This window comes from Limosilactobacillus pontis (assembly GCF_002940945.1).
Lineage (GTDB): Bacteria > Bacillota > Bacilli > Lactobacillales > Lactobacillaceae > Limosilactobacillus > Limosilactobacillus pontis_A.
This window is the reverse complement of sequence record NZ_PNFV01000001.1, coordinates 286,968-343,243: the sequence shown is the minus strand read 5'-3', so window position 1 is coordinate 343,243 and position 56,276 is coordinate 286,968. Positions and strand designations below refer to the sequence as shown.

Below are 56,276 nucleotides of genomic sequence, written 5' to 3'. Positions count from 1 at the left end.
GACGTCAGACCCGATGGACAGCTAAAGTGGCGTTACGGGTTCCCGCAGGTGCGCATCAAGAGTGTCGGCCGATTCTCGACGGTTACGGGGTAGAAACCGTGGGCCGACTTCAGGTATGGGGACAGGCCGATACACCGGCTGATCTTCAGCTAGCCCATCTGACAACCGGATCCGGAGAACCGTTAAATATTGCTCAACATCAGGAGCGGCTGACCCTGAATGAGGACCTCAGCACCCGCCTGCCTGCTGGCAGTTGGCTAAAAAATAAGTTTACTGATGCCTAAAACGTGTTACGGCCTTGTTACAAAGACCGGCAATAATACGTCAAAAGTCACTGATTTACCTCTAAAAAAGGTAAATCAGTGACTTTTTTTAATTGCTATATTACAATTATCCGTAAAATAATAGAGATGAGCGAAAGCCCGTCATGACGGTAATAAAACGCTAATTAAGTTGGTTAGAAACGGTTGATTATTACAAATTGTTACGTAAATGCGGGAATTTGATAATCCAGGGTAACTCGCCTGTAATTTTGGGCGTGTATAGTATAAACCGTTGATTGATATCAGCGATCAACATTACCAAAATTAAATAATTAAATTTGAAACTATTAGAATTAAAAAGGATGGGATTGAATCTTTATGAAGTTATCTAAACACATCGCTAAAATTACTGCCGCTGTTGCTGGTGCCGTTGCCCTGGGAACTATCGCAACTGCAACCACGGCTAACGCTGACTCAATTTACACGGTGCAAAGTGGTGATACTTTATCAGGAATCTCATGCAAGCTGGGTCATGATCTGAGCTTTGTTGATACCCTGGCTGCTAATAACCAGATTGCCAACAAGAACTTGATCTATGTTGGTCAGAAGCTGGTTATCAAGGACGACGGTGAAGTTGCTCCAGCGACCCAACAACAAGTTGCTACTCTGCCAAGCGCAACGCCGGCATCTGCTTCAACTGCTAACCAAAGTGCTGCTAGCCAGGCAACTAGTGCTGCCAGTCAATCAGCTACTCCTGCTAGCCAAGCAACGACTGCAAGTCAGGCTCCAGCTTCAGCAGCTCAACAACAAGTTGCTCAACCTCAACAGTCACAGGCACAACCACAGGTAACGGCTCCTACCCAATCAAAGGTTGCTGCTGCTACGCCTACTCAAGGTTACACTTCTAATGTTGGTGGTAATGATGCTGCTGCCAAGGCATGGATTGCTGCTCGTGAATCTGGTGGTAACTACGGTGCCCGGAACGGTCAATATGTTGGTAAGTACCAACTCTCCGCTTCCTACCTGAACGGTGACTACTCCGCTGCTAACCAAGAACGTGTTGCTGACCAATACGTTGCCAGCCGTTACGGTTCATGGTCTGGTGCTCAGGCCTTCTGGCAATCACATGGTTGGTACTAAAATTAACTTTAATAATTAACTTTCCTGATCCACGGTGGATGCCGTGGATCTTTTTATTTTAAAAATACGAAAGCAAGCCAGCTATGTTTAATCGAAATAGGTGCAGCCAGCGGTTAGTTTGCACGACCAGTTATTACCTGAATTGAAGGTGTTCAGTCATCCTACATCACTAATCTTTCTGACAGAAAAAATCCCTGGATCATTTTTATGTGATGATCCAGGGATTTAGTGTTTTAAATGTTTAGTTGTTCATCAGAACATCCAGCAGTTCCTGTGCAGATTCCTTCAAGGCATCCTTGGACTTGTCGTTGCCTAGGTGGGTGAAGATTTCGCCGACGTAGACGTTATGCTGGAAGAGGTTGTTGAAGACCTTGTCGATGATCGGCTTGGTCTTTTCCGGCTCTTGAACCGGGCCAAATGGGTTAGCAAAGAAAGTAGTACTCATGCCAACTTCATCGGTTGTCCCGAGGGCCTTCCGCTTACCGGCAACGAAGACCTTTTTAGCTTCTTCCTCGGTAGCAAAACGGTGAATACCAACCTCGTCGCTGTAGTTGTTGGCGTAGAGCCACATATCAACGGGGTGGTGTTCGATGACGTGTTCGTAGGTATCAGCTGGGATGATAACCCGGGCATTCTTTCGTTCAGGATTGAGGTAGACACCACGGTCCATGTTATTGAAGGCTACGGCACTGGACAGGTCGTCAAGACGAACAAAGGCCCCAGTTTCAGTTCCCTGGGCGTAGAGCTTGCCGTCATCACCGATGGTAAAGCTACCCATGTCGTCGAAGATGGTCTCCATGTCAACGATCTTGTCGTCAGCAATTTCCTGAAGTGCCTCGATAGACTCGGACTTCCCGGCACCGGAGTCACCGAAGAAGACCACGTTCTTTTCCTTTCCGTTGGTAAAGCGGATCCGCAGCATGGATCCATGGATTGGCAGGCGGCCGTTGTTGATTTGGTGCAGGTTGTGCAGGGTCAGGCACATTTTCTTCATGTAGCCAAAGTAAGTGGTCTTGTCCGTGTATGGTACCTCGCCGACCCAGATTTGGTTCTTCTTGTCGAGGTAGTAATGTGAAACCATGCCTTCCGTCTTTTCCAAACCGAAGAGGAGGATCATATCCGGCTTTTGGCCCTCAATATCTGCTGGGGATGCCAGTTCAAACAGGTTGGAGAGGGCGATCCCGTTGACCAGGTAGTCAACATTGAAGTAAATGTAGGCGAGACTCTCACCAATCTTGGCTGGGTAGCAGTACCACTGACCACGTTGACCGTGGAAGCGCTTGATTGGGTTTTCTTCTACTGCGGAGAAGACCCCTTCACGCTTATTGCTCTTGGTGTGCATCAGCATTGGCGGCCGCAGCATTACCGTATTGATGAAATCGATGTCACGGAGCTCTTCATAGCCTTCAGGAATTGGCCAGTCATGTGGCTGAACCAGCATGGAGGCATTTGTAGCCGCGTTAACCTGCCGGTAGGTCTGGTTGGTGAAGCCCTGCAGCTTCTCCTCGATTACCCGGTAGAGCTTACGAACAAGCTCGTTTAAGTGAGTGTCGATCATCTTAAATTCATTACCGGCAATCTTACTGTTATTATAATTAATAATGGAGACTCGTAGCAGGGAACGGTAGAATGAGTATAGGTCTTCGATACTGTTTAGAATTTCTTCTGGGTCGTAGTTATCGTAGGCACTACCGTCGTTGATCAAGATCTTCTTAAGCACCTCAACGTATTCTTCTGGCGTGGCGTTATCAAATGCGTCGTCGTCAAAGTCTGGATTACGTGAACCCAGGTAAAGCTTAACGATATCGAGCAGCTCATCACTATTGATCAGGGAGTAGATATCGTTATAGTAGGCTTCACTGAGGTTAATTGTCGCAACGCCCCGGTCGAGGTTGACATAGAGGGCTCTGCTTTGAATCTTTTGACTGTTTTCCGTCATCTGTACCATCAATCCTTTCATCTATACCTTGTCACCTATTATAGTTTATTTTTAGAGTAAAATGAAAATAAAATTAAGAATTATTAGAATTATTTGTCGCCCTAGGCCGATAATTCTTTATTAAAGTTATGCTAGAATATTAATATTATTAGAATGCGAGGGGTACATTATGGATATTAAGTGTAACGATACCTTGGCAGTTTCACTCCACCGAGTTTTTAATGCGGACTTGAACGAACACGGGACGGTCTTCGGTGGTCAGATCTTGAAGCTGGTTGATGGTGAAGCTTCGGTAGCCGCCATGCGGGTAACCCGATCGGTTGTGGTTACCGCTGCAATGGATCACGTCCAGTTCCTCCGGCCGTTTAAACTCCAGGATTCGATGTGCATGGAGGCTTATGTCACCGGGGTCGGGCGTCGGTCCCTGGAGGTATTTGTTAAGGTGATCGGGGAACACCTGATGACAGGTGAACGCTTCCTTGGTTTCACCTGCTTCATGACCTATGTGATTGAAGACCCCAACAAGCGGATTGAATACGATCAAGTCCTGCCCCAGACACCGGAGCAAGAGGCAATGGTCGCTGGGTATCCGGGTCGCCGCCTGCACCGGAAGGAAAATCGGCAGCGGCAGAAGATTATTCTAAATTCGATCAACATTAATAAGCCATGGTAAAACGTTATATTACAGGTGGTTTACAGATATGACGGAAAATGATAACTCTTGGTAACCCGGTCGTAACGCCAATCGTGTATAGTATTAACCATCAACATGATCAGCACTGCTGGTTAGTTAATACTAAAGCATAAAGGATGGATTGATTTTTAATGAAGTTATCTAAGAAAGCCGCCAAGATTACAGCAGCTATTACCGGTGCCGTTGCACTGGGGACCGTTGCTACTGCAACCTCTGCCAATGCCGACTCAATTTACACGGTACAGGCAGGTGACACCCTTTCTGGAATTTCTTACAAATTAGGCCATGACTTAACGTTCGTTGATACGCTGGCTAATAACAACCAAATTGCTGACAAGAATGTCATCTACGTTGGTCAAAAGTTAGTGATCAAAGACGATGGTGAGGTTGCCCCAGCAACTGACCACCAGGTGGCAACCCTGCCGGCTGCTACCAGCCAAAACACGACGAGCCAAACTGCTGCTAGCCAGGCTCCTGCACAACAACAGACGAACACGTCTACTGCTAGTGCCAGTTACAACTCCGGGGTCTCCGGCAATGATGCAGCTGCTAAGGCCTGGATCGCTGGTCGGGAATCCGGTGGTAACTACGGTGCCCGCAACGGTCAATACGTCGGTAAGTACCAATTATCCGCTTCTTATCTGAATGGGGACTACTCCGCGGCTAATCAAGAGCGGGTTGCTGACCAATACGTAGCTAACCGTTACGGCTCATGGTCTGCTGCTCAGTCCTTCTGGCAGTCACATGGTTGGTACTAAAAATAGATTAGTTAAGAGTATATGCGCCGTCCCAGATTATGGGGCGGCTTTTTTGTATCATCATATGATTGAAATTTCATATGAATAGAAAAAGTTAAAATTTCTTACCAAGAAATGAATAAAGTATTCCAGCGATAACCCCTTGCCAGAGTAGTGTTGACAAGCTTGGTCAATATTAGTCAAATGAAAATTAGCACTTAATACTGCTGAGTGCTAATTTGCTATTGTATTTCTGCTTAGCAGAATTAGAATAGTAAGTGTAATCAAGATCAAGGTAATTAAGAAAGGAAGAATCAATTATGGCTAATGAAATTCAACGTCGTGGTAACTTGTTCGACAACTTGATGAACATGCGTGATTGGATGGATGATAATTTCTTCCCTGACTTGACGCCAGCCGCTGACCACATGAAGACTGATGTCGCCGAGACTGACCAGGCTTATCAGGTAAAGATTGACATGCCGGGTTTTGATAAGAAGGATATTCACATCAACTACGCTAACAATATTCTGTCTGTTACTGGCCATCGGGACACCTTCGCTGACGAGAGCGACAAGAAGGGGAATATTCTGCATAGTGAACGGCGGTATGGTCAGATGAGCCGGCAATATCGGCTGCCGGATGTTGACCGTGCCAAGGTTGCAGCTCACTATGAAAACGGGGTATTGACTCTTGACTTGCCAAAGATTCAGGCTAGTGAGGACAATGACAGTCGGATCGACATTGACTAATTTCTAAGTACCAAGTCCATCAATAAACAAACGGGCTGACCAGTGAATGGTCAACCCGTTTTTAGGTAAAAATCGGCATCACCCAGCTTAGGGCGGTGTCGATTTACTATATTAAAATGCTTGAACGACGTGCATGATCCCGAAGACCATCAACATGACTGATATCAACCAGACAATCGTCATGGCTGAAAGTAGCGGACTGAAGAGGAGGACAACTCCCATGATGGTACTGATTACACCCAGGACAACTAACCAAGTGGCGTAACCACGGTGGAACTGCTTGAAAAGTTTGGCTGCCTTGATTTCTATAATGGAGTCAACGATGAACCAGATAGCGAACAGGATGGCAATATAGAGGATTCCCCATATTGGAGAAACCAGGACGATGATTCCCAAGATAATATCTAAAATTGCTGCGAAAATGATCCAGCCTGAGCGTTGATTAAGGGACCGGTTGATAAACTGCCGGAACCATATCTCGTAGATTCCCCGAAGAATAAAGGAAATTCCCACTAAAATGGTCAAAAAATGTAGTGTTGTGTCTGGGTGCATGAATGATGCCAGCCCGGCCAGGATAAATAGGATTCCGACGATCAGGCTGAACCAGTCAAAGCCCCGCTTTTGTTCAGTAAACATCTAAAACACCTCCTTATAAAAACTATGCTCTCTATCATAGTGCAATTAATTGTTCGAAACAATAAGTCCCTTAATAAAAAGCCCAGCAACGGCAAATTGTCTCGTTACTGGACCTATGTCTAGGGATTCTCCTTGATACCATGGGGAAAGTCTTTGTTGATCTCCCGTAGGATCGGCAGAAGGTAGTTGACGTATTGATGATAGGCGTCGATCGGCTTCAGGTTGCTGCCGTTGGCCTTCATCAGGGCGATCGCAATGTCGTGGGCCCGTTGCTCATTTGAAATCATTTTTCTCACCTCAAGTACCTAGTTTAACAAATCTAAGGATGGGTGAGCATAAATCGTTGCAAAAATTTTTTCCAACCGTTCTGGTAGAGGATGATCATCAGGGAGAAACCGATCACTGCACCAAGGGTGTTGGTGATCAAGTCGTCGATGTCGGCTAGGCGCTGCAGGTCGAGGAAGTAGTCCCATACGAATTGGTTGATCTCGATGAAAAGGCTGAAGGAGAGCCCGTATAGGATGGCCCGTTCAAAGGGAGTTCGATAGTTGAAGAGAAAAATGTAAACACCCAACGGAAAGGTCATGACGATATTAAGAAAAAATTCGGGACTGAATCCCTGAAAGGGGATGGCGTTGAAGGGCACACCACGAAAGTAAAAGAGGGCCTTGGGAGCTGAGAGAAAGCTGAAGTGCGCCGGAGTCAGACACAACCACATCACTGTTGTGACATAGACGAGTGCGGAAACGGTAGTGATTCGTTCACCCCAGCTGGGATGATGCTGCCAGCAGCTACTCTTAAAGAAGATTAATAATTCAAGAATACAGTAGACGATAAAGGGAAACCAAGCAAGCAAAAGAAAATTACTCCTAACTAAAAAAGTGTTATACAATGTAGTTTCAATAGTTCGTTATTATATATCAAGGCGGGCCAAATTGATAGCCGTCGGCCTACCCTTGTGTTCGAGGAGTGGATAAAAATATGGAAAAGCAACAGCAGATGAATCGGCGCCTTAAAAGCCGGCACATCGAGCTAATGGCCCTCGGGGGAACGATCGGCACCGGGCTATTTCTGGGATCTGGTAAGGCTATTCGTGAGGCTGGTCCAGCGATCCTGCTGGCCTACCTGATCACCGGAATCATCTGTTTCGGGATCATGCGGGCCCTCGGTGAGCTTTTATTGTCGAACTTGCACTACCGATCATTCATGGAAGCCATCAGGGACTACCTTGGTCCCCGGGTGAGTTTTGTTGCCGGCTGGGCCTACTGGGCATGTTGGCTGGCCCTGGCGATGGCCGAGATTACGGCGATCGGATTGTACATTCAGATCTGGTTGCCCAACGTTCCCCAATGGATTCCCGGGGTGATCACCCTAATCATCTTTTTATGTTTGAACCTGATCACCGTGAATGTTTTTGGGGAGATCGAGTTCTGGTTTGCCCTAATCAAAATCCTAGCGATTATCGTTCTGGTGGCAGTCGGTATATTGATGATGGTCTTGCAGTTCAAGACCGGTAACGGTTACGTAGCCTCACCACAGAACCTGGTTCGCTACCACGGCTTTTTTGCGACCGGGTTGGGCGGTTTTGCCCGGTCCTTTCAAATGGTAGTCTTTGCCTTCGTTGGGCTTGAGATGGTCGGGGTTACTGCGGCGGAGGCCGAGAATCCGCGCAAAGTGATCCCCAAGGCAATCAATGGCATCCCTGTTCGGATCCTGCTCTTCTACATTGGCGCCCTGGCGGTAATTATGTGCATTTATCCCTGGAATCAATTATCACCGAGCAACAGTCCCTTTGTCCTGGTCTTCAAGGACGTCGGCCTACGAGGAGCAGCCAGCATTGTTAACTTTGTGGTCATCACTGCAGCAGCCTCGGCCTGCAACAGTTCGATCTACACGACCGGGCGGATGCTGGCGGAGCTAACCGCTGACGCCCACCGACCGGCTATTCGGCGGATCAGCTACCTGTCTAAGCGGGCGGTGCCGGCCCGGGCAGTCGTGATTTCGTCACTAGTAATCGGTCTGGCCGCAATCCTAAACCTGGTGATGCCTGGAGAGGTCTTCACCTTTATCTCCAGCATTGCCACAACCAGTTTTCTTTTCATCTGGGCTGCTATCATCCTAACCCATCTCCGCTATATTCGTATGCATCCGACTACACGAACATTTAAGATGCCAGGAGCCCCGATGACCGATTATCTGGTCTTGGCCTTTCTAGCCTTCGTCGTAGTGGTCCTGTGCATGGAAACTCAGACTTTGGAGGCATTGATTCTGACCCTGGTCTGGTTTGCTATTCTGAGCATGGCTGCACTGAGTCAGCCCAAGAATAAATGTAAATAAATTAGAATGAGGAATAGCTTTCCATGCAATAGCATAATACACAAAAGGCCTCCAGTATTCGGATTTTCCGAATACTGGAGGCCTCTTTGAAACTCCATTATTTATGATTGATTTAAGTGAAGCTTGCGCTGACAGTCGGGACAGATCCCGTGGACTTCGATATGACAGCCGGTCACTAGGTAGTTGGTTTTCTCCCGAGTCATTGCCTGCAGGTCCTTTGTAATTGCTGAAAAATGTTCATCAAAGACATCGGAAATTTTACCACAGTTATCACAGACGACGTGGTAATGGGGGTGCCCAAAGTAATCGAAATGGGTACTGCCATCGCCATTCTTTAGCTCAATGACGAGATTATAGTCGACAAACAGCTTCAGAGTGTTGTAGACGGTCGCCATACTGATATTGTCCACGTTATCCTTTAGGTCGTCGTAGATCATTTCCACGCTTGGGTGAGTATGGTGATTGATCAGGTACTCCAGGATCAGCTTGCGCTGGGGTGTGAGCCGGACCTTGTTAGAGCGCAGGATCTCGATGGCGTGGTCAAATTCAGCCTCTGCCATGAACATCTCTCCTTTCTTACAATAGTTATAAACTACTAGTATTATATCATTTACAATCTTGAAAGCAAAATATATAATATTAACCGTTTAGATAATAACAGTTCTAAAGAAGGGTGATAAGAAATGGAGAAGAGTATTGACCAGAATGGCCGTGCGTACAGCCGCTTTTGGTTTATTTTTACATTGTTAGTTGGGACCTTTACGATGTCGATCAGCCAGTCGTCACTGTCGACCGCCTACCCAACCCTGATGCGGGCGTTTGGTATTTCCGCTTCGACCGTCCAATGGTTGACGACGGGATTTATGCTTGTTATGTGTGTTAGTATGCCGATCAGCCCCTGGATGCTGAATAACCTTAACTTTAAGACAATGTTCATGGGGGCTCTGGCCCTGTTTGATGTCGGGTCGCTGATGATCATCCTAACCCCGGCCAGCTGGGGAACCGGGGGCTTTTGGTTTATGATGATTGGTCGGGCAATGGAGGCCTTTGCGGTTGGTGTCCTGTTTCCATCCTACCAATCGGTTTTGTTGGAAATTACCCCCAAGGAGAAGCGGGGGACCGTCATGGGGATTGCTGGGCTGGTCATGGGTTCAGCCCTAGCCTGTGGACCAATTGTTTCTGGAATTGTGCTGAAGTTCTTTGACTGGAAGAGCCTCTTCGTTCTCTTCATGCTGGTGATTACCGTGATCATTGTGATGGCTGGAACGGGGTTAATCCGTGACGTCATGACACGCCACACCAGCAGCTTAGACTGGCTATCGGTAGTTCTGTCGATTGGGTTGATCGGAATCATGTACGTGGTCAACCTGGCCGGCAAGAAGGACGTTAACTGGTTGGCTAATGGGATCATCCTACTGGTTAGCATCGCTGCCGTTGCAGCCTTCTGCTACCGGCAGCTGCACTTAGATTCGCCACTGTTGGAATTGCGGGTCATGAAGACGTTTAACTATGACCTAGCGATCTTGTTAACCTCAATCTCATACATTGCCCTGATTGTTACCACAATTATCTTTCCTCTGTACTATCAGGATGTTTTGCATGTCAGCCCCTTCGTTTCGGGGATGGCCTTGGTGCCTGGAGCAGCCTTCCTGAGTATCCTGAACCCGCTAACTGGTAAGCTGGCAGACAAGATTGGCTTCAAGCCGACAATGATCGTTGGGATGCTGATGATCATTGGCGGATGGTTGGCGGCCTTTTTCCTGCTCAACCGGCTCAGCCTGCTGACGATGATCTTGTGTGCAATGGTTATTGAGGGTGGCAATGCTTTCGTGATGATGCCAGCAGTCACTCTGGGAGCCAACGCCTTGCCTAACGAGCTGGTTCCACACGGGACGGCAGTAATCACTACTGTTCGGCAGGTTCTTGGTTCGGCCGGAGTGGCGGTTTCAACCATTATCCTGACGGTAGCAACGGCCAACGCCATGCACCGGGGTAGTGCTAACCTGACGGCGTCCTTGCACGGCTACCACCTTGTTTTCGCTTTGATGGTTGTCGTCGAAATCATCGGCTTGATCCTGGCACTGATGCTCAAGGACGTGAAGAAAAAAGCAGCTGCCTAGTAAATCTTTCGTATTAGTATAATAGGGGTAGGTGATTCAGCATGACCCATGAGGCCACTGGGTCACCTTTTATTACACTAAAGGAGGAATTAAGATGTGCGATGTGAGACGACCGGCCTGGGCCGAGCAGACGCCGGCGATGCGGGACTACTACGACCACTACTGGGGGTTGCCGGTGCATGATGACCGCCAGCTGTTTGAGATGCTGAGCTTGGAACTCTTTCAAGCGGGACTAACCTGGCGGACGATCTGGGACCGGCGTCAGTCTTTTGAACACGCCTTTGCTAATTTTGACGTTGACCGGGTTGCAGCCTTCACTGCAGCCGATATTGACCGCCTTTGTCAGGATAAGACAATCATCCGCAATCGGCGCAAGATCAGCGCGGTGGTGGTCAATGCCCGGGTGATCCAGGGACTACACCGGGCCGGGCAGAGTTTTGATGATTATGTCTGGCGGTTTGTTGGCTACCGTCCTCAGCGATTGATCCTGACACCCACGGAACTGCTACCGGCTCAGACAGCTCAGTCGCGGGCAATGGCAAAGCAATTCAAGGCGGATGGTTTCAAGTTTGTTGGTCCAACGATCATGTACTCGTTTATGACGGCGGTCGGCCTAGTCAACGCCCGCTGCTGAAACTTGAGCATTGATTACCGTGCGGCATTTATGCTAAGATGGGTCTCGTTATAAAGCAAATTCCCGATAGGATTCACGCTTGCCGTGAAGATGCCTTGTAACCGCAACTACCGAACTGTTGAAAAGTTTCACTAGAATATGGGGGAATTAGATTAAAATGGCAGAAAAACACTTATTTACATCAGAATCAGTCTCTGAGGGACATCCGGACAAGATCGCTGACCAGATCAGTGACGCCATCCTGGATGCCATGCTCGAACAAGACCCGGATGCCCGGGTGGCAGTTGAGACGTCCGTGACGACCGGCTTGGTGCTGGTCTTTGGTGAAGTTTCCACCACGGCCTACGTTAACATCCAGAAGATCGTTCGGGACACCATTCGCCAAATTGGCTACACCGATGGCAAGTACGGCTTTGACGCCGATAACTGTGCTGTCATCACCGCAATCGACGAACAGTCACCGGATATTGCTCAAGGGGTTGACGACTCCCTAGAGACTCGTGAAGGGGACGGCGATCCGCTCGACAAGATTGGTGCCGGTGACCAGGGACTGATGTTTGGCTATGCAACCGACGAGACACCAGAATACATGCCGCTGTCTTTGATGCTTAGCCACAAGCTGATGCAGAAGATCGCCCGTTTGCGCAAGGATGGGACGATCCCATATCTGCGGCCAGATGCCAAGGCCGAGGTCACGGTTGAATATGATGAGAACGACAAGCCAATCCGGGTTGACACCGTGGTTCTGAGTACGCAGCATGATCCTGAAGTTTCTCTGGACCAGATTAAAAAGGATGTTAAGGAACAGGTTATCAAGGCGGTTATCCCGGCTGAATACTTGGATGATAAAACCAAGTACTTTATTAACCCGACTGGTCGTTTTGTTATCGGTGGCCCTCAAGGGGATGCCGGTCTGACCGGACGGAAGATCATTGTTGATACCTATGGTGGGGCTGCTCACCATGGTGGTGGGGCCTTCTCTGGCAAGGATGCCACCAAGGTGGATCGGTCCGCCAGTTATGCTGCCCGCTACATCGCCAAGAACCTAGTGGCCGCGGGCTACGCCAAGAAGCTGGAGATCCAAGTGGCCTACGCCATTGGGGTGGCCGAACCAGTTTCCATCTCCATCAACACCTACGGTACCGGAACCAAGAGCGATGATGAATTGATTGCAGCTGTTCGGCAGGCCTTTGACTTGCGGCCGGCTGGGATCATCAAGATGCTTGATCTTAAGCGGCCAATCTACAAGCAGACGGCGGCTTACGGTCACTTTGGCCGGACCGATATTGACCTGCCATGGGAGCATCTAGACAAGGTCGACGAACTAAAGCAGATTTTGGGCTAATTGTTTACGGCGCGTCTTGCAATTGTGCGGTGAGCTTGTTAGAATGATTGGTAAATATTTTGATCGTGATAGAAGTAGTAGTCGGGACGTTGGTCTTCAGAGATCCTGCGGGGCTGTGAGCAGGAGGCCGGCACCGATGAACTCCTCTAGGTGATTACTGCTGAACACAAGTAGGCAGTGACGTTTTCCGCGTTAAGGAGCCAAGTGCTATGGCGCTGACCATAGAAAACGGGTGGTACCGCGGATTAGATTTCGTCTCGTAGAAGGAATTCTACGGGACTTTTTTATTACGACCAAGATGATATTGATGCGCGATTTTTTGACAAAGGAGCAATAAGATGGCTTACGATCATACAGCGATTGAAAATAAGTGGCAGAAGTTCTGGAAGAAGAATAAGACCTTTAAGGCTGAACTGAAGCCGGATCAAAAGAAGTACTATGCACTAGATATGTTCCCATACCCGTCTGGTCAAGGCTTGCACGTTGGGCACCCTGAGGGCTACACGGCGACCGATGTGATGTCCCGAATGAAGCGGATGCAGGGATACAATGTTTTACATCCAATGGGCTGGGACGCATTTGGCCTGCCAGCTGAACAGTACGCCTTGAAGACTGGACATAATCCAAAGAGCTTCACCAACCAGAACATTAACCACTTCCGTAACCAGATTCAGTCCCTCGGTTTCTCCTACGACTGGGATCGGGAGGTCAACACGACGGATCCCGAATATTACAAGTGGACCCAATGGATCTTCGAACAGCTCTACAAGAAGGGCCTGGCTTATGAAAGTGAGATCATGGTCAACTGGGCACCTGACTTCATGGGCGGGACCGTGGTTGCCAACGAAGAGGTAGAGGATGGTAAGACTAAGCGGGGCGGCTACCCGGTTTACCGGAAGCCGATGAAGCAGTGGGTCCTGAAGATTACTGCTTACGCTGACCGCCTGATTGATGACCTTGACCTGGTTGACTGGCCAGAGAGTGTTAAAGAGATGCAACGGAACTGGATTGGCCGTTCCGAAGGGGCTGCCGTCTTCTTCCCAGTGGCCGGTGATGAAGACACCAAGATCGAAGTCTTCACCACCCGGGCAGACACTCTCTTCGGTGCTGCCTATGTAGTTTTGGCGCCAGAAAACGACTTGGTTGACCAACTGACAACGCCGGAACATGCCGACGCGGTCAAGGCCTACAAGGAGGAAACGGCCCGGCGCTCCGACTTAGAGCGGACGGACTTGAACAAGGATAAGACCGGGGTATTCACTGGATCCTACGTCATCAACCCCGTAAATGGCGAGAAGCTGCCAATCTGGATTAGTGATTATGTCCTGGCATCTTACGGAACAGGTGCGGTGATGGCTGTGCCGGCTGGTGATCAACGTGATTACGACTTTGCCAAGAAGTTTGACCTGCCGATCAAGCCAATTATCGAGGGAGCCGACCTCTCTGAAGGAGCCTTTGAAGGTGACGGCAAGCATATCAACTCTGGCTTCTTAGACGGCCTTAACAATGCCGATGCCAAGGCCAAGATGATCAATTGGCTGGAAGAACACGATGCTGGTCATAAGAAGGTCAACTATCGGCTACGGGACTGGATCTTCAGCCGACAACGCTACTGGGGTGAGCCAATCCCGGTTATTCACTGGGATGACGGCCGGACAACCCTGGTACCAGAAGATGAGTTGCCGCTGAAACTGCCAGACACCGATAATATCGAACCATCCGGGACTGGTGAGAGCCCTCTGGCTAACGTCAAGGATTGGGTCAACGTATACGATGACCAGGGCCGACACGGTCTGCGGGAAACCAACACGATGCCACAGTGGGCCGGTTCGTCATGGTACTGGCTTCGCTACACCGACCCGCACAACAGCAAGGAGTTTGCCTCTAAGCAGGCCCTTGATTACTGGTCACCGGTCGACCTTTACGTCGGCGGGGCCGAACACGCGGTATTGCACCTGCTCTATGCCCGGTTCTGGCACAAGGTTCTTTATGACTTAGGCCTGGTTCCAACCAAGGAACCGTTCATGAAGCTGGTTAACCAGGGGATGATCCTTGGGGCTAACCACGAAAAGATGTCCAAGTCCAAAGGAAACGTGGTCAACCCAGACGACATCGTTGAGAAGTACGGTGCCGATACTCTGCGGCTCTATGAGATGTTCATGGGACCACTGACCGAATCCGTACCGTGGGATGAGGAAGGTCTCCACGGGTCCTACAAGTGGATTCAGCGGGTATGGCGCCTGCTGATGGACGACAATAACCACCTGCGGGATCGGATTTCCAACTTTAACGATGGCAAGCTGGATAAGGTCTACAACCAGACGGTCAAGAAGGTCACGGAAGACTACGAGCGGATGCACTTCAACACCGCTATTTCTCAACTGATGGTCTTCGTCAACGAGGCTTACAAGGCTGAGGACCTGCCAGTTGAATACATGGAGGGCTTTGTCAAGATGATCTCCCCAGTGATGCCGCACGTGGCCGAAGAGCTGTGGAGCCAGTTTGGCATCAGTGACACGATTGCCTATCAGCCATGGCCAAAGTATGATCCTAAGGCGCTGGTTGAAAATGAGGTTGAAATGATCGTCCAAGTCAATGGTAAGGTGCGGGCCAAGATTAAGATGGCCAAGGATACTGATCGTGAAGAAGCACAGAAGCAGGCATTAGCCAACGAACACGTTCAGAAGTTCACGGCTGGCAAGGATATCAAGAAGGTCATTGTGGTACCGAACAAGATTGTCAACATTGTTGCTAAGTAAGATTTAACTGTAAAAACCGGACCGTGGCTCAATCGCTTCGATCCGTTTTTTTGCATGATGGAGGAAAATAATGGAAATAGTAAGCTATCCGGCCTTCTTCACTCCCAAGGCGGGTGAAATTCAAGTGGACTTCCCCGACCTCCCCGAGGCCTTTACCCAGGGGAAAACGATGGCGGAAGCACTGGATTTTGCCAAGTTGGGTTTGGCAATCACAATCAACGATAAACTCGGTCACTTTGAACCGGCCCCGGCAGCTAGTGATCTGACCACGCTACAGGCTCAATACCCAGACCGGACCGTGAAGTTGGTGACGGTCGATCTGGACCAATATTAAATAAAAATTAAAAAAGCTAAAACGAATTGCACCCGTTTCAGCTTCACGATAGAATAATTAAGATTGTGTTATTTTACATATTAAAATGAAAGACAGGATGTTAATGACTTATGAATGAAGCGGAAACTAACAAGTCAAGGGGCACCACGTCCAAGACCGATTCCCAGTCAAAGATGCTAAGCGGGTCGGCCTGGATGACAGCTGGGAGTATCACCTCGCGGCTGCTGGGGGCTCTGTATGTTATTCCATGGGTTACCTGGTTTGGCTCTTACAGTAACGTAGCCAATGCCCTCTTTGCCCAGGGTTATAACATTTATAACATATTCATCATTATTTCAACCGCGGGAATTCCGTCTGCAATCTCCAAGTTGGTTGCTCACTACAACGGAATCGACCAGTACATCATCAGTCAGCGGCTATATCGGACGGGGATGTACGTCGCTGCGGTAATGGGGATCGTCGGGGCGACGGTGATGATGTTCGGGGCTGCACTGATGGATAATGGCGACCCCAATGTTATCCCGGTCATCCAGTCCTTGGCCTGGGCGATCCTGATCATCCCGGGAATTTCAATCACTCGGGGATACCTGCAGGGATATAACTGGATGGCTCCATCGGCGATGTCGCAATTTGTCGAGCAGCTCTGCCGGATCATTTATATGCTGGCGGCAACCTATCTGATTATGAAGATTGGCCATGGCAGTTGGGTCAGTGCGGTTACCCAGTCAACCTTCGCCGCTTTCATTGGGGCAGTTGGCGCGGCCGCGGTCCTAATGTTTAGTCGCTTCCGTCATGCCGGTGAGATGCGGGAGATGGCCCGGCGCAGTGTTAAAACGGCCGACGTCTCGGTCATGGATATGATTATAAAGATCATCTACCAGTCAATTCCGTTTGTGATCATCGAGTCAGGGATTGCGGTCTATCAGCTAATTGACCAGTATTCGTTCCCGCGGATGATGGCGATGGTCGGGCATTTTTCCCGCTACCAGATTCAAGTTATCTATGCTCTGTTTGCCTTTAATGCTAACAAACTCTACATGATTATCATCTCGTTGGCAGCAGCGATGGCAGTAACGGTTATTCCATTGCTGGCTACGGCCCGGGTCCAAAACGACCAGGCTGAGATGAAAAAACAGATTGAGAACGTCTTGATGTTGTTCTACTTTGTTATGATTCCGGCTGCTCTCGGGTTGTCAGCCGTTGCCCAGCAGATCTACACAGTCTTCTATCGATACGATGCGGCTGGGGTAGTTGTTCTTGAATTTGCGGCCTTCATTGCCATTCCAATGGGGCTGTATACAGTTGCTGCGGCAATGATGCAGGGAATTTCAGAAAATCGCCGGATGATGAAGTTCCTTGCCATCGGATTGATCATCAAACTACTCGTGCAATATCCATGTATCTGGTTGCTGCAGGGCCTGGGACCACTGATGGCGACGGGGATCTCAATGACAGTGGTCAACTACCTGATCCTGCACTCCTTCAACAATGAGTTTCGGTTGCGTTTCGATCAGATGGCCCGACCAACTAATCAGATTCTTTGCTTCTCCTTGATCATGTTTGTTTTGACTAAGTTGGTGATGGTTCTGATTGGTCACTTTGTCAGCCCGTACGGCCGTTACACCGCATTCTTTTCCTTAATTCCGGGAGTACTGGTTGGTTTGGCTGTATATGTCTACTTAGCCTTAAAGTTCCGGCTGGCCGACAAGGTTATTGGTGCTAAATCGGAGCTCTTGCGGCGCAAACTGCATATCCGTTAAATGAACAGGCGATCCAACATCAAATGAGATGCTGGGTCGCTTTTTGATATGGAAGAGGCTGGGAGAAAATAGGACTTTCTCCCAGCCTCCTGACTACTGTTAAATTTAATCTAGGAAACCGATGTGGTGTTCGTTATGGGCCGTTTCCATCTTTTTCATGAAGACTGGTAGGGCCCGACTGATTTGGTGGGGCAAGACGATGTATTGGTTCTTGGCAATTTGCTCGGCAATGGCACTATGGGCGTAGACAGCAGCCAGAACCGCCTTTAACGGTGTCTGGTGAAACTCGGCCACGAAACCACCGACCATCCCGGCTAGGGTATCACCCATGCCACCGACAGCCTGGGCGGGGGTACCGATGGTCAGCTGGTAAGTCTGATTGGCTGTGTAGATCTCGGTGTGGTGCTTTTTGAGGACCACTGTAGCATCGAGTTTATCACGGGCCGCGCGATTGCGTTCGGGGGTTTGGTCAGCAATCTTGATCCCAGAGAGGCGCTGCCACTCCATCTCATGTGGTGTGTAAATGATATTGCCCTGCGGGGCGGTCAGCTTCTCTCGAGCCATTAAGGTGATTGCCGAACCATCGATAACGATGTTTTGATGATCATTGGTATGAGCGAAAACATTCTTGAGAATGTGAAGTCCCTGGTCATCATCGCCAAGACCGGGACCGACCACAACTGTTGTGGCTGCTGTCACTAGGCTGGCAGTCTGGTCATCATTGGTAAAGTCGGCAAACATAGCCTCGGGGAGCTGGGAGTGCAGGGCACCAGAGTTACACTGGTCTGTGCAGACAGTTACCAGTCCAGCACCAGCGCAAACACTGGCGGTGGCGGCCATAATGATAGCACCGCCAAAGTTGCGGTTGCCACCGACCAGGGTGACCTTGCCGAAGGTACCCTTGAAACTTTGTTCGGGCCGTGGCTTGATGACATCGTGCAGGATTTGGTCAGTTAATTTTTCCATAAAAACACTTCCTAAATGATTTCAATTTAGTAATCTACACTTTAATGGTATCATTAATTTATTAAATTAAGTAATTGGAGGAACTAGAAAATGACAGACTGGTTAAAAGCGGCACAGAGTCAGGAGAAAGATTACCTGAACGATTTAACAGCTCTGATGAAGATCCCGAGTGTCCGGGATGACTCAGCGGCTACTGACGAATATCCACTCGGTCCCCGACCAGCTCAGGCCCTAGCCGCCTTTCTCGAGATGGCAGAGCAGGATGGCTTTCGGACTAAAAATATCGACAATGTGGTCGGCTATGCGGAATGGGGCGAAGGAGACGAGACCCTAGCTATTCTAGCGCACTTAGATGTCATGCCAGCTGGCAAGGGTTGGGATACGGATCCCTTCGACCCGGTAATCAAAGATGGCAATCTTTACGGCCGAGGAGCTTCCGACGATAAGGGCCCGGGGATGGCCGCCTATTACGCCCTGAAGTACCTTAAGGATCAGGGAGTCATCTTTAATAAGCGGGTTCGCTTCATTGTTGGTACCGATGAGGAGAGCAACTGGACTGGGATGCATCGTTACTTCGAGGTTGAACCAGCCCCGACCCTAGGTTTTTCACCCGATGCTGAGTTCCCGGTTATAAACGGTGAAAAAGGGCAGGTCTCATTGAAGATTGGGGCGCCAGCTACCAATGGTGACCAATTTGTTCTGGAGAGTTTCCACTCCGGCTTGCGGTTCAACATGGTGCCTCGGGAGGCTGTCGCCTTAGTCACAGTTCCCGACCGTAAGACAGTTACGGCAGCCTTTGCTCAATTTGTCGATGACAACCCGATTAAGGGGACAGCTGAGGAAACCGCCGATGGTCTGCGATTGACGGTGATTGGTAAGGCTGCCCATGGGATGGAGCCGGAACAGGGGATTAACGCCGGAACTTATCTTGCTAAGTTCCTTGACCAGTATGACTTTGCAGGTGGTGCTAAGAGCTTCATCCACTTTCTGGCCAAGTATCTCCATCTCGATACCCGAATGACAGCTTTTGATGGTGCTTTTACTGACCCGGTAATGGGTGAGCTGACCATGAACGCGGGAATTCTGAACTTTGACCAGGATAAGGGAGCAGACATTGATATGAACTTCCGTTTTCCTAAGGGAATCACTCCTGATGAGCTTGAGGCCAACGTTAAGCAGGTTACTGACCAGCTAAAAATGACGGTAAAGCAGGGCGCCTCCCAAGAACCACACTATGTTGATCCAGCGGACCCAATCGTCAAGATTTTAATGCAGGCCTATATTGACCAAACCGGCGACGAGAATGCCAAGCCTGAGGTTGTCGGCGGTGGGACTTATGGCCGCCTTATGGAGCGCGGGGTTGCTTTTGGAGCCTTGATGCCGCAGACACCAAACACAATGCACCAAGCTAATGAGTTTCAACCGGTGGCTGACTTGATTAAGTCGATGGCTATTTACATGGAAGCCATCAATAATTTGGTGACTGATTAGTGCACATTTGTGCAAGAGTGGTAAAATAAAGGTGTAGTAAAAAGGAATTTTTGGAGGTGTTTTTATGAGTTATCAAAAGATCCTAGTCGGAATTGATGGTTCGACGCAATCAGATATGGCTTTCAACAAGGCAGTTGAAGTTGCCTTGCAAAACAATGCCCAACTTAACTTGCTGAGTGTCATCAATGGCGAACGGTACCCAAGTACGGGCCCAAGTGGCTATGGATTCGTTGACCACAGCATCTATGAATCCGCGGTTGAAGAAATGAAGAAACGACTTGGCGCTTATCGGACGAAGGCGGAAAATGCTGGAGTTAAGGATGTTAACGATGATGTTGTTATTGGCAATGCCAAGCTGGAACTGGCTGAACACTATCCAAGCGAGCACAATATTGACCTGATTGTTATCGGGGCCACCGGTTTGAACGTGGTTGGCCGTCTGATCGTCGGTTCAACTGCTGCATATACGATTCGTGAAGCACCTTGTGACGTCACGGTTGTCAAGACCGATATGAATAATAAGAAGCTGGATATTAAGAAGGATAGCTATCCAGAAATTTAAGCTGAAAGTGAGTGGCTGGGGAAATGATATTTTCTTCTAGCCACTTTTTTGCGAATATTGCAATGCAGGTGCAGAGGCCAGACAAAGCGTCGCGGCTCTTTTTTCTTGGTCGTTTTGTGAGTAAAAGAATGGTAAATTAAATCAAAGCTAGTATAATCGTGAATGTTAGGTGTTGAAACACCATTACTTTGATGATAGGAGTAGTCCTTCGATGCAATTACGACTTAAATACCTAATCAGCGTGGTAGTTGCCCTGCTGATTGTGCTCTTGCTGGGTGCTGGTATCCACCAGCACATTCATTTCAACCGCAACACGACTATTAATGGGGTGCCGGTGGGCGGCTTGACCGCTAAGCAGGCATACAATAAAGTCAAGGGTAGCAAGCGCGCTAATCAGGTCTATCTAAACGGCCAGTTGATTTATCAAGGCAAGGCAACAAACTCTGGCATCGATAGTAAAGATCGGGCAAAGTTCGACCAGGCGCTTAAAAAACAGATGACCTTCTTCCCGTCCAGCAAGCGGCAAAATATCCTTATCTGGACCGACGAGCTTAAGAACGATCCTCAGTCAGCAGCCAAAAAGCAGGCAGTGATCAACCGCCTTCAGCAGCTGAATCAGGGGCGGCGGGCCCCAGTCGATGCCTATGCTGTGTTGGAACATGGTAAGGTTAAGCTGGTGGCTGCCAAGGCAGGGACCAAGTATGATCAGGCAACCCTATTGAAGCAGTTTAACCGGCGGGCAGCCAACGGGACTGTTCGGCTGACGGCCAAGCGTCAGCAGCCCTTGTCTGCGCAGAGCAAGACGGTACAAAATGAGAAAAAACAGCTTCAGAAGCTGATCGGGCGCAGCGTTACCTACAAGGTGGAGGACAAGACCTATCACTTCACGACAACGGACGTGATCACGAAGGCTACTTACCATAACGGAAGGTACCAGTTCGACACCAGCGCAATCGATGAGAAAATCAAGAAGATAAACCAGGCCCAGGCTACACTGGGGCGGGCCTTTAAGTTTAAGACCCACGATGGTAAAATGATTACTACCAATCAGAAGGGAACCTATGGCTGGAAGATCAGCGCCCAGCGTGCCGGTCAGACGCTGGCCCAGGCTCTAGCAGCTGATAAACGGGAAGTCAGTGCCGATCATGATATTTACGGAATTGGCTATACGACCCGTGGGACCGGCTACGGAGTCACTAGTAATGACGGCATCGGCGGTACCTATGCGGAGCTGTCCATTGCCGATCAGCACGCTTGGTTCTACCGGGACGGGAAGTGTGTCTTTGATGCGGACGTTGTGACGGGCGCCAACAATCCTCAAAACGAAACGCCAAAGGGAGTCTGGTATATCATGTACCAGCAGTCCCCATCCGTGTTGCGAGGAAAAAACAATAATGGTTCTAATTACACTAGCAAAGTTCAATACTGGTCGCAGTTCACCAATAGCGGTTGCGGTTTCCATGACGCCAGCTGGCGAAAGAACTGGTCAAAGACTGCCTACCTGAACGGGGACAACGTAGCTACCGGTGGTTCTCACGGTTGTGCCAACATGCACCCGAGTGACGCCGGGACGGCCTACCACGCTCTTCAGGTTGATGAACCGGTGATCGTATACTAAGATAGGAGCGGAAATGAAGCGTGACAGAAGCTTATTTCCCGTAACTTAATATTCGGAGAACTAAACGTGGCTGGTGAGAAAGCAAAATTTTCTCCCAGTCTCGTCTTCACGTTCCCCGCAAACATAAATAGGCCTCCAGTGTTCGGCTTTGCCGTGCAGTGGAGGTCATTTTGTAACTACGCTGTTTGTACTTATAACAAAGTAAAGTCCTTTGCTTAAGCAAAATAATGTCACTCCTTTGTTTTCCCGTACTTAATTAATAGGGACATGAGAACGGAGGGACATAATGAATAAGCCAATTTTAATTAGTACTGTTGCGGCTTTGATGATGACGCACTCGGGGATGGTGGTAGCTGCTAGCGCAATGACTGATCCAGCCCAGGAGGCTGCTAACGCAATTATCAACCAACAGTCGATTGACGAGCAGGATATCCGACAACGTGGGGAATCATATGCGGCGGCATTTCTGACTGCCTTTCGCCGATTGAGCATCGATTACCAACAGGCCTTTGAGCAGGGGGTTGCGGATGGCCGCTTGGGTCAACAGCGGACTGTCACTGGCGCCGTTGCCGCTGTAGCTTACCAACGTGGCTTGGCCCGTGGACAGCTGTTACAGGGGGCCGCTGATGCAACATCGGATGATACAACAAGAACGATGGAACCAACGTTACCTGACGATAATATTGGTCAGGTAACGCAAGCAACCGACGAAGACACAACTAATACTGAAACGTCAGCAACAGGAAATCCAGATCAGGAAGACTACGCGATACAGGTACCAACCAATAGCCAGCGAGCTTTCATTAACCGTCTGGCAACGGCCGCCCAGCAGGTGGGGACCGAGTATGACCTCTATCCGTCGGTGATCATTGCCCAGGCTGCCCTAGAGAGCAATTGGGGAACCAGCCGGCTTGGCCGAGCACCCTTTCATAATCTCTTCGGGGTGAAGGGCTACTTTGCTGGTCAGACGACGAACCAGCCGACCAGCGAATATCTGGGCGGCCGGCAGCTTTTGGTAGTCGATAATTTTCGTCGCTACCAGAGTGATGCCGCGGCTCTTCATGACTATGCCGAGACTCTCCAGGCACCGCTCTATCGTGGGGTTCATCGGCAATATGCCGCCACCTACCGCCAAGCTACGCACGCTCTTCAGGGACGGTACGCGACTGATCCTCAATATGAACAGAAGCTCAATCGACTGATTGATGGTTTTCAGCTGACTCGCTACGACCACCGACCACGTCATGCGGCGGCTGATCATACGGCACCAGTCAAGGTCAAAGTGGCTGACGATCGAGTATCGCAACTAGACCGATCAACTAAACCGCTCCATCGGGATCGGCAGCATCGCAACTTCTCAACTGTGGTCTCGGTGATTGGTGGCCTGGGTTCCGCTGGCCTGATTGAAATTGGAAGACGATTATTTTTAAAATAAAAAAGGACCGAGAAAGGTCTCGGCCTTGGTTTAGCGAATTGAAGCCAGCCGGTCGTCGATCATGCCCAGGACGGTTTCCACGTTCTTCGGGTTTTCTAGATCGTAGGTTTCCAGGTCGATCTTCATCTTGGGACTGGCGTCGTAGTCCTTATACCATTGCTTGTAGGCACTCCACATCTTGTAATAGTAGTCCTTAAGCTCTGGGTTGTCGTCAATTTGCTCGTAGTCCCGGCCCCGCTTCTTGATCCGGTAGAGGATCGTTTCGAAGTCGGTCTCGGAATATACCATGAGGTCCGGTGCTTTTTTCGGTAACTGCTGCAGATCTTTCATCATGTTATCGAGCAGCTTGAGGTAGACCTCGAGCTCGGTATCCGTGATGTTACCTTCAGCGTTGTTCTCACGGGTAAACAGGGCGTCCTCGTAGATTGAGCGGTCGAGGACGTTATTGTCATCGGACAGCGCCTGCTTGATCATTGAAAAACGCTTGTTTAAAAAGTAGATCTGAAGCAGGAAACCATACTGCTTTGGATCCTTATAGTACAGTGGCAAGACTGGATTGTCGCCGACTGGTTCGAAAAATGCTTTAGTGTTAAGGTGTTCGGCAATCTTTCCCGTCAGAGTGGTTTTGCCGACACCAATCATTCCTGCTGTAATTATCACCATGATGGCCCCTCTTTACTTTTAATAACACAGAAACCATCTTACTACAAAATGTTGTGGATTCCTATGGTAAATTTTGCTAGATTTAGTAGGAAGATGGTTTATTTATCGTTTAAAAACAAACCAAAAACCGACTATGGCGGCTCTGGTGCAGGCCATAAGCGGATAAATTAATTTCGAGGGGAAAATGACATGGAAAAGATGACGGAGCGCGTGGTGCGAGAACAACTGGTGCTGGCTATGCAGCAGGGGTACCTAGTTGAGGTACACAACCTACCTGGAGATGATTACTTCAATGTTGGATTCGTGGTGGGGATTGATCCGACCTTCTGCCTGTTGATCAGCATTGACTGGGATGGTAAGATTAACGGCCTGATTGTCATTCGGATTAGCAGCATTATGGCGATCATCAAGGGAAGCGACTACCTGACAACCGTGTCTGAGAAGACTAAGGTGGCCCACCGTTACCATTACTTTGATATCTGGCAGGTACAACGGTTCTTGGATGACCATCCGGAAATTACCAGTGGCAACTTGCTCGGCAATGCCCTAGCCGATGCTTACGACCATCATCTGCCAGTCGTAGTAGGAACACAAAAATATAAGGGGAACGATGACTTTATTGGTCATATTGTCCAACTTGATCGGATCCAATTAGTCCTTCACTACTTCAACGAACACGATCTTTCGTCTCTTTGGGAATATCAAGTCCTCTTGGCTCAAATCGACTACCTGCGTTTCCGGGGAACGCAGATGGCCACCGGTCAGCAGATCTTCCGGGATATTTTTCCAGAAGAATAATTGCAACGGTCCCTGAATTAATATAAAGTTAAAGTAGTAAATGAAAGTGGTGGGACCAACATGAGTAAAAAAGTAACAATTCGCGATATTGCACGGCTCGCTGGTGTTTCGGTAACGACGGTATCACAGATCTTAAATGGCAAGGGTGAGCGTTTCAGCAAGAAGACCCAGGACAAGATCTTTAAGCTGCGTGACGAGTATGGTTATGTGCCTGATTTCAACGCCCGTAGTCTGATTCTCCGCCGGTCATCGAGTATGATTGGGGTCCTGGTGCCTAACATAAGCAGCCCCTTCTTTGGTACCTTCGTCGAGGGGGTTCAGCAGGTTGCCCAGCATGAGCGGATGATCCCGCTGATTTTCAGTGCCGATCGGGATGCCGAGTTGGAACAGAGCTACCTCTCTCAGATGCTGGAACGGTCAATTGACGGCTTGATCATCGCCAGTGCTACTATGACTACCGATACGATTGATAAGATCATTGGGGCCCGCGACGTTCCATATATCCTCTTTGACCAGAACTATGCTCAGGAGGGGACCCGGGTGCTGACCGATGATTACCATGGGGGTGAATTGGCAGCTCAGCACTTGGCTGACCTCGGCCACCGCAAGATTGCAATTTTGGAGCCGCAAGAGTTGAGTGATAACTTTACCCAGCGGCTGAGTGGCTTTCAAGATTGTCTAATTAAAAATGATATCGAACTCGATGTGAATCATAATGTGATCAAGGCCCCATTGAGCCGACGGGGCGGTTATGATGCTGCCGCGGCGGTCATTCAGACCGGGGCAACTGCAGCCTTCGCTGGTAATGATGACATGGCGATCGGCCTGATGCGGGGGTTAAGAGAACGCGGCGTCGAGGTACCAGACCAGATCTCTGTGATGGGGTATGATAATATCTATCTCGATGAATATGTCTCACCACAGCTGACAACAATTAGTCAGCCGATTACCGATTTGGGGATTGGTGCGGCTAAGATGCTGCTTAACAAGATCCATTCTGACCAAGAACAGGAACAGATACAACGCTTTCCGGTGAAGCTGATTCAGCGGCAGAGCACGGCAAAGCTACAATAGTCACGATAAAAGGAGTTATTTAATCATGAGTAACAAGGTAACAGTTGTTGGAAGTTTGAATGTTGATACGACGCTTCGGATCAAGCGGATGCCGTTGCCGGGTGAGACCCTGGCGGCCGCTGACAAGACCAGTGCCGCTGGTGGGAAGGGGGCTAATCAGGCCGTCGCAGCAGCTCGGTCTGGGGCTAAGACAGCCTTTGTCGGCCAGGTCGGTACGGACAACGGCGGTGAGATGATGATCAAAGATCTTCAGGATAACGGCATCGATACGACCGGTATTCGGGAGAACGACCAGGTTGGTACCGGTTCGGCAGCCATCTTGCTTGATGAGGACGGGCAGAATAGTATCTTAGTTTACGGGGGTGCCAACCAGCAACTGAGTGTTGATGACGTGGTAGCGGCTAAGCAGCAAATTGCGGCGGCCGATTTCGTGATTGCCCAGTTTGAGACTCCTCAGTCAGCCACGCTGAAGGCATTTCAAATTGCCAAGGCAAACGGAGTCAAGACGATCCTAAATCCGGCCCCGGCTCAAAAGATTGACCCAGCCCTCCTAAAGCTAACGGACCTGATTATTCCCAATGAAACGGAGAGCGCTTCGCTGACGGGTATCATTATTACTGATGAGACCTCGATGCTAATGTCGGCGGCCAAGTATGCTCAGATGGGGGTTCGCAACCTGATCATTACGGTTGGGGCGAAGGGAGCTTTCTATTGCACACAGGACGGGTATAACTTTGTACCGGCCTTTAAGGTTAATGCCGTCGACACTACCGCGGCCGGTGATACCTTCATTGGGTCTCTGGCCTCACAGCTGAAGCCAGACATGAGCAATATTGAGAAGGCCTTGGTCTATGCACAGCGGGCTAGTTCGCTGGCGGTGCAGAAAATGGGAGCTCTGCCGTCCATTCCAACGCACGATGAGATTATCGCTGCCAGCCAAAAGTAATCAGGACAGTCGATTAATGAACCAAGGGATCGCAGCTGTTTGGGTTGTGATCCCTTTTCAAGTCTAGTAAACTAAATGAAAAAAACGAGGTAAGGCAATTGAAAGCAGAATACCTGATTAAAATTATTCTTCCGACCTTTATCATCTTCGCGGTCTTGGTTTGGCTGACGGCCGCCCATGTTATCTCCGGCTGGTTAATGTACCTCCTCTGGGTACTGGGCTTTGTTTGTGCTAACTTCTGGGTAACCAAGGTGACGGCCAAGCGGAGCTACCACCGTTTGAAAAAGCAACGGGAGGAGGAAGCCAAACGGCGTAAGTAATGAGAAAACCTGCTAATTTATCCAACCTTTTTTACCGGATCGGGATCATACTGATCCTGTTCTTATTGATTCAGATGCCGCCGGGAGCTATCATCATTGCCAATCGCCATCCAGACAACCTTGTCCTGACGATTTTTCTGATGGCGATCTTTTTAATGATCTTTGCCTTCATCATTGGTTGGGCCCGGCGCCTTTACCAGCGTTATGACCAACTGGGGCGTGGCGGGCGCCTGCGACCAGGACTGGTGGCCGGTGGTTATTTGACCCTGCTAGTGGGAATGATGTTCTTCGGTCAGCTGAATGAGCTGTTGTTTCACCAGAGCCAGACCGCTAATAACGCGGCTGTTGCTCAGATGCTCAACCATAATCAATTGGCTACTATTGTTTTTGTCATTTCGACCTGTACCCTGACGCCGATAGCTGAGGAGCTGATCTTCCGTGGTGTCCTGACCAACCTCTTCTTTCCGGCGCGTTGGTTTTGGCCTAAAGTGGTTTTGTCAGGGATTGTCTTTTCCTGTGCTCATCTCAGCACCAACATAGTGAGTTTTTGTACCTACTTTTTTATGGGGATGGTGCTGGCCTACGTTTACCGCCGGTCTCAATCTCTGAAGAACTCAATTGCCCTTCATGCCATCAATAATATAGTGGCAATGGCCATGCTCATGAAAGTTTAAAAAGACTCTTGTAATCGCTTCCAATAAATGGTATATTATAGACGTGGAAGGAAAGAAGAATAGAGGACATGATTTGTCATGACACCTCCCACTTGTTCAAAGCGCCGAAGGAAGTTATGGAGTAGGCTAGAAGCAACGTAAGTGTGACCAGAAATATCGATTTAAGTTTTGAGTTCGTTCAAGTTCTGCAATAGGGTCACCAGGGTGCACTTTGGCAGTGGTTATATAAATGCGACTTTGCGGAAGTTTAGAATCAAAGATAATGGTAATGTAATTAGTTCCAGTGCAAAGTGGCAAGATTCCTTCCGTAAGCTATTGAAGGACACAGGTATCGTGCTTGTGTCCTTTTTGTGTACTATAATATTTATGAGGTGATTAAATGTTTCTATCAACAGAAGCTTTTCCCCAGGCTCACCGGATTCTGGGTATTGTTAACGCGACGAGTCATCTGATGCTGCCGAGTGAGGATATCGATGCCTTTGAGTCAATGGACCAACTATTCAGCGATGTTGAGGCTAAGCTTAAATCCCGGGCGACAGGTAAAGGGGCTGATGGCGTGGTTAACGTTCGTTTCACCACGAATGTTGCCAACGTTCAAGTAGCCCCAAAGTTCTTGGTGGTAACTGGTTATGGAACCATGATCCAACTGGTCAATAATAAAAAGATGAAGTGATACCTTGGCGGTGGTCACTTCATCTTTTCTTTTGGCTTAGTTTTGAGTTCTCGAATTTCGGCAGCCAGCTCTTGGTTGGTCTTTTCAACCTGGTCGAGCTTGTCGAGGATCTTCTGCATCCGATCATCTGCATGATCATGAATGAAGAGGTTGGTCAGCGAACTGGTCAGCACCCCGACAATCCCAATTCCAACGATCATCAGGAAAATTGCAGCAAGTTTCCCAATGAAGGTATGTGGTGAGATGTCCCCGTAACCGATGGTGGTTGCGGTAGCAATGGCCCACCAGAGCGAGCGGCCGTAGGGAACGTGCTCACTCACTGAGTACATTGATGCAGCAATGACTAGAATACAGATGCTGGTATAGATGATATAAATTAGACCATTGGTATGGAGGAGTCGGTTTAGCTTCCCGGTCAATCCAATCAGGCGCAATAGGCGGAAGATTTGGAAAAATCGTGCCAGACGTCCCAGTCGGAAGATGTTGAAAGCTGGCGAGGCAGGAATGATTGAGAGCAGGTCAAAGATGTTGTCTTTGAAAAACTTCTTTTTGTCCTTGGCGAGCGCCAGCCGGCCGAAGTAGTCAATCGTAAAGATGATTAGAAGAATGTTGTTGAGTAGCTCTGGATAACCAGAGCTCAAACTGATGACCCCACCGAAGTTCAGGATAATCAGGAAGATTGAGACGAGGGCGAGAATGGCCATCACGATGTCGTACAGTTTGTTCTTGGTCAAATTATTCACGGTCTTTTCGTTGATTTTGTATTAATTATATCAGATCCAGGCGGGGACTTCCGGGGAAGTTAGTACGAAAGCAGGTGGTTGGGGAACAACACAGCATTTCGTATATAAAAAAGCAGGAGCATAATACTCCTGCTTACGTAAGCGGGTAACGAGAATCGAACTCGCGACGCAACCTTGGGAAGGTTGTGTTTTACCACTAAACTATACCCGCAAAACTAGCTCAATTAACTTACTAAGCTAGTATATAACCTTTCTGACTATTTGTCAGCCTTTTTTGTTGATTTTTTTCGAGTTTTTTTCTTGGTGGTCGTCTTTGACTTAGATGTTGACTTGGCTGCCGGCTTTTTCTCTTTAGCCTCATCTTCTTCATTGTCCTTTTCCTCGCGTGGAACAGCCTTAATCATCTTCGCTTCCTTCTGGCGAATCACGGCCCGTCCGTTCAGCTCATTGACACCGCTCTTGTCGGCGGGATCAAAGTCTTGGATTGAAACCATAATTGAGTTAGTGTAGACCTTTTCAACGACACCGGAGAAGTCGTGGTCCATTGGGCAAAATTTCTTGCCCTTTACAACATCACCAATTTCAAAATCAGCCACTAAATTTCACCTCATTATATGTTCGTTTACAATACATGCTACTTTACACTTTTTGACAATCTTTTTCAAGTTAAAAGTCCGCTGGTATCGTGCGAAGGGGCATGCTAGAATTAGGAGAAAGGAGGGACCATCAATGTTACAAGCAATCGCAATCTTTGCCACCGCATTCTTGATTGTCGCCAATCTCGGTGGTAATAAGGCCCAAAAGGAGAAGCATGTGACCGATTGGCTGATTTTTGCTCGGCTTTGTTTTTTCGTTTTACTGACCGTTTCTATTGTTAGGCTGATTTTGATTTTTCCAAATGAGTTGGGAAGCGGGATCGGTCTGATAATCTACTTGATTCTGGTGTATGCCTTTATGGAGACAAACTTTCGCTTGAAGCGTGAAACCTTTGGCAATCCTAACCGATCATACATCGTCATTTTTGCCCTGGTGATTGCCCTGATCGCGGTCACATTCTGGTTCTAAAAAATTTTTAAAATTAATTTTGAAAAAGGCCTTGCAATTATTCTGGATTTAGATATAATAATTTATGTTGTCTGGTTGAGATAACAAAACAACTTAACAACAGAGATGCCCCAGTGGCGGAATTGGCAGACGCGCAACGTTCAGGTCGTTGTATGGGTTTCCATGTACAGGTTCGAATCCTGTTTGGGGCATATTTGAAGAAATTCAATAAAATATAAAAGCTCGATAAACGTTATAAGGTCAACGTTTATCGAGCTTTTCCTTTATTTCAAGAAACATGAAAAAACATGGGAAATCACACACTCTGCACACAAACTGCACACATCAAATCTGCTCCATAATGATAGCAATCTGCTTATCAGTCTGATTTTTATACTCATCAATCAGGTAGGCATACACATTAGAGGTAGTAGCCACACTGTTATGGCCCAAGCGTTTACTGATAGTGTATATATCTATCCCGTGTGCCAGCAGAAGGGCCACATGAGAGTGTCTAAGGCTGTGGAAGTGGAAACCACTACGATGGAGCCATTATAAGAATGAGGGCTACTACGGATATCAGTTTAAGGCCTACGAAGACCTCGTTACCTCGATCGATCAATACATTTACTTCTACAATCATCAATGTTATCAAGAAAAATTAAACAGCTTGCCCCCGGTGGAATACCGGCATCAAGCTGCCTAAAAGTTTTGAATAATTGTTTGTCTACTTGACAGGGTGCAGTCCAGTCCACCTTGACCTTACGCTTTTTGTTTTCGTTTATCCCTTTTAATAGAACCGCCCCCTTTCCTTGAGGGCTTGTATTATTGTGTATTCATATCTTGGTAAACGAATTTAACCTGGTCACTAGGGATGAGTTAATAGGCCATCAATAATAATGCTCTATGCTGGCGAGTGTCTTACCCATTTTCCCCTGTTCCGGAATTTAAGCCAAGGAATTTTATGGTAGAAAAACATCATATTGGAACACCATAAAGTTAAAAGTAAGCCGGCCGAGCTGGTTCGCTCATTGCCGTCATTCATAATAAAATAATCTTAAAATTAGCGGCTTGACCGTGAAGTGATCCACAGCCAAGCCGCTTTGACTAGCTTATTTAAATGTTTAGAGTTGAATGCTATTGAGTACGCTCTTCATAGCATCAGCTGAGTGCGCCATTTTAACTTGTTCATCATCGGTAAGCGGGTATTCGATGACCTGACCGATTCCCTGGCTATTGATGACTGCTGGCGAACCAAGGTAGAGGCCCTCGATTCCGTACTGACCCTCCAGTGGTGCTGAGATTGGGAGGACCACATTTCGGTTCTCAATGATGGCACTGGTGATATAGGCGAGGCACTTGGCAACTCCATAGAAGGTAGCACCCTTGTTGGTGATGATCTCACCCCCAGCCCGGTGGACGTCGTCTTCTATCTGTGCCTTATCTTGGTCGCTGAGCTGGATTCGTTCGGCGAGTGGTTTGCCATTGATGGTAATCTCGTTGAAGGCAGCAAATGAGGTATCGCCGTGTTCGCCCAGAATCTGGGCATCAACGGCATTGACCGACAGGTGGAACCGATGACTAAGCAGGATTCGTAACCGCATTGAGTCTAAGGAGGTCCCGGTGCCGATGACCCGTTCTTTTGGGAAACCACTGATCCGCTGGGTGAGGGTTGTCAGGATATCAACTGGGTTACTAGAGATAACGAAGACTCCCTTGAAGCCTGCGGTTACGATCGGATCAACGATTGACTTTAAGATGGCAACATTTTTATTGACCAGATCCAGGCGTGACTCCCCGGGTTTACGGGCGACTCCGGCCGTAATCACGACCACATCTGCATTGTTAGCATCCGCATAACTGCCGGCGATTACTCGGACAGGACTGGTTAGCGGAGTGATATCGGCCAGGTCGCTGGCGTCGCCGATCGCCTTTTGCTGATCGCGGTCGACGATGACCAATTCGTCGATCTCGTGGGTCGATTGAAGCAGGGAGAAGGCAAAGGCTGAACCGACTGCCCCATCACCGACGAGAACAACTTTGTGCGTATATTCATCAAGCATTGTGATTAGCTTCCTTTCCTAATTCAACTTGAGCAGCCCAGTGGTTAATCGGACCAAACTGATGACCAATCGTCAGGGGATGAGCGATGGCGGTATAAACCGCATCCTTGGCCCGTTGGACAGCACTAGCAACATCCCGTCCCTTGGCAAGCTCGGCGGTGATGATGGCAGAAAAAGTATCCCCGGTGCCGTTGAGTCGGCTGGTTTTAATGAAAGGTTTGGACATCCAGAAGTGATCGCCGTTAGCCAAAAGGACCAGGTCGTCGACAGTATCTTGGGATGTATCACTATGGGCACCCTTGATAACAACATTTTTAGCCCCTAACTTATGGAGATGTTGGGCGGCCGTGAGCAGGTCATGGCGGTTACTAATAGTCATTTCAGTCAGCTTCTGGGCTTCAAAGAAGTTAGGGGTGATTACTGTAGCCAGGGGAATAATCCGTTCTCGGAAGCGTTCGTAGGCTGATTGGTTCAATAGCATCGCCCCATGTTTGGTAATAATGACCGGATCAACCACCAGGGGCCCAAAGATTTGGGCATCATAATTATCTGCCACGACATTAACTATATCGTCGTTGGCCAGCATTCCGGTCTTAGCAGCGCCAATCGTGAAGTCTCGAGCCAGCTGGTGAAATTGCTCGGCAATAAACTCCTTGGGCATTACCTGCTGCGCGGTGATGTCGTAAGAGTTGCCAGCAACGGCGGCTGTCAGAATACCATGGCCGTAGACCCCATCGGCAAAGAAGGCGTGGAGGTCGGCCGGCATTCCGGCACTGCCGTCGGAATCATGACCAGCAATAGTCAGGGCTTGGATATTTTGTTGTGTCATTCACATCATCCTTTCACCATTTCTTAATACGTTGATTTTAGCATATAATTGTGGCGGTCAGGTCGGTTAACGATTTTCCTTGTAATTGAATTAGATTTTGTTATAATGGAACAGTGTTAAGGCCAATGATCAAGGAGTAGTAGTAATCGGGTGCTTTACAGCGATCCTATGATGGTGTGAGTTAGGAAATGCATCGATTATGAAGGCGTGCCTTGTAGGTATAGTTTAATAAGTAAGAGTGGAATTCTAATTCAATTAGAGTGGTACCGCGGGAATTAACCTCGTCTCTAGTAAGCCTGATTAGCTTATTGGAGACGTTTTTAATTATAAGGAGGAATATTATGGACGAAAAGCAAAAAGTTGCCACTGCGCTTTCAAAGGCGCTGCCAGAGATGGATATTACCGCCATCGTAGATAAGATTGAACGGCCTAAGGATGCTAAGAACGGGGACTATGCCTTCCCAACCTTCTTCTTGGCTAAAACCTTGCACAAGGCTCCCCAGATGATCGCCAGTGACTTGGTGGAAAAGGTTGACCACCAGGGCTTCGATAAGGTGGTCGTAGCTGGCCCATACATCAATTTCTTCCTTGATAAGGAGGAAGTTGGCGCCGATGTCTTGAAGGAGATTTTAAGTGATCCTGAACACTATGGTGACCTGGACCTTGGTCACCAGGCCAACGTTACGATCGATTATTCATCACCAAACATCGCCAAGCCGATGGGAATGGGGCACCTGCGTTCAACTATGATTGGTGAAGCCGTTGCCCGGATCATGGAGAAGGTTAACTATAACCTAATCCGGATCGATTACCTTGGTGACTGGGGTACCCAGTTTGGAAAGATGATGGCTGCCTACAAGATGTGGGGCGACGAACCAGATGTTCAAAAGGGGTTGAAAGAAGACCCAATCGATACCCTGGTTAAGCTTTACGTCCGGATTAACACCGAAGCCGATGAGCACCCTGAGTACACTGAGGCCGGTCGGGCATGGTTTGCCAAACTGGAACACGGTGACGAGGAAGCCTGGAAGTTGTGGCACTGGTTCCGTGAGATGTCTTTACAACGGTTCCAACGGGTTTACGATATGCTGAATGTCCATTTTGATTCCTTTAATGGTGAAGCTTTCAGTGCTCAGAAGATGGATGAACCGATCCAGTTGCTGAAGGACAAGGGACTGCTCAAGGAGAGTCGGGGAGCTCAGATTGTTGACCTCGACAAGTACAAATTACCACCACTGCTGATTATCAAGTCCAACGGGACGACTACTTACATTACCCGTGACCTGGCTACGGCCCTTTTCCGGAAGCGGATGTATGGCCACGCTAAGTCTCTCTATGTTGTAGGGGCTGACCAGGAGACTTACTTCCGTCAATTACGGATGGCCCTGAAGAAAATGGGCTTTAACTGGTGGGACCAGATCACTCACATCTCATTTGGACTGATGAACCTGAACGGGAAGAAGATGTCCACGCGGAAAGGGAACGTTGTTTCGTTGGAAGACGTCTTAAACGATTCCATTGACCTGGCTCGGAAGCAGATTGCCGAGAAGAACCCAGACCTGAAGAATGCCGATGAGGTGGCTAAGCAGGTCGGTGTTGGTGCCGTTATCTTCCATGATCTGAAGAACTACCGGCGGAATGCAGTTAACTTTAAGCTGGAAGATGTTGTTAAGTTCGAAGGGGAAACCGGTCCGTACGTTCAATATGCTCGTGCTCGTGCTGAGAGTATCTTGCGGAAGGGCGGTATTCGTGACTTCAGCGGCGTTGATCTGACCAAGGTTGGCGACTCAGCATGGGACCTGATCAGCTTCTTAGGTCAATACAGTGAAGCTATCAAGCGGGCTGCACTGAATTATGACCCATCTGTAGTTGCCAAATACGCTCTGGAACTGGCTAAGAAGTTTAACCAGTACTATGCCCACACCCGGATTTTGGATGAGGACGAGGGTCAACAGGCCCGGTTAGCATTGACTCAGGCTGTCAGCAACGTCTTGAAGTCTGCACTGAACCTGTTGGATGTTCAAGCGCCAGACGAAATGTAATTTATTAGTACAGACAAATAAGCGGGGCTAGTGAGATGTTTTTCTCACTAGCCCCGCTTATTGCTTTTAAGCTTAATTTGCGTAGACAGCCTGCTTCAGGATGCCAACGTAGGGAAGGTTACGGTAGAGGTTGTTATAATCCAGTCCATAGCCGACCAAGAACTCGTTTGGCGTAGTAAAACCCACGTAATCCCCCTCAATGTCAACTTCACGCCGGGCTGGTTTATCGAGAAGAGCGCAGACAGCAACGCTCTTGGCACCCCGGTCTTTTAACAGTTGAACCAGATATTTGAGTGTACGGCCAGTGTCAATGATATCCTCCATGATGATGACGTCCCGACCGGCAACGTTGGACTTGAGATCCTGGAGAAGCTTGACTTGACCGGTGGAGTTAGCCCCGTCGTAGCTGGAAACATCAACCAGATCAACATTGAGTCTGAAATTCAACCGCTTGAGCATGTCGCTGGTGAAGATCATTGCTCCGGTCAGGACTGAAACCACCAGTGGATTCTGGTTGTGATACTTATTGGTGAGCGCGGCGGCCAGCTCATCCAGGCGGCGATCAATTTGTTCCTGGCTGTAGAGTACCGCTTCGATATCATTGTTCATGTAAATTCTCCTCTTCCCCTTAGAAAATTACTCGAAAGGTAAATTTGATGATTGATAGTCAGATTTTAACACATTAATAGCCTAAAATTAAGTCATAAATTAATTTTAATTGAATCAAGCGACAATAATGTTCGGGTTTAGCCAACGATGAATGTTAACCCCCGAATGGTAAGCTTTGGTAAAAGCCCACGGAATAGTGTGGCCAGGTCCCGGTTATATGCTAAAATGACAGACAGTCAATTAATGAACTGAGGAATGAGAATGAAGCGAGAACCACAGAAGAAACCTTTCAAAGAACAGGTGATGGCGTGGTTGAAGGCCACCGGTACCCGTGTCTGGGCCGTCCTCAAACGGGGCGGTCGGCGGGTCAAAAAATGGATCGGCAGATTCTGGTATCGTTACCAGCTGACCCGGTGGATTATTGCCATCTGCCTTGCCTTGTTCCTAATCATGAGTATTCACTTGACATTTGTCGCTAAGACCGCTGACGTCAAGAACCTGAAGAACCGTCTAGAACGGACCACAATGATTTATGACCGCAACAAGCAGTCGGCTGGAAGCTTGTACGCACAGAAGGGAACCTACGTCAAATTGGACCAGATCTCCAAGAACGTACCCAACGCTGTGCTGTCAACTGAGGACCGTAATTTTTATAAGGAACACGGTTTCTCAATCAAGGGGCTCGGTCGGGCAGGCTTCCTGCTAGTCAAGAACAAGCTCCTTCACCGTGACTATATCTCTGGTGGGGGGAGTACCATTACGCAGCAGCTGGTCAAGAACGCTTTCTTAACCCAGCAGCAGACCTTCTCACGAAAAGCCCGGGAGATCTTTATTGCCATTGAGGTTGAGAATCAGTACAGCAAGAACGAGATTCTGACGATGTACCTCAACAATGCCTACTTTGGCCATGGAGTTTGGGGGGTTCAGGACGCTGCCAAGCGCTACTTTAACGAGAATACCAGCGAACTAACAGTTCCCCAGGCTGCCACCTTAGCCGGAATGCTGACCTCACCGGGAATCTATGATCCAATTGACCACCCGGCGGCTACCAAGCAACGGCGTAACCTGGTCCTCCAGCTGATGGTTGAGAATGGTAAGCTAACCCAAGCTCAGGCCAATCAGTATAAGCAGACACCATTAGCCACCAGCAATGGGTACGCGCCAAATGATACTTACAAGTACCCGTACTTTTTCGATGCGGTAATTGCCGAGGCAGAGAATAAGTATGGAATCTCCGAAAAAGATATCATGAACAATGGTTACAAAGTCTACACGACCCTGGATCAGGATCAGCAGCGCTCAATGCAGCAAACCTATGATGATGACGACAACTTCCCGGTTAACACCGCAGATGGCACCAAGGTTCAGTCGGCCTCAATTGCGATGGACCCGAAGACCGGTGGGGTAACTGCAGTTGTCGGCGGCCGGGGCAAGCACGTTTTCCGTGGCTTCAACCGGGCCACCCAGATGCGGCGTCAGCCAGGGTCGACCATCAAGCCGATTGTTGTCTACACACCGGCCCTTGAACACGGCTACTTCTATGATTCAACACTCCAGGACAAGAAGCAGTCCTATGGAACAAATCATTATACGCCGAAGAATTATGATGATACCTACAGTGGGTCGGTACCGATGTACAAGGCCCTGTACGAGAGTTTGAATGCTCCGGCGGTCTGGCTGCTTAACAAGATCGGTGTCAACCAAGGTTACTCGATGGCCGAGAAATTTGACTTGCCAGTGGAGAAGGGAGACAAGAACCTGGCACTAGCCCTCGGGGGAATGACCAAGGGGGTCTCTGTCCAGCAGATGGCCCGGGCTTACGCTACCTTCGACAATGATGGTCAGATGCCAAGTGCCCACTACATAACCAAGATTGAGGATGCCTCGGGTCGGGTAATTGCCCAGAATAAGGGAAACAAGACTAAACACGTTATTTCGGCCAAGACGGCCCGAGAGATGACCAGCATGATGATCGGGGTTTATGCTCATGGAACCGGGGCTAGTGCCAAGCCAGCAGGCTACACCTTAGCTGGGAAGACCGGGACGACTAACTCCGGTATCAAGGGCGCTGAGGATAACGACCGTGACAAGTGGATGATCGGTTATACGCCGGACGTCGTAGTGGCCACTTGGGAGGGCTATGACGATACCAACGCTAGCCACGCTCTGGTTGATATTACCGACCGTAATATCAACGTTCTGTTCAAGAATGAGATGACGGGAATCCTGAATAATACTCCGGGGACCAAATTTACGGTCAAGGATGCCCAAGAACGGGCTCAAAGCAACACCAATAAGTCGGGAGGCGGCTGGAAGTCCCTTTTTGATAACGATGGTGACCTGCTCAATCAGTTTAACCAGTCAGTCAATAATTTTGGCAACAAGGCCAGCCAGTGGTGGAACGGCGTGAAATCGCTATTTTAATTACTAGTCTAAACATGATACAATTTACAAAGATTCAATAACAAAGCAAAGGGGATTATCATTTATGGTTGTAAACATCTACGACACGGCCAACGAGATGAGTCGGCAGTTAGTTAAAACGCAGGAATTTCAAAATCTGAAGAAGGCCTTTGATGCCTTGAAGGCAGACGAAGACGCCTTCACTTCATTCAAGAAGTTCCAACAGATGCAGGTGGCAGCTCAAAAGAAGCAGATGCAGGGTCAAAAGCCAAACGACGACGAGATCAAGGCCATTCAGACCATTGCCCAAGAAATCAGTGGCAAAAAGGCCGTTCAGGACCTGATGAACCAGGAACGTCAAGTTGACCAGATGCTGCAACAAGTCAACAAGACGATCACGGAACCGTTGCAGAACCTTTACAGTGAGATCATGCCAGACGACGCTGAAAACAAGTAATTAACCAATTAAGACCAGGTAGGTGGCAGTTACCACCGCCTGGTCTTTTTTAGAACAAATTATGAAGAAGCGGTAAACATTTCCTTACCAAGACTGGACCGGGCGGGGAAGTGTGGTATATTTGATTGGTGAAGTTTTCGAATAAAATTAATTTAAGGGATGTGTTTTTTTGAAATCCAAAAAATTATTAGCGATTGTTGCGGGGGTTGCTCTGATGATGCCCCTTGCTGCTTGTGGTAACAAAGCTGTGGCCACGACCAGCGGTGGTAAGATTACCGAGAGTGAATACTACAGCAGTATGAAGGCCACCAGCAACGGTAAGCAGGTTCTTCAACAGATGATTCTGGATAAGGTTCTGCAGAAGGAATACGGCAAGCAGGTTTCCGATAAGCAGGTCAACGCTGAATACAATAGCTACAAGTCGCAGTACGGCTCTCAGTTCAGTGCGGTTCTTCAGCAGAACGGTCTGACGGAGAAGACCCTAAAGCAGCAGATCCGGTCCAACCTATTATTGCAGGCAGCCGTACGTGATTACTCCCACATCACCAATAAGCAGATTAACAAGCAGTGGAAGAAGTACCAGCCAAAGGTTCAGACTGCAGAAATCCTGGTTGGCAGCAAGTCTGAGGCTGAGGACATTATCAGTCAGCTGAATGATTCCGATAACGCCTACAAGACCTTTAAGAAGCTGGCTAAGTCCAAGTCAACTGACAGTTCCAACAAGGACCAGGGTGGAAAGGTGCCAGCCTTTGACAACACTGACTCCCAGCTTGACTCCGCATACAAGAAGGCTGCCTTCAATCTGAAGACCGGTGAATACACCAAGACACCGGTCAAGACAGATGATGGCTACCAGGTTATCTACATGATTGAACACCCAGCCAAGGGGAAGAAGAGTCAGCACATCAGCGACCTGCGGAACCAGATTGTCCAGAAAAACATGAACAACAGTGCCTTCCTCCACAAGGTGGTTGCCAACGTCCTGAAGAAGGGGAATGTCTCTATCAAGGATAACGACGAGAAGAACATCCTGGATGACTACCTTAACTCCAACAGTACCACTAATGGTAACCTGGGAAAGACCAACCCAACTACGGCGTCCGACTCCAGTAAATAAATGCTAAATAAAAATTGCCAAGCCCGTGTAAAACGGTGCTTGGCAATTTTTTATTTACGTTCGTCTAAGCGTGTCATGATCTTTTGAATCCGCGCCAGACGGGGGGCATTTTTGAATTGCCACTTGGCGACGTCTTTGTTGACCCCTTCGATGAAGTGGTCAACTCCGTTTAACGCCTGCTGTAGCTGCTGGATATTGCCCTGCAGCGTGGTGAACTGGCTCTGGATTTTCTTGACCATCGTGATCATTTCTCTGATTTCATTCAGCATTATTGTTCATCTTCCATTTGGTCCTTGATGGCCTGTTGGATCTGCCGGTACTTTTCGTCATTGTAGTTGCCGGAGTTATCCTTGAAGATCATCTTGAAGTCATCGTTATCAGTGTAACGTGGGATAAGGTGAATGTGGGAGTGGAAGACGGACTGGTAGGCCACCTTGCCGTTGTTGTTGACCACGTTCATCCCCTTGATGGCCGGATTAGACTCCTTGATTGCCCGGGCAATTTTTGGTAGTCGGGAGAAGACGGCGCTAGCGAGGTCCTGATCGTAGGCAAAGAGGTCAGGAACGTGCTTCTTAGGAACAACCAGGGTATGACCCGGGGTGCCCTGCGAGATGTCTAGGAAAGCCTTGACTACGTCGTCTTCGTAGACGGTGTAGCTTGGAATTTCACCAGCAATAATTTTACAAAAGATACAATCGGTCATGATGTACACCCTCCTTTTGGTTTACTATCTCCTAGTATAACTTAAAATACGTCTTTCTTCACTGCGGAGAGGATAATCTGGTATGTTATAATTAAATGCTGAAGAAATTTTAATATAAAAAAGAAGGGATCGCGACAATAATGGCACTTGAGATTAAGAACCTGGTTGGGGGCTACTCCCAGCTCCCTGTGCTGAAGGACGTCAGTTTGGATGTCCAACCCGGTGAACTTGTCGGGCTGATTGGGCTGAACGGGGCCGGTAAGTCAACAACGCTCAATCACGTGATCGGCATTCTGCGACCGTTTTCCGGGAAGATTACGCTGAACGGGCTCAGCATCCAGGATGAGCCGGAGAAGTACAAGCAACAGATCGCCTATGTTCCCGAGACGCCGATCCTCTATGATGAACTGACACTAAAGGAACATCTGGAGTTGACGATGGATGCTTATGGTTTAGATCATGACCAGGCATGGCAGCGAGCTCACCGGCTTCTGAAGACTTTTCGACTTGATAACAAACTGGACTGGTTTCCGGCTAACTTCTCCAAGGGGATGAAGCAGAAGGTGATGATTTGCTGCGCCTTCATGACTAACGCCAAGCTTCTGATTGTCGACGAGCCCTTCTATGGCCTGGATCCACTGGCTGTGCATGACCTGTTAAACCTGATTGAACGTAAGAAGGAGAATGGGGTGGCGGTTTTGATGTCGACCCACGTTCTTGATACCGCTCAGCGTTACTGTGACCGTTTCGTTCTGCTGGCTGACGGAAGGGTCCGGGCCCGCGGTACTCTTGATGAGTTACGTAAGCTCGGTGATCGGCCAAACGAATCATTGGATGAGATCTATCTCCATTTAGCAAGGGATGGTCATCATGAATAATCTGTTTAATAAGCGGCGCCAGCGTCACTTCATGCTCCTGTTGAAGTACTGGCGGCTGGTATTCAACGACCACTTTGTCATTGCCCTCTTCTTCCTGTTTGGGGCCTTGGCATATGGCTATGCGCAGTGGCTGCCCCAACTCGGTCCACAGCTTTGGTGGAGCCGCTGGCTACTGGTGGCATGGTTCACCGCCCTGGCCCAGGTTGGTCGGTTGGCGACCCTCGTGGAGCGGCCAGACCCGGTCTTTCTTCTGCCTCAGGTTGGACACATGCAACGCTACCTGCGTCAAGCTGGTCGTTATAGCCTGATCCTGGGTGAGCTGATGACCCTGGCGGGGACTTTTGTTGCCCTGCCTTTTGCTCTGACAACCGAGAAAATGACAACAGTGGCCATTGTAGCTGCTATTCTGTCTGCTGTCTTAGCAAAGGCCAGCTGGCTACAGCTGGCTCAGGGGATGGTCAGCCAGCAGTGGGTTCGGCAACGATCGTGGCTGCGCTTGTTCCAGTGGGGAATTCCCCTGGTTATCGCCGTGGTCACCTGGCTTGTTAATCCACTGGCTGGTGCGGCCCTCGGGATTGTTATCATGGTGGCGACGACCTGTCTCTTCCACCCAGCCAAGCTGATGATCGACTGGCAGATGGCGGTTAAGACGGAAGACGACCGGATGTACAGTGTCTACCGTTTCTTCAACCTCTTTACCGACGTGCCAAAGGTCCAAGGCAATGTCAAACGGCGGGCCTGGGCTAATGGGTTGATCCGTTTACTGACGGCCCCTGGGCATCCCTGGGCATACCTCTATGCTCGCGGCCTGCTACGCAACACCGATATTAGCGGGATCATTATCCGGCTGACTCTGCTGGCGATGGTGGTGGTCTTCTTGGTGCCGATCACCTGGCTCAATACCGTTCTGGTGGTTTTGTTTATCTATTTGATAGCGACCCAGTTGATGCCGCTGTTTGACCAGTTTGACGGCAACGTCTTCACCCACCTCTATCCGGTGACTGTTGCCCAGCGGCAGGCCGATTTTTCACGACTCTTGGTCAGCGTGACTACTCTGGTGGCCTTGCTGATTGTTTTGGCCAGTCTCGGGATCGAATTAAACTGGCGGCAGTTCCTGATTAATCTGGTTCTGGCCGTTGTTGAAGTAGTATTGCTTACCCGGTTTTATTTCCGGGCCCGAATTAAGAAATTAAGTGAGGAAATTTAAATTATGCGTGTTAAACATAAGAAGTGGGCCGATCCATTGATTACGGCCCATCCAGAAATGATGATTACAAATGCCGCTGACTGGAAAGGCAAGTGGCAGCAACGCTTTGCTAAGCCGCAGCCAATCCACCTGGAAGTTGGAATGGGGAAAGGCCAGTTCATCATTGGAATGGCCAAGGCTCATCCGGAATTCAACTTCATCGGCCTGGAGATTCAACGGACAGTAGCAGCGATTGCCTTAAAGAAAGCCTTAAGCGAGAATCCGCTGCCGAACCTGCAGCTGATTTGCGGGGACGGTGAAGATCTCAACACGTTCTTTGAACCTCACGAGATTGACCAACTGTATCTGAACTTCTCCGATCCGTGGCCAAAGAAGCGTCATACCAAGCGGCGGCTGACCTACAAGACCTTCCTGGCTAGTTATCAGGAGATCTTAAAGGCCCAGGGAGCAATTGAACTGAAGACTGATAACATGGGATTTTTTGAATTCTCTCTACAGAGCATGAATAACTTTGGAATGCACTTTGATGGTGTCTGGCTTGACCTTCATAACAGTGAAGAGGGTGAGCACAACGTCGAGACTGAGTACGAGCAGAAGTTTGCGGCTAAGGGTCAGCCAATTTACAAGCTGACCGCTCATTTTGAATAATAGAAAAATGGCTGATGAGGGATTCCTTATCAGCCATTTTTAGTTAGTCTTCAATTCGTTTGAGTTCCAACAGGCTACCAGTATAGGCGTCAGCCTTGAACTCATAATTAATTAGCTCCTCGTCTTCGCGGCGGGTCAGGCCACCCTGGTAGGCACTCGTCTTAACAGCAAAGCGCTGAAACGGTACCGGATGGTGGTCGATCCAACTCCCGGCAATCTGACCTTCACGGGCAAAATCGTTGCGAACCATTCGCAAGATTCGCCGCGCGGACATTGGCCGATTGCCAAAGAGCTTACCCGCAATGAAGCCGGCAAGCCCGGAAGCCCCGAGGGTAATCGGGACGATCCAGGGGTTAGCTGTATTGTTTGAATCGTTCATTTTAGATTAAATTACTTCTTTCTTGAATTATTTGGAGATTGGGTAATTTAAGACGACGCATTTATTTTACCATACCGTTATGGATAAAAACAAATTGGCTGGACCAGGTAATTTCCTGGTCCGACCCAGAAGCGGTGATATAATTAGTGAAAAATGATGGAGGAATTAGGATGGAAAAATTACCGGTAATGCGTAAGGATAAACTTATCAAAAAGGTGCAGGATGGTCGCTATGTTCTCTTCTTTACTGCCGATTGGTGTCCAGATTGTCAGGCCATCAAGCCGGCGATGCCCGCCATTGAGCAGGAGTTTAGTGATGCACATTTCTTCCTGGTTGATCGGGATGAAAATATCGACCTGGCTGCCGACCTTAACATTTTTGGGATTCCAAGCTTTGTCGTCTACCAGGATGGGGTTGAAATTGGCCGCTTCGTCAGCAAAGATCGGAAAAGCAGGCAACAAGTGGAAGATTTTTTGCGCAATTTGAAGTAAAATAAGATGGCGGTACGGGACCGTCATCTTTTGATGATCCCAAATTCAAATTGGAAAGGAACATTCGATGTTAATTTCAAGTTACAACCCGAAGGAAATGAGCGACATCTTAGTCGTCATTACGGCCCCTGATGATGGCGATCAGACCAGCACGGTCAATGATGGGGTAGCCCAAATTACCAATACCAAGGGTCAACTGCTGGGCTATAATTTCCTGGCGGCCAGCACGATCCTGCCCGAACTAAAGAACCAAAATGGCCAAGTCTTCTTGAGTACGGACCAGGTGGCAAAACTCAATGCCAAGCTGACGGCGGCAGGCTTTACCCAGCAGCTGACAGCTGATACCACACCTAAGTTCGTTGTCGGCTATGTAGAGAAGCTGGAGGATCACCCAAAGTCAGATCACTTGAAGATTACCCAGACCCGGATCGGTAATGACCAGACTGTCCAGATTGTCTGTGGTTCACCAAATGTTAAGGCGGGGATCAAGGTTGTTGTGGCCCGCCCTGGTGCTATGATGCCGGATGGCAAGATTATCTGGCCTGGCGCCCTGATGGGGGTAGAGAGTGATGGTATGCTGTGCGGTTTCCGTGAACTGCACCTGAAGAATGCTCCAGATGAAAAGGGACTGTGGATCATCCCTGACGACTGGCAAGCAGTTGGCGAAGCGGTTGATTTTGACCGGGCTAACACATACTTTCCAGCAAAATAGTTAATTCTTGGTGAAAGCTATTGCCAAAATACTAGAATGCTATATTATTTATTGAGGGACTGGGGAACTGGCCCCTCAATAACTTTTAAATTAATTGCATAAAAGCTGAAAGGAAACTGGATTGATGGAAAAGCAAACATATTATTTTGTTGGAATCAAGGGAACCGGAATGGCCTCGCTGGCCCGGATCTTGCATGATAAGGGGAATACAGTGCTGGGATCCGATATCGAGAAGGAAACCTTCACCCAGGGGCCCCTACTGAAGGCGGGAATTAAGATCTTGCCGTTTGACCCGGCCAACATCAAGCCGGGAATGACGATCATCCAGGGAAACGCCTTTGACGATGACCACCCGGAGATCAAGCGGGCTCATGAGCTTGGTCTCAAGATCATGTCCTATCCGGCAGCGGTAGAAAATGAGGTAGCCAATCACACTAGCATCGGGATCGCTGGGGCGCACGGCAAGACCAGCACGACGGCTCTACTAGCCCATGTGTTGGATGCTGTGGAACCGACCAGCTACCTGATTGGTGACGGAGTTGGTAAAGGGGATGCCCAAGACCGCTTCTTCGTCTTTGAGGCTGACGAATATCGTGACCACTTCCTGGCCTACCACCCAGATTATGCCATTATGACCAATATTGACTTCGACCACCCAGACTACTTCAAGAATATTGACGATGTTCGCCAGTCCTTTGAAACTTACGGCCGGCAGGTTAAGAAAGCCATCTTTGCCTGGGGTGATGATGCTAACCTTCATAAACTTGATGTCGATGTGCCGATTTACTACTATGGGACTGGTGAAAATGATGATTTCCGGGCAGAGAATATTCAACGGACACCGGCTGGCTCAACCTACGATGCCTACTTCCGTGACCAGAAACTGGGCACTTTTACCATCCACCTCTATGGTGAACACAGCGTCTTAAACAGTCTGGCGGTTCTGGCAGTGGCCTACATGGAACACATCGACATGGCTGACATCAAGAAGGAGCTGGCCAATTTCACTGGTGTCAAGCGGCGCTTCAGCGAAACCGACGTGGCTGATGACAAGATGATCGATGATTATGCTCACCACCCAAGTGAAATCAAGGCAACGATTGACGCTGCCCGCCAGAAGTACCCGGATAAACAAGTTATTGCCGTCTTTCAGCCACATACTTATTCCCGGCTGGCTGCTTATATTGATGGCTTTGCCAGCTCACTCAGCCGGGCCGACAAAGTTTACGTCACTCCGATTTTCGGTTCCATTCGGGAAAATAAGGGGAACATCTCCAGTGCCGACCTGGAAGCCAAGATTCCAGGCAGCGAGGGGATCGACATGGATACGATGGATAAGCTGGCCCAGTATCACAATGCCGTGGTGATCTTCATGGGGGCCGGTGACATTGAGAAGTACGAAGATAAGTATAAAGAAATTCTTAATAAGTAAGATTAACGAATAAAATAGTAGTGATTGTAGCCGCCTTTGTGCTATGTTAAAGGTGTTTAGACTTTTCATAATTAAATAAGAAAGAGGGATTATCTGATGGATAACTTTTCTGGTGGTACTGGCCGGCGGGTTGTGACCGACGCCGCGGGCCTGAACCGTTTTCTGACCCGGATGTACGGGAACATGACCCTGGCTGTCCTCGTCTCAGCGCTGAGTGCCTATCTGACAATGACAGTCTTTCGTGCCCAGGTGATGAGCTTCTTTGGCCAACACCCGGCGATGGTCTGGATCATTCTGTTGCTACCAATTGCCTTGTCGATGGGGGTTAGCTTTAGTGCAACTCGCAATCCGGCTGGGGGATTTATCATGCTGATGCTGACGGCGATCATTTACGGGGTTGAATTTGCCCTGATTGCTGGTGTCTACACGGGGGCTGACATTGCGGCCGCCTTTGTTTCATCCGCCGCGGTCTTTGCTACGATGGCCATCTATGGGACGGTCACCAAGCGTGACTTGAGTCGGTTTGGTGCCCATGCCATGGCGGCTCTGGTGGCATTGATGATCGCCTGGATCGTTAACATGTTTCTGCACAGTCCAGCCATCACTTATATCTTCTCCTTTATCGCTGTTATCATCTTCGTTGTGCTGACAGCCTGGGATGCCCAGAAGATGAAGCAGATTTACATGAATTACAGCGATCAAAACACGCTGACCGGGTTGGCGATCGTGGGAGCCCTCCAACTCTACCTCGATTTCATCAACCTTTTCATCTCATTCCTGCAGATTTTTGGTATGAGCAATCGCGACTAAATAAGAAAGCCAAACTAGGATTCTTCCTGGTTTGGCTTTTATTTTTGTCCCTCAATTAACCACTTCTTGAGGTAGTAGGTGACGTTAATGATAAGGATGATCAGCACAGCCACCCAGATCGTCTTCATGTGCAGAAATGGTTGAACTTGTGCAGAAACAATCGCACCGAGGGTGAAGCTGACGACGATCGCGCTGTAATCTATGGCGGGCTGACGTTGGTGCTGATCGTGGTGGAAATAGTATTCACTCCAGGCAACCACCGACTTCTTGATGTTGCCGCTAGTGAAGACGTTGCTGTAGCCGAGTCCAGCAATCTTGCTGAAAGCGGCGTTTTGCATGGCAAGGCCAAACGAGATTGCTGGGACGCTGATGTAGGTCGGAAAGCTTGCTGGTAAGCCGCCGACGATAACACCAATGATCAGAATTGGAATTAGGCAGAAAACGCGCCAGTAATGGGTAATATGAGCATGAAAAATACTGACGACTGCTAACCCAATAATGAAGGCAATTAGTGAAGCGAGGCGATCGACCACGCCAAGCAGATTATGATTAGCCAAAGCAGCACTTAGAAAGACAATGTTTCCTGTTTGAGCCGCCGCTAGGGTGTGGTTGCACTGAATGTAGGTAAAGGCGTCAGTGAAGCCTCCGCAGAAGGTGAGGGCAACAGCGAATAGCCGCGCCTCAGCCAGGGGATGCTGGTCGATGAGGTTATGCATATGAATCAGTCCTTAATATAATAATCGCTATTTATTATATTCCAGATAAGACCGATCGGGAAATTAACCGTCACTGCTAATCTTTGGTACAATTATTTCTAGAAAAAGAAGGGCGGGAATTAAATGACAAAACAATTGCTATTGATTGATGGTAACAGCATCGTCTTCCGGGCGTTCTTTGCCATGCACAGTCAGATTGACAAGTTTACCAATAAGAATGGCCTGCACACGGCGGCTATTTATGGCTTTAAGTTGATGCTGGATCACGTGTTGGGCAACTTCCACCCGGATGCAGCCCTGGTAGCCTTTGACGCCGGCAAGGTGACCTTCCGTACCAAAATGTACAGTGACTACAAGGGTGGCCGGAACAAGACTCCCGAGGAACTGATCGAACAGCTGCCCTATGTGCGCCAGCTTGTCAAGGCAGCTGGCCTGCATAGTTACGAGCTTCCTAACTACGAGGCTGACGACATTATCGGTACCCTGGCCAAGGAGGCGGATGATGCTGGCTATACGACCCTGATCGTGACTGGGGACCGGGATCTGACCCAGCTGGCCAGCGATCATACCACGGTGGCGGTGACCCATAAGGGAGTTACTGAGACTGAACACTACACCCCGGCTCATGTCGAAGAGAAACTAGGCATCACCCCAGCTCAGATCATTGATATGAAGGCCTTGATGGGTGATAGTTCAGATAACTACCCGGGAGTCACCAAAATTGGCGAGAAGACCGCCTTGCGCCTGGTCAAGCAGTTTGGCTCTATTGAAGGCCTCTATGATCACATCGACGAACTCAAAAAGAGCAAGATGAAGGAGCACTTGGTCGAGGAAGAAGCAATTGCCCGTGAGTGCAAAACTCTGGCAACGATTCTACGTGACGCCCCAATCAAGGTTAGTTTAGCGGATCTTGCCTACCAGGGGGAGCAAACCGAGGAATTGATCGATTTCTACCAGCAGATGGATTTTAAGTCATTTTTGAAAAAGATGAATATTGACCCCGAAGACCGTGAATCGGCGATGGCCCCGATTGAATACACTGAGTTGACGGCCGAACAACTGGCCCAGCAGGTTGGCACGCTCCAAGGGCCGGTCAGCTTCTACCTGGAGATGCCCGAGGCTAATTACCACATGTCGCCATTTGCCGGTTTCGTGATCGGCGATGGCCATCACTGGCTAGTTAGCCGTGATGCTGAACTTTTAATGCAGGCGCCGCTCAAGGACCTGCTGGAGGACCCGTCGATAAAGAAAAATGTCTTCAATGCCAAGGGTCAGATCGTCGGCCTGCACCGGCTGGGGATTAGCCTGACCGGTGTTGACTTCGACCTGCTGTTGGCCTCTTACTTGCTCAACACTAACGATAATAGTAACGACTTGGGCAAGGTGGCTGGTGAACACGATTATCACAATGTTCAGACTGACGAGGAAGTTTATGGCAAAGGGGTCAAGCGGGCGGTGCCCGATGACAATGATATCTTTTTCACCCATCTAGCCAATAAAGCCCGGGCGATCATGGACCTTCGTCAGCCCCTCTACGATCAGCTCGAAGAGAACCAGCAGATGCCACTTTACACCGATATTGAGCTGCCGTTGACCCGGGTTCTGGCCGCAATGGAGATGACTGGCGTCCACGTTGATGCCCAGACCCTCAAAAATATGGGAAGCAAGCTCAAGGAGCGCCTGGCCGAGATTGAGAGTCAGATCTATACGGAGGCTGGTGAAGAGTTCAACATCAACTCCACCAAGCAACTCGGCCACATTCTTTTTGAGAAACTGAAGCTGCCGGTCATCAAGAAGACTAAGACCGGTTACTCCACCGCAGTCGACGTCCTTGAAAAGCTGGCTGACCAATCGCCAATTGTTGCCCAGATCTTGGAGTACCGGCAGATTGCCAAGCTTCAGTCGACCTATATTACGGGATTGCTTAAGGTGATCCACTCCAGTGACCAGAAGATTCACACCCGTTACTTGCAGACTCTTACCCAGACCGGGCGCCTATCTTCGGTTGACCCGAACCTGCAGAACATTCCGGTGCGCCTGCCAGAGGGGCGGCAGATCCGGCGAGCATTTGTACCGAGTCATGAGGGCTGGCAAATCTTCTCTTCAGATTATTCTCAAGTGGAACTGCGGGTATTAGCTCACATCACGGGAGACAAGAACCTTCAGGAGGACTTCAAAAATGGTGAGGACATCCACGCCAGCACGGCCCGGCGGATCTTCCACCTGCCAGCTGATGCCAAGATTGACCCGAACATGCGGCGGCGAGCCAAGGCGGTAAACTTCGGTATTGTTTACGGAATCAGTGATTACGGGCTGGCTCAGCGGATCCACGTCAGTCGTTCTCAGGCCCATGAGTTTATTCAGAACTACTTCCATGAGTTTCCGGGTGTTGAGAAGTACATTCATGATACGGTGGCCTATGCCAAGGAGCATGGCTACGTGGAGACAATCACCCACCGGCGGCGCTACCTGCCAGACATTAATGCGAAGAGCTTTAGCCGGCGGTCGTTTGCGGAACGAACAGCGATGAATACCCCAATTCAGGGGAGTGCGGCCGATATCATTAAGATTGCCATGATTCGGATGCAGCATGAGCTTGAGAAACGTCACCTTCAGGCTAAAATGCTTCTTCAGATCCATGACGAACTAGTCTTTGAGGCCCCCAAGGAAGAAATCCCGGTGTTGCAAAAACTGGTACCTAAGGTGATGGATTCGGCCGTTAAGCTGGATGTCCCGCTGAAGGTGGACAGTAAGTTCGGTGATACTTGGTATGATCTTAAGAAGTAAGGGAGTAGTTCAAATTGCCAGAATTACCAGAAGTGGAAACTGTCCGGCGCGGTTTACTGAAGATCGCTAAGGGACGTAAGATTAATGCTATTGATGTCTACTACGGTAAAACCATCACTAATGATGTCGAGGAGTTTCGCCAGGCCCTGATCGGCCAGACGATTGAGGATATTGACCGACGGGGCAAGTACCTGCTCTTTCGGTTCAGCAACAATTTAACAATGGTCTCCCACCTGCGTATGGAGGGGCAGTACTTTAGTCAGCCGGTCGGTGGGCCGATTGATAAGCACACCCATGTTGTCTTTCAGTTCACGGACGGCACTGAGCTCTGCTATCACGATACCCGCAAGTTCGGTCGGATGACTCTGGTGCAGACGGGAGATGAGATGCAAGTCGGTGGGCTCAAGACAATTGGGCCGGAGCCGACACCGGAAGCGTTTAAGTTGGACTTCTTTGCTACCGAACTCCGTAAGAGCCGGGGGAAGATCAAACCTTTCCTCCTCAACCAGCACCATGTCGCCGGCCTGGGGAACATTTACGCTGATGAGGTTCTCTGGATGAGCAAGATTAATCCGGAGCAACCTGCCAATACGTTGACCGACCAGCAGATCAAAGTTCTCCACGATAACATCATCGCGGAGCTGGTTCAGGCCATTAGGTACAAGGGGACGACGGTTCACACCTTCACTAACGCCTTTGGGGATGCAGGCGGCTTCCAAAATCGGCTTAATGCGTACGGCCACGGCGGCGACAGGTGTCCGCGCTGTGGAACCAAGATGGTCAAGATTAAGGTGGCCCAGCGCGGGACCACCTATTGTCCCCACTGCCAGCCGCTGCGGGAGGAGGAACAATGACAAGGATCATTGGTTTGACTGGTGGAATCGCCAGTGGTAAGTCGACCGTCAGCAACCTCCTACGCCAGGCAGGCCTGCCGATCGTCGATGCCGACCAGGTTGCCCGCCAGGTCCAGCGTCCCGGTTCAGTAGCCTTGGACAAGCTAGCGGCCATCTTTGGTCAAGGGGTTATTGCTCCTGATGGCAACCTGAATCGGCAACGGCTGGGACAGCTGGTATTTGCTGACCCAACTGCCCGTCACAAACTCGACCGGGTAATGCAGCCCCTGATTAGAGATGCCATTTGGCAAGCTGTCGCTAATTTTAAGCGGCAGGGGGTTGCCAACGTTGTCCTAGATGTACCGCTTCTGTTCGAAGAGGGGTATGACACGGACTGCGACATGGTCGTGGTTGTCTGGGTGAGTCCGATAACCGAGTTGTGTCGGTTGATGGCCCGCAACGGCTATTCAAAGGCGGCGGCCCAGGCCCGGATTGCTGCCCAGCTTCCTCTAAGTACGAAGATGGCCAGGGCGGATGTAGTAATTAATAACGATGGCAGCCTGGAGCAAACGCGCCGTCAGGTAGCCCAATTGGTTGAAGACCTGCAGGGCACGCGGTAAAATAAAGTACTACGTAACTATTCAAAAGGAGGGGAACGCTTTGCGATGCCCACACTGTCATAAAAATGGTTCACGGGTGGTAGATAGCCGTCCTAGTGAAGACGGTACCTTCATCCGACGTCGGCGTGAATGTGTCCACTGTGGATTCCGCTTTACCACCTTCGAGCGCTATGAGGAGACGCCACTGCTAGTCATTAAGAAGGATGGCACCCGGCAGGAATTCAGCCGACAGAAGATTCTAAACGGGATTGTCCGGTCCGCTGAGAAACGGCCGGTGAGCATGGAGCGCCTGACTAAGCTGACCGATAAGGTAGAGAAACAGGTACGGGGACTTGGAGAAAACGAGGTCTCCAGCCAGGTCATCGGCAAATTCGTGATGAACGAGCTGAAGGGTGTTGACGAGATTGCCTACATCCGCTTTGCCAGCGTCTACCGGCAGTTCAAGGATGTGGATGCCTTCATGAGCGAGTTGGAAACGATGGTCAAGGATGAACACAAGAAAAAGTAGGGGGTTAGAACGGTGACGATGAGGGCCAGTTTTGATCCGCAAGCGGGTTATTTAGTGACCGCCGCGGCCGACTTTATCAATTTCAGCGACCGGACTTTTACCGACTTCTACCAGCCAGTACTGGGGCCGGTAGCCTTCAGCCTCTTCTACGCCCTGCGTAGCCAGCTCATCGCCGCACCGACCCTTGCCGACCGTCGTCTGCAGTCGACACTGCTGGTTCAGGTCAATGCTGGTCAGAGTCAGCTAAGTGAGGGCCTGCGTCGTCTGGAGGGGATGGGGATTGTTTCAACCTACTTTCAGCACGATGCCCAGGGAGATCTTTATGTTTACGAGCTTCAGTCGACTTTAACCCCGGACAAATTCCTAAATGATAACCTGCTGAGCGTTCTCTTGCTGGAGGCAATCGGCGAGCAAGCTTTTGATCGCTTGGTTAAACGGGCTCACCGTTACCGGTTGACTAGTGATCGGGCCCACCTAAAAAACATTAGTCACCATTTCTTGGATACTTATCAAGTTGATCAGCGTGAACTGGTAAATGTGCCAGCGGTTGTTAAGAAGGCACAGGTAATAACTACTACCACACCAACGCATTCCCTAGTGGCCACTAGTACTGACTTTGACTGGAAAACCTTGCTGACCCTCTTGAAGAGTCAACCCGTGGCCCGTGATGATTTGGCAGCTCACCGAGAGCTGATTGAGGTTGAACACCAGCTTTACGGGATTGATGAGCCGACGATGGCCCGTCAGATTCAGGGGGCTTTGGACCTAGCAACCAATCACTTCGATGCCCAGAAGTTCAAGCGGCAGGTAGCCGCTAAGTACAAACGGGTAGCTGCCCCGACAGTAACGCCTAGAAAACAGATACCGACGGATGATAAGCAGCTGACCAACAAGGACCGCCAGTTGCTGAAGAGCACCGACAACTATGCCCCAGTAGCCTTTCTCCAGGCCCTAAAGGAGCAGACAGGCGGCTATGTTACTGCAGGCGAGCGCAACGTCCTGACCCGCTTGATCCAGGACGGCAGCCTGCCATCGTCTGTAATTAATGTTCTCTCTTGGTATGTGATTGCTGACCTCGGTAACGCTACTTTAAAGGGCAATTTTGTGGATGCAATTGCCAATGATTGGTTGCGGGCCGGGGTCCACGATGGGGCTAGTGCCTTGATTCAGCTGAAGAAGTTCAACCAGGATAGACAGCAAAGTCCGGTCAAGCGGTCTGCTGGAAAGCGTAGTTACCGACGAATGGAAGTTCGTGAGACGATGCCAGACTGGAGCAAACAGGATGAGGCTACCCGGACCAAGAAAGCTTCAGCGTCAGCCCTTGCCAAGGCTCGAGCTCGGCAAGCTAACAACCGGAAGGGGAGGTGATTGCTTTGGAATCACTAAACAAAACAATTCAGAAAATGATGCAGGGACGCAACGTCGCGGCCGACATGGACCAGTTGATGAAACAGGTATATCAAGATCCAGAGGTGCGGGATTTTCTAAACCAGCATCGTGACCAATTAAGTCAGGAGAATATCCGGCGGGGCCGATCGAAACTGTATGAGTTTTTCCATGAAAAGCAATTGATTAAGGCTGGTAAGGCGACGGTGGCCCCTGGCTACTCGCCTCAGTTGCAGCTAGTGGCTGGCCAAATTGATGTGACCTACGTACCGACCCAGCAGCTGATTGAGCGTCGCCACCAGGAATATCTCCGTCAGTTGGTCAACTCGATCAACATGCCGAAGTTCATCCGCCAAGCCACCCTGGATGATTATTACCTTGATGATCAGAACGGGACGGAAGGACGGGTACTGGCCTATAACGCCGTCAACGACTTCATCGACCACTATCAGCCGGATCACTTTCAGCCAGGACTCTATCTGACGGGGAGTTTTGGGGTGGGTAAGACTTACCTGCTAGCAGCAGCGGCCAATGAACTGGCCAAGCACGACGTTGCCACTACGATGGTTCATTTTCCAAGCTTTGCTGTTGAAATGAAGAATTCAATTCGTACCAATGAGGCTGGGACGAAGATCGATGCGGTCAAAAAGGCACCAGTGCTGATGCTGGATGACATTGGTGCTGACGCCATGTCGACCTGGGTTCGTGATGACGTCCTCGGTGTGATTCTTGAGTATCGGATGCAGGAAGAATTGCCAACCTTTTTCAGCTCCAACTTCTCGATGGATCAGCTTGAGAAGCAGCATCTGGCGATCAACAACCAAGGGGTCGTGGAGCCGGTTAAAGCGGCCCGGATTATGGAGCGGATCAGGTTTCTCTCCCGAGAGATCACGATGAACGGAGAAAATCTGCGGAAGAAGGGATAATCCCTTGACATTTAGTCTATAGTTTTGTAGTCTAGTAAACGTTGAAAGAAAAAGCAGAAGCACCCGCTTCTCGCCTGGGCGATAAGGATCGTCGGGCTGACGAGATGAAATTGAGCAGACGAACGAGGTCTGCTCCTGTTTAGCGGGGTGCAGTTTGCATCCCGCTTTTTTTGCTTGATCTTTCGCTAATAAAATTGGAGGTGCGTTGCCATAGCACAAGATATGATTGTCAATAACGGTATTCGTGCACGGGAAGTGCGGCTGATTGATCAAAACGGTGAACAGTTAGGGATCAAGTCGAAGCGTGAAGCACTTCAATTGGCAGAAGATGCCAACCTTGATTTGGTGTTAGTTGCACCAAAGGCCCGGCCAGCTGTTGCCCGCATTATGGATTACGGTAAGTACCGTTTCGAGATGCAAAAGAAAGAGCGTGAAGCTCGTAAGAAACAAAAGACAGTAACCGTTAAGGAAATTCGTCTGAGTCCATCGATTGATACGAACGACTTCAATGTTAAGCTGAAGCGGGTTCGTAAGTTCATCGAAAAGGGCGATAAGGTTCGGGTTTCGTTGCGTTTCCGTGGCCGTGCCATTACACACAAGGATATCGGTCGTGACATGATTGAACGGATGGCTGAAGAAACTTCAGACATTGCTACTGTTGTCCAACGTCCAAAGATGGAGGGACGGAGCATCTTCTTGACGCTCGCCCCAGCTGCTGATAAAGCGAAAAAATAATTTAAGAAGGTAGGAATAAGTTATGCCAAAGATGAAGACTAACCGCGCTGCTGCAAAGCGTTTCAAGCGTACCGCTAATGGTGGATTCAAGAGTGGTAACTCATTTACCAGTCACCGTTTCCACGGTAAGACCAAGAAGCAACGTCGTCAATTACGTGGCTTGAGCATGATGGACAAGTCCAACGTAAAGCGTTACAAGAAGTTACTGCCATTCAAGTAAACTTCAATTGACTAAATAAATATATACGTAGGAGGATTTCAACATGCGAGTTAAAGGTGGAACTGTTACGCGCGCACGTCGCAAGCGCATCATGAAGTTGGCAAAGGGTTACCGGGGTTCAAAGCACCGTCTGTTCAAGACTGCTAAGGACCAGGTAATGAAGAGTTACGTTTACGCTTTCCGTGATCGGAAGGTTAACAAGCGTAAGTTCCGTGAACTCTGGATTGCCCGGATCAACGCAGCTGCTCGGATTAACAACATCAGCTACAGCAAGTTGATGCACGGTCTGAAACTGGCTAACATCGACA

The 56,276-nt window shown here is 49.2% G+C and carries 60 protein-coding genes, 2 tRNA genes, 1 pseudogene, 1 riboswitch and 2 other annotated features (2 of these 66 cut by a window edge); of the genes and pseudogenes, 45 read left to right on the top strand and 18 right to left on the bottom strand.

The genetic code is table 11. The features are described from left to right. Both CK797_RS01700 and CK797_RS01695 read left to right on the top strand, forming a co-directional pair. A protein-coding gene (locus CK797_RS01700; protein WP_104688084.1) for a hypothetical protein crosses the window boundary here: on the top strand, positions 1-284 show its 3' portion. Its footprint begins 661 nt before the window's first position; only the last 284 of its 945 coding nucleotides appear in the window; its start codon lies off the left edge, out of view; the stop codon is at positions 282-284. A 357-nt stretch (positions 285-641) separates the two neighbouring features. After that, complete coding sequence (locus CK797_RS01695; protein ID WP_104688083.1) at positions 642-1,403, top strand: LysM peptidoglycan-binding domain-containing protein; 762 nt, start codon at positions 642-644, stop codon at positions 1,401-1,403. A 241-nt stretch (positions 1,404-1,644) separates the two neighbouring features. On the opposite strand, the gene CK797_RS01690 is transcribed toward CK797_RS01695, so the two are convergent. Then, a complete protein-coding gene (locus CK797_RS01690) occupies positions 1,645-3,342 on the bottom strand; it encodes a phosphoenolpyruvate carboxykinase (RefSeq protein WP_104688098.1) in 1,698 nt (565 codons plus the stop codon). Positions 3,343-3,511: 169 nt separating this feature from the next. On the opposite strand from CK797_RS01690, the gene CK797_RS01685 reads away from it, so the two are divergent. The 3 genes from CK797_RS01685 (at position 3,512) to CK797_RS01675 (ending at position 5,525) form a co-directional block, all read left to right on the top strand. Continuing rightward, complete coding sequence (locus CK797_RS01685; RefSeq protein WP_412458015.1) at positions 3,512-4,015, top strand: acyl-CoA thioesterase; 504 nt, start codon at positions 3,512-3,514, stop codon at positions 4,013-4,015. Positions 4,016-4,167: 152 nt separating this feature from the next. Then, positions 4,168-4,794, top strand: a complete 627-nt coding sequence (locus CK797_RS01680) for a LysM peptidoglycan-binding domain-containing protein (RefSeq protein WP_104688081.1) — start codon at positions 4,168-4,170, stop codon at positions 4,792-4,794. A 299-nt stretch (positions 4,795-5,093) separates the two neighbouring features. Further along, positions 5,094-5,525, top strand: a complete 432-nt coding sequence (locus tag CK797_RS01675; protein ID WP_104688080.1) for an Hsp20/alpha crystallin family protein — start codon at positions 5,094-5,096, stop codon at positions 5,523-5,525. Positions 5,526-5,636: 111 nt separating this feature from the next. On the opposite strand, the gene CK797_RS01670 is transcribed toward CK797_RS01675, so the two are convergent. From CK797_RS01670 to CK797_RS01665, 3 genes are all read right to left on the bottom strand, one after another. Continuing rightward, positions 5,637-6,161, bottom strand: coding sequence for an HdeD family acid-resistance protein (locus tag CK797_RS01670; protein ID WP_104688079.1), 525 nt, complete (start codon positions 6,159-6,161; stop codon positions 5,637-5,639). 119 nt (positions 6,162-6,280) lie between these two features. Beyond that, complete coding sequence (locus tag CK797_RS09065; RefSeq protein WP_181049500.1) at positions 6,281-6,448, bottom strand: hypothetical protein; 168 nt, start codon at positions 6,446-6,448, stop codon at positions 6,281-6,283. Positions 6,449-6,480: 32 nt separating this feature from the next. Next, positions 6,481-7,017 (bottom strand): VanZ family protein, encoded by a 537-nt coding sequence (locus CK797_RS01665; protein WP_104688078.1) that lies wholly within the window; start codon positions 7,015-7,017, stop codon positions 6,481-6,483. A 125-nt stretch (positions 7,018-7,142) separates the two neighbouring features. Between CK797_RS01665 and CK797_RS01660 the strand changes: the two genes are divergently transcribed. Beyond that, entirely contained in the window at positions 7,143-8,498 is a 1,356-nt protein-coding gene (locus tag CK797_RS01660) for an amino acid permease (RefSeq protein ID WP_104688077.1), read from the top strand. 101 nt (positions 8,499-8,599) lie between these two features. On the opposite strand, the gene CK797_RS01655 is transcribed toward CK797_RS01660, so the two are convergent. Next, on the bottom strand, positions 8,600-9,058 hold the full coding sequence (locus CK797_RS01655) for a Fur family transcriptional regulator (protein WP_104688076.1): 459 nt from the start codon (positions 9,056-9,058) through the stop codon (positions 8,600-8,602). Positions 9,059-9,181: 123 nt separating this feature from the next. Between CK797_RS01655 and CK797_RS01650 the strand changes: the two genes are divergently transcribed. The 6 genes from CK797_RS01650 to CK797_RS01625 all read left to right on the top strand — a co-directional run bounded on the left by CK797_RS01650 (position 9,182) and on the right by CK797_RS01625 (position 17,450). Next, positions 9,182-10,618: an MFS transporter gene (locus tag CK797_RS01650; RefSeq protein WP_104688075.1), complete on the top strand. Its 1,437-nt coding sequence runs from the start codon at positions 9,182-9,184 to the stop codon at positions 10,616-10,618. Between the two features lie 94 nt (positions 10,619-10,712). Continuing rightward, positions 10,713-11,252: a DNA-3-methyladenine glycosylase I gene (locus CK797_RS01645; RefSeq protein WP_104688074.1), complete on the top strand. Its 540-nt coding sequence runs from the start codon at positions 10,713-10,715 to the stop codon at positions 11,250-11,252. A 43-nt stretch (positions 11,253-11,295) separates the two neighbouring features. Further along, positions 11,296-11,412, top strand: a riboswitch (SMK box riboswitch). Continuing rightward, positions 11,410-12,597 carry a methionine adenosyltransferase gene (metK, locus tag CK797_RS01640; protein ID WP_104688073.1) on the top strand — a complete coding sequence of 396 codons (1,188 nt, stop codon included), beginning with the start codon at positions 11,410-11,412 and terminating at the stop codon, positions 12,595-12,597. It overlaps the preceding riboswitch by 3 nt. 53 nt (positions 12,598-12,650) lie before the next feature. After that, positions 12,651-12,860: a binding site (T-box leader), on the top strand. A 75-nt stretch (positions 12,861-12,935) separates the two neighbouring features. Continuing rightward, positions 12,936-15,356: a leucine--tRNA ligase gene (leuS, locus tag CK797_RS01635; protein WP_104688072.1), complete on the top strand. Its 2,421-nt coding sequence runs from the start codon at positions 12,936-12,938 to the stop codon at positions 15,354-15,356. Between the two features lie 70 nt (positions 15,357-15,426). Next, positions 15,427-15,690: a type II toxin-antitoxin system HicB family antitoxin gene (locus tag CK797_RS01630; protein ID WP_104688071.1), complete on the top strand. Its 264-nt coding sequence runs from the start codon at positions 15,427-15,429 to the stop codon at positions 15,688-15,690. Between the two features lie 110 nt (positions 15,691-15,800). Then, positions 15,801-17,450 carry a polysaccharide biosynthesis C-terminal domain-containing protein gene (locus tag CK797_RS01625; protein ID WP_225365003.1) on the top strand — a complete coding sequence of 550 codons (1,650 nt, stop codon included), beginning with the start codon at positions 15,801-15,803 and terminating at the stop codon, positions 17,448-17,450. 105 nt (positions 17,451-17,555) lie between these two features. Here CK797_RS01625 and CK797_RS01620 read toward each other — a convergent pair whose 3' ends face one another. Continuing rightward, positions 17,556-18,416, bottom strand: coding sequence for an NAD(P)H-hydrate dehydratase (locus tag CK797_RS01620; RefSeq protein ID WP_104688070.1), 861 nt, complete (start codon positions 18,414-18,416; stop codon positions 17,556-17,558). 90 nt (positions 18,417-18,506) lie between these two features. On the opposite strand from CK797_RS01620, the gene pepV reads away from it, so the two are divergent. The 4 genes from pepV (at position 18,507) to CK797_RS01600 (ending at position 23,522) form a co-directional block, all read left to right on the top strand. Beyond that, positions 18,507-19,907, top strand: a complete 1,401-nt coding sequence (gene pepV / locus CK797_RS01615; RefSeq protein WP_104688069.1) for a dipeptidase PepV — start codon at positions 18,507-18,509, stop codon at positions 19,905-19,907. Between the two features lie 64 nt (positions 19,908-19,971). Next, on the top strand, positions 19,972-20,469 hold the full coding sequence (locus CK797_RS01610) for a universal stress protein (RefSeq protein ID WP_104688068.1): 498 nt from the start codon (positions 19,972-19,974) through the stop codon (positions 20,467-20,469). A gap of 211 nt (positions 20,470-20,680) precedes the next feature. Beyond that, entirely contained in the window at positions 20,681-22,087 is a 1,407-nt protein-coding gene (locus tag CK797_RS01605; RefSeq protein ID WP_104688067.1) for a L,D-transpeptidase, read from the top strand. 286 nt (positions 22,088-22,373) lie between these two features. After that, positions 22,374-23,522 (top strand): glycoside hydrolase family 73 protein, encoded by a 1,149-nt coding sequence (locus CK797_RS01600; protein WP_104688066.1) that lies wholly within the window; start codon positions 22,374-22,376, stop codon positions 23,520-23,522. Between the two features lie 30 nt (positions 23,523-23,552). Here the strand turns inward: CK797_RS01600 and CK797_RS01595 are convergent, their stop codons facing one another. Beyond that, complete coding sequence (locus CK797_RS01595; protein WP_104688065.1) at positions 23,553-24,185, bottom strand: deoxynucleoside kinase; 633 nt, start codon at positions 24,183-24,185, stop codon at positions 23,553-23,555. Positions 24,186-24,374: 189 nt separating this feature from the next. Between CK797_RS01595 and CK797_RS01590 the strand changes: the two genes are divergently transcribed. The 6 genes from CK797_RS01590 (at position 24,375) to CK797_RS01565 (ending at position 28,670) form a co-directional block, all read left to right on the top strand. Further along, positions 24,375-24,983, top strand: a complete 609-nt coding sequence (locus CK797_RS01590; RefSeq protein ID WP_104688064.1) for a hypothetical protein — start codon at positions 24,375-24,377, stop codon at positions 24,981-24,983. A gap of 60 nt (positions 24,984-25,043) precedes the next feature. Next, positions 25,044-26,057 (top strand): ribose utilization transcriptional repressor RbsR, encoded by a 1,014-nt coding sequence (rbsR, locus tag CK797_RS01585; protein WP_104688063.1) that lies wholly within the window; start codon positions 25,044-25,046, stop codon positions 26,055-26,057. A gap of 25 nt (positions 26,058-26,082) precedes the next feature. Next, entirely contained in the window at positions 26,083-27,003 is a 921-nt protein-coding gene (rbsK, locus tag CK797_RS01580) for a ribokinase (protein WP_104688062.1), read from the top strand. 98 nt (positions 27,004-27,101) lie between these two features. Continuing rightward, on the top strand, positions 27,102-27,323 hold the full coding sequence (locus CK797_RS01575; RefSeq protein ID WP_104688061.1) for a hypothetical protein: 222 nt from the start codon (positions 27,102-27,104) through the stop codon (positions 27,321-27,323). Next, positions 27,323-27,997: a CPBP family intramembrane glutamic endopeptidase gene (locus tag CK797_RS01570; RefSeq protein WP_225365002.1), complete on the top strand. Its 675-nt coding sequence runs from the start codon at positions 27,323-27,325 to the stop codon at positions 27,995-27,997. Before CK797_RS01575 ends, CK797_RS01570 begins: the two co-directional genes overlap by 1 nt. Positions 27,998-28,376: 379 nt before the next feature. Beyond that, a complete protein-coding gene (locus CK797_RS01565) occupies positions 28,377-28,670 on the top strand; it encodes a hypothetical protein (RefSeq protein ID WP_104688060.1) in 294 nt (97 codons plus the stop codon). Between the two features lie 14 nt (positions 28,671-28,684). Here CK797_RS01565 and CK797_RS01560 read toward each other — a convergent pair whose 3' ends face one another. The 3 genes from CK797_RS01560 to CK797_RS01550 all read right to left on the bottom strand — a co-directional run bounded on the left by CK797_RS01560 (position 28,685) and on the right by CK797_RS01550 (position 30,009). Further along, on the bottom strand, positions 28,685-29,404 hold the full coding sequence (locus CK797_RS01560) for a potassium channel family protein (RefSeq protein ID WP_104688059.1): 720 nt from the start codon (positions 29,402-29,404) through the stop codon (positions 28,685-28,687). Positions 29,405-29,553: 149 nt separating this feature from the next. Then, positions 29,554-29,624, bottom strand: a tRNA-Gly gene (locus CK797_RS01555). Between the two features lie 46 nt (positions 29,625-29,670). Further along, on the bottom strand, positions 29,671-30,009 hold the full coding sequence (locus CK797_RS01550; RefSeq protein ID WP_104688058.1) for a hypothetical protein: 339 nt from the start codon (positions 30,007-30,009) through the stop codon (positions 29,671-29,673). 133 nt (positions 30,010-30,142) lie between these two features. Between CK797_RS01550 and CK797_RS01545 the strand changes: the two genes are divergently transcribed. Together CK797_RS01545 and CK797_RS01540 are read left to right on the top strand one after the other, a co-directional pair. Further along, positions 30,143-30,478, top strand: a complete 336-nt coding sequence (locus tag CK797_RS01545) for a hypothetical protein (RefSeq protein ID WP_104688057.1) — start codon at positions 30,143-30,145, stop codon at positions 30,476-30,478. Between the two features lie 107 nt (positions 30,479-30,585). Beyond that, positions 30,586-30,669, top strand: a tRNA-Leu gene (locus tag CK797_RS01540). 133 nt (positions 30,670-30,802) lie between these two features. Here the strand turns inward: CK797_RS01540 and CK797_RS01535 are convergent. Next, positions 30,803-31,006: pseudogene (locus tag CK797_RS01535) on the bottom strand (tyrosine-type recombinase/integrase); the annotation flags it as partial. On the opposite strand from CK797_RS01535, the gene CK797_RS09230 reads away from it, so the two are divergent. Further along, complete coding sequence (locus CK797_RS09230; RefSeq protein WP_104688095.1) at positions 30,978-31,163, top strand: IS3 family transposase; 186 nt, start codon at positions 30,978-30,980, stop codon at positions 31,161-31,163. The pseudogene CK797_RS01535 and the gene CK797_RS09230 overlap by 29 nt on opposite strands. Positions 31,164-31,581: 418 nt before the next feature. Here the strand turns inward: CK797_RS09230 and CK797_RS01525 are convergent, their stop codons facing one another. Further along, entirely contained in the window at positions 31,582-32,520 is a 939-nt protein-coding gene (locus tag CK797_RS01525; protein ID WP_104688055.1) for an L-lactate dehydrogenase, read from the bottom strand. Next, positions 32,513-33,349, bottom strand: coding sequence for a bifunctional hydroxymethylpyrimidine kinase/phosphomethylpyrimidine kinase (thiD, locus tag CK797_RS01520; protein WP_104688054.1), 837 nt, complete (start codon positions 33,347-33,349; stop codon positions 32,513-32,515). The genes CK797_RS01525 and thiD overlap by 8 nt, the downstream gene beginning before the upstream one ends. Before the next feature lie 341 nt (positions 33,350-33,690). Here thiD and argS point away from each other — a divergent pair, with 341 nt between their 5' ends. Further along, on the top strand, positions 33,691-35,391 hold the full coding sequence (gene argS / locus CK797_RS01515; RefSeq protein WP_104688053.1) for an arginine--tRNA ligase: 1,701 nt from the start codon (positions 33,691-33,693) through the stop codon (positions 35,389-35,391). Positions 35,392-35,463: 72 nt separating this feature from the next. Here the strand turns inward: argS and hpt are convergent, their stop codons facing one another. After that, positions 35,464-36,000: a hypoxanthine phosphoribosyltransferase gene (hpt, locus tag CK797_RS01510; protein WP_104688052.1), complete on the bottom strand. Its 537-nt coding sequence runs from the start codon at positions 35,998-36,000 to the stop codon at positions 35,464-35,466. 261 nt (positions 36,001-36,261) lie between these two features. Between hpt and CK797_RS01505 the strand changes: the two genes are divergently transcribed. The 3 genes from CK797_RS01505 (at position 36,262) to CK797_RS01495 (ending at position 39,977) form a co-directional block, all read left to right on the top strand. Then, complete coding sequence (locus tag CK797_RS01505) at positions 36,262-38,424, top strand: PBP1A family penicillin-binding protein (RefSeq protein WP_104688051.1); 2,163 nt, start codon at positions 36,262-36,264, stop codon at positions 38,422-38,424. Between the two features lie 64 nt (positions 38,425-38,488). Further along, positions 38,489-38,860: a YlbF family regulator gene (locus CK797_RS01500; protein ID WP_104688050.1), complete on the top strand. Its 372-nt coding sequence runs from the start codon at positions 38,489-38,491 to the stop codon at positions 38,858-38,860. A gap of 169 nt (positions 38,861-39,029) precedes the next feature. Next, on the top strand, positions 39,030-39,977 hold the full coding sequence (locus CK797_RS01495) for a peptidylprolyl isomerase (RefSeq protein ID WP_104688049.1): 948 nt from the start codon (positions 39,030-39,032) through the stop codon (positions 39,975-39,977). Positions 39,978-40,027: 50 nt separating this feature from the next. Here CK797_RS01495 and CK797_RS01490 read toward each other — a convergent pair whose 3' ends face one another. Together CK797_RS01490 and CK797_RS01485 are read right to left on the bottom strand one after the other, a co-directional pair. Continuing rightward, positions 40,028-40,246: a hypothetical protein gene (locus tag CK797_RS01490; RefSeq protein ID WP_104688048.1), complete on the bottom strand. Its 219-nt coding sequence runs from the start codon at positions 40,244-40,246 to the stop codon at positions 40,028-40,030. Continuing rightward, complete coding sequence (locus CK797_RS01485) at positions 40,246-40,680, bottom strand: HIT family protein (RefSeq protein WP_104688047.1); 435 nt, start codon at positions 40,678-40,680, stop codon at positions 40,246-40,248. The genes CK797_RS01490 and CK797_RS01485 overlap by 1 nt, the downstream gene beginning before the upstream one ends. Before the next feature lie 140 nt (positions 40,681-40,820). Between CK797_RS01485 and CK797_RS01480 the strand changes: the two genes are divergently transcribed. The 3 genes from CK797_RS01480 to trmB are packed head-to-tail and all read left to right on the top strand — an operon-like array spanning position 40,821 to position 43,413. Further along, a complete protein-coding gene (locus CK797_RS01480; RefSeq protein WP_104688046.1) occupies positions 40,821-41,558 on the top strand; it encodes an ABC transporter ATP-binding protein in 738 nt (245 codons plus the stop codon). Beyond that, positions 41,551-42,765: an ABC transporter permease gene (locus CK797_RS01475; protein ID WP_104688045.1), complete on the top strand. Its 1,215-nt coding sequence runs from the start codon at positions 41,551-41,553 to the stop codon at positions 42,763-42,765. The genes CK797_RS01480 and CK797_RS01475 overlap by 8 nt, the downstream gene beginning before the upstream one ends. A 3-nt stretch (positions 42,766-42,768) precedes the next feature. Then, entirely contained in the window at positions 42,769-43,413 is a 645-nt protein-coding gene (trmB, locus tag CK797_RS01470) for a tRNA (guanosine(46)-N7)-methyltransferase TrmB (protein WP_104688044.1), read from the top strand. Positions 43,414-43,456: 43 nt separating this feature from the next. Here trmB and CK797_RS01465 read toward each other — a convergent pair whose 3' ends face one another. Then, positions 43,457-43,792 (bottom strand): hypothetical protein, encoded by a 336-nt coding sequence (locus tag CK797_RS01465; protein WP_104688043.1) that lies wholly within the window; start codon positions 43,790-43,792, stop codon positions 43,457-43,459. Positions 43,793-43,962: 170 nt separating this feature from the next. Between CK797_RS01465 and CK797_RS01460 the strand changes: the two genes are divergently transcribed. The 4 genes from CK797_RS01460 to CK797_RS01445 all read left to right on the top strand — a co-directional run bounded on the left by CK797_RS01460 (position 43,963) and on the right by CK797_RS01445 (position 47,237). After that, the gene (locus CK797_RS01460) at positions 43,963-44,283 is read left to right on the top strand and encodes a thioredoxin family protein (RefSeq protein WP_104688042.1); all 321 of its coding nucleotides are present in this window, start codon (positions 43,963-43,965) and stop codon (positions 44,281-44,283) included. Positions 44,284-44,350: 67 nt separating this feature from the next. Continuing rightward, a complete protein-coding gene (ytpR, locus tag CK797_RS01455) occupies positions 44,351-44,995 on the top strand; it encodes a YtpR family tRNA-binding protein (RefSeq protein WP_104688041.1) in 645 nt (214 codons plus the stop codon). A gap of 124 nt (positions 44,996-45,119) precedes the next feature. Continuing rightward, positions 45,120-46,427, top strand: a complete 1,308-nt coding sequence (gene murC / locus CK797_RS01450) for a UDP-N-acetylmuramate--L-alanine ligase (protein WP_104688040.1) — start codon at positions 45,120-45,122, stop codon at positions 46,425-46,427. 96 nt (positions 46,428-46,523) lie between these two features. Further along, on the top strand, positions 46,524-47,237 hold the full coding sequence (locus CK797_RS01445) for a Bax inhibitor-1 family protein (RefSeq protein ID WP_104688039.1): 714 nt from the start codon (positions 46,524-46,526) through the stop codon (positions 47,235-47,237). Positions 47,238-47,275: 38 nt separating this feature from the next. Here the strand turns inward: CK797_RS01445 and CK797_RS01440 are convergent, their stop codons facing one another. Continuing rightward, on the bottom strand, positions 47,276-47,953 hold the full coding sequence (locus CK797_RS01440; RefSeq protein WP_104688038.1) for a YoaK family protein: 678 nt from the start codon (positions 47,951-47,953) through the stop codon (positions 47,276-47,278). A 123-nt stretch (positions 47,954-48,076) separates the two neighbouring features. On the opposite strand from CK797_RS01440, the gene polA reads away from it, so the two are divergent. The 9 genes from polA to rplT form a co-directional block, all read left to right on the top strand. Next, positions 48,077-50,740, top strand: a complete 2,664-nt coding sequence (polA, locus tag CK797_RS01435; protein ID WP_104688037.1) for a DNA polymerase I — start codon at positions 48,077-48,079, stop codon at positions 50,738-50,740. Between the two features lie 14 nt (positions 50,741-50,754). Beyond that, positions 50,755-51,594, top strand: a complete 840-nt coding sequence (gene mutM, locus CK797_RS01430) for a DNA-formamidopyrimidine glycosylase (RefSeq protein WP_104688036.1) — start codon at positions 50,755-50,757, stop codon at positions 51,592-51,594. After that, complete coding sequence (coaE, locus tag CK797_RS01425) at positions 51,591-52,193, top strand: dephospho-CoA kinase (protein WP_104688035.1); 603 nt, start codon at positions 51,591-51,593, stop codon at positions 52,191-52,193. Before mutM ends, coaE begins: the two co-directional genes overlap by 4 nt. Positions 52,194-52,233: 40 nt before the next feature. Further along, on the top strand, positions 52,234-52,701 hold the full coding sequence (gene nrdR, locus CK797_RS01420; RefSeq protein WP_104688034.1) for a transcriptional regulator NrdR: 468 nt from the start codon (positions 52,234-52,236) through the stop codon (positions 52,699-52,701). A gap of 18 nt (positions 52,702-52,719) precedes the next feature. Continuing rightward, complete coding sequence (locus CK797_RS01415) at positions 52,720-54,069, top strand: DnaD domain protein (protein ID WP_104688094.1); 1,350 nt, start codon at positions 52,720-52,722, stop codon at positions 54,067-54,069. Between the two features lie 5 nt (positions 54,070-54,074). Beyond that, a complete protein-coding gene (gene dnaI, locus CK797_RS01410; protein WP_104688033.1) occupies positions 54,075-55,013 on the top strand; it encodes a primosomal protein DnaI in 939 nt (312 codons plus the stop codon). A gap of 45 nt (positions 55,014-55,058) precedes the next feature. Beyond that, positions 55,059-55,192: a sequence feature (ribosomal protein L20 leader region), on the top strand. Between the two features lie 43 nt (positions 55,193-55,235). Next, positions 55,236-55,748 (top strand): translation initiation factor IF-3, encoded by a 513-nt coding sequence (gene infC, locus CK797_RS01405; protein WP_104688032.1) that lies wholly within the window; start codon positions 55,236-55,238, stop codon positions 55,746-55,748. A gap of 22 nt (positions 55,749-55,770) precedes the next feature. Then, entirely contained in the window at positions 55,771-55,968 is a 198-nt protein-coding gene (gene rpmI, locus CK797_RS01400; RefSeq protein ID WP_003715352.1) for a 50S ribosomal protein L35, read from the top strand. A 43-nt stretch (positions 55,969-56,011) separates the two neighbouring features. Beyond that, on the top strand, positions 56,012-56,276 hold the 5' portion of the coding sequence (rplT, locus tag CK797_RS01395; RefSeq protein WP_057806726.1) for a 50S ribosomal protein L20. The gene runs 89 nt beyond the window's last position; only the first 265 of its 354 coding nucleotides appear in the window; it begins with the start codon at positions 56,012-56,014; its stop codon lies off the right edge, out of view.

Coding starts and splice junctions, on each gene's coding strand:
- polA (WP_104688037.1), top strand. CDS start 48,077: ATGACAAAACAATTGCTATTGATTGATGGTAACAGCATCGTCTTCCGG.
- CK797_RS01460 (WP_104688042.1), top strand. CDS start 43,963: ATGGAAAAATTACCGGTAATGCGTAAGGATAAACTTATCAAAAAGGTG.
- CK797_RS01475 (WP_104688045.1), top strand. CDS start 41,551: ATGAATAATCTGTTTAATAAGCGGCGCCAGCGTCACTTCATGCTCCTG.
- CK797_RS01465 (WP_104688043.1), bottom strand. CDS start 43,792: ATGAACGATTCAAACAATACAGCTAACCCCTGGATCGTCCCGATTACC.
- CK797_RS01485 (WP_104688047.1), bottom strand. CDS start 40,680: ATGACCGATTGTATCTTTTGTAAAATTATTGCTGGTGAAATTCCAAGC.
- CK797_RS01660 (WP_104688077.1), top strand. CDS start 7,143: ATGGAAAAGCAACAGCAGATGAATCGGCGCCTTAAAAGCCGGCACATC.
- ytpR (WP_104688041.1), top strand. CDS start 44,351: ATGTTAATTTCAAGTTACAACCCGAAGGAAATGAGCGACATCTTAGTC.
- CK797_RS01545 (WP_104688057.1), top strand. CDS start 30,143: ATGTTACAAGCAATCGCAATCTTTGCCACCGCATTCTTGATTGTCGCC.
- CK797_RS01675 (WP_104688080.1), top strand. CDS start 5,094: ATGGCTAATGAAATTCAACGTCGTGGTAACTTGTTCGACAACTTGATG.
- coaE (WP_104688035.1), top strand. CDS start 51,591: ATGACAAGGATCATTGGTTTGACTGGTGGAATCGCCAGTGGTAAGTCG.
- infC (WP_104688032.1), top strand. CDS start 55,236: ATGATTGTCAATAACGGTATTCGTGCACGGGAAGTGCGGCTGATTGAT.
- CK797_RS01590 (WP_104688064.1), top strand. CDS start 24,375: ATGGAAAAGATGACGGAGCGCGTGGTGCGAGAACAACTGGTGCTGGCT.
- rbsK (WP_104688062.1), top strand. CDS start 26,083: ATGAGTAACAAGGTAACAGTTGTTGGAAGTTTGAATGTTGATACGACG.
- leuS (WP_104688072.1), top strand. CDS start 12,936: ATGGCTTACGATCATACAGCGATTGAAAATAAGTGGCAGAAGTTCTGG.
- CK797_RS01695 (WP_104688083.1), top strand. CDS start 642: ATGAAGTTATCTAAACACATCGCTAAAATTACTGCCGCTGTTGCTGGT.
- CK797_RS01620 (WP_104688070.1), bottom strand. CDS start 18,416: ATGGAAAAATTAACTGACCAAATCCTGCACGATGTCATCAAGCCACGG.
- CK797_RS01650 (WP_104688075.1), top strand. CDS start 9,182: ATGGAGAAGAGTATTGACCAGAATGGCCGTGCGTACAGCCGCTTTTGG.
- CK797_RS01690 (WP_104688098.1), bottom strand. CDS start 3,342: ATGACGGAAAACAGTCAAAAGATTCAAAGCAGAGCCCTCTATGTCAAC.
- hpt (WP_104688052.1), bottom strand. CDS start 36,000: ATGAACAATGATATCGAAGCGGTACTCTACAGCCAGGAACAAATTGAT.
- metK (WP_104688073.1), top strand. CDS start 11,410: ATGGCAGAAAAACACTTATTTACATCAGAATCAGTCTCTGAGGGACAT.
- CK797_RS01440 (WP_104688038.1), bottom strand. CDS start 47,953: ATGCATAACCTCATCGACCAGCATCCCCTGGCTGAGGCGCGGCTATTC.
- CK797_RS01680 (WP_104688081.1), top strand. CDS start 4,168: ATGAAGTTATCTAAGAAAGCCGCCAAGATTACAGCAGCTATTACCGGT.
- CK797_RS01570 (WP_225365002.1), top strand. CDS start 27,323: ATGAGAAAACCTGCTAATTTATCCAACCTTTTTTACCGGATCGGGATC.
- rbsR (WP_104688063.1), top strand. CDS start 25,044: ATGAGTAAAAAAGTAACAATTCGCGATATTGCACGGCTCGCTGGTGTT.
- CK797_RS01505 (WP_104688051.1), top strand. CDS start 36,262: ATGAAGCGAGAACCACAGAAGAAACCTTTCAAAGAACAGGTGATGGCG.
- CK797_RS01625 (WP_225365003.1), top strand. CDS start 15,801: ATGAATGAAGCGGAAACTAACAAGTCAAGGGGCACCACGTCCAAGACC.
- murC (WP_104688040.1), top strand. CDS start 45,120: ATGGAAAAGCAAACATATTATTTTGTTGGAATCAAGGGAACCGGAATG.
- CK797_RS01630 (WP_104688071.1), top strand. CDS start 15,427: ATGGAAATAGTAAGCTATCCGGCCTTCTTCACTCCCAAGGCGGGTGAA.
- CK797_RS01525 (WP_104688055.1), bottom strand. CDS start 32,520: ATGCTTGATGAATATACGCACAAAGTTGTTCTCGTCGGTGATGGGGCA.
- CK797_RS01490 (WP_104688048.1), bottom strand. CDS start 40,246: ATGCTGAATGAAATCAGAGAAATGATCACGATGGTCAAGAAAATCCAG.
- trmB (WP_104688044.1), top strand. CDS start 42,769: ATGCGTGTTAAACATAAGAAGTGGGCCGATCCATTGATTACGGCCCAT.
- CK797_RS09065 (WP_181049500.1), bottom strand. CDS start 6,448: ATGATTTCAAATGAGCAACGGGCCCACGACATTGCGATCGCCCTGATG.
- CK797_RS01605 (WP_104688067.1), top strand. CDS start 20,681: ATGCAATTACGACTTAAATACCTAATCAGCGTGGTAGTTGCCCTGCTG.
- pepV (WP_104688069.1), top strand. CDS start 18,507: ATGACAGACTGGTTAAAAGCGGCACAGAGTCAGGAGAAAGATTACCTG.
- CK797_RS01480 (WP_104688046.1), top strand. CDS start 40,821: ATGGCACTTGAGATTAAGAACCTGGTTGGGGGCTACTCCCAGCTCCCT.
- thiD (WP_104688054.1), bottom strand. CDS start 33,349: ATGACACAACAAAATATCCAAGCCCTGACTATTGCTGGTCATGATTCC.
- CK797_RS01610 (WP_104688068.1), top strand. CDS start 19,972: ATGAGTTATCAAAAGATCCTAGTCGGAATTGATGGTTCGACGCAATCA.
- CK797_RS01685 (WP_412458015.1), top strand. CDS start 3,512: ATGGATATTAAGTGTAACGATACCTTGGCAGTTTCACTCCACCGAGTT.
- argS (WP_104688053.1), top strand. CDS start 33,691: ATGGACGAAAAGCAAAAAGTTGCCACTGCGCTTTCAAAGGCGCTGCCA.
- CK797_RS01645 (WP_104688074.1), top strand. CDS start 10,713: ATGTGCGATGTGAGACGACCGGCCTGGGCCGAGCAGACGCCGGCGATG.
- CK797_RS01500 (WP_104688050.1), top strand. CDS start 38,489: ATGGTTGTAAACATCTACGACACGGCCAACGAGATGAGTCGGCAGTTA.
- CK797_RS01415 (WP_104688094.1), top strand. CDS start 52,720: ATGAGGGCCAGTTTTGATCCGCAAGCGGGTTATTTAGTGACCGCCGCG.
- CK797_RS01595 (WP_104688065.1), bottom strand. CDS start 24,185: ATGGTGATAATTACAGCAGGAATGATTGGTGTCGGCAAAACCACTCTG.
- CK797_RS01670 (WP_104688079.1), bottom strand. CDS start 6,161: ATGTTTACTGAACAAAAGCGGGGCTTTGACTGGTTCAGCCTGATCGTC.
- CK797_RS01600 (WP_104688066.1), top strand. CDS start 22,374: ATGAATAAGCCAATTTTAATTAGTACTGTTGCGGCTTTGATGATGACG.
- CK797_RS01565 (WP_104688060.1), top strand. CDS start 28,377: ATGTTTCTATCAACAGAAGCTTTTCCCCAGGCTCACCGGATTCTGGGT.
- rpmI (WP_003715352.1), top strand. CDS start 55,771: ATGCCAAAGATGAAGACTAACCGCGCTGCTGCAAAGCGTTTCAAGCGT.
- CK797_RS01445 (WP_104688039.1), top strand. CDS start 46,524: ATGGATAACTTTTCTGGTGGTACTGGCCGGCGGGTTGTGACCGACGCC.
- CK797_RS01655 (WP_104688076.1), bottom strand. CDS start 9,058: ATGGCAGAGGCTGAATTTGACCACGCCATCGAGATCCTGCGCTCTAAC.